At 64.7% G+C, this 50264-nt stretch carries 23 protein-coding genes; 5 read left to right on the plus strand and 18 right to left on the minus strand.

Translation table 11 applies throughout. From position 1 onward, the window contains the following. Positions 1-366: 366 nt before the first annotated feature. A complete protein-coding gene (gene pyrH / locus G4L39_RS12030; RefSeq protein WP_165108434.1) occupies positions 367-1095 on the plus strand; it encodes a UMP kinase in 729 nt (242 codons plus the stop codon). Positions 1096-1492: 397 nt separating this feature from the next. Here pyrH and G4L39_RS12035 read toward each other — a convergent pair whose 3' ends face one another. Together G4L39_RS12035 and G4L39_RS12040 are read right to left on the minus strand one after the other, a co-directional pair. Beyond that, on the minus strand, positions 1493-1945 hold the full coding sequence (locus tag G4L39_RS12035; protein WP_165108435.1) for a thioredoxin family protein: 453 nt from the start codon (positions 1943-1945) through the stop codon (positions 1493-1495). A 258-nt stretch (positions 1946-2203) separates the two neighbouring features. Continuing rightward, a complete protein-coding gene (locus G4L39_RS12040) occupies positions 2204-2593 on the minus strand; it encodes a hypothetical protein (protein ID WP_165108436.1) in 390 nt (129 codons plus the stop codon). Positions 2594-2869: 276 nt separating this feature from the next. Here G4L39_RS12040 and G4L39_RS12045 point away from each other — a divergent pair, with 276 nt between their 5' ends. The 3 genes from G4L39_RS12045 (at position 2870) to mutM (ending at position 5160) form a co-directional block, all read left to right on the plus strand. Then, positions 2870-3565: a nitroreductase family protein gene (locus tag G4L39_RS12045; RefSeq protein WP_165108437.1), complete on the plus strand. Its 696-nt coding sequence runs from the start codon at positions 2870-2872 to the stop codon at positions 3563-3565. Positions 3566-3666: 101 nt separating this feature from the next. Continuing rightward, positions 3667-4302, plus strand: a complete 636-nt coding sequence (locus tag G4L39_RS12050; RefSeq protein ID WP_165108438.1) for a phosphoribosyltransferase — start codon at positions 3667-3669, stop codon at positions 4300-4302. A 9-nt stretch (positions 4303-4311) separates the two neighbouring features. Next, entirely contained in the window at positions 4312-5160 is an 849-nt protein-coding gene (gene mutM, locus G4L39_RS12055; protein ID WP_165108439.1) for a bifunctional DNA-formamidopyrimidine glycosylase/DNA-(apurinic or apyrimidinic site) lyase, read from the plus strand. Here mutM and G4L39_RS12060 read toward each other — a convergent pair. From G4L39_RS12060 to G4L39_RS12100, 9 genes are all read right to left on the minus strand, one after another. Continuing rightward, positions 5151-6179 (minus strand): XdhC family protein, encoded by a 1029-nt coding sequence (locus G4L39_RS12060; RefSeq protein ID WP_165108440.1) that lies wholly within the window; start codon positions 6177-6179, stop codon positions 5151-5153. The genes mutM and G4L39_RS12060 overlap by 10 nt on opposite strands. Before the next feature lie 38 nt (positions 6180-6217). Then, positions 6218-7189, minus strand: a complete 972-nt coding sequence (locus tag G4L39_RS12065; protein ID WP_165108441.1) for an MlaD family protein — start codon at positions 7187-7189, stop codon at positions 6218-6220. Then, positions 7186-7962, minus strand: coding sequence for an ABC transporter ATP-binding protein (locus G4L39_RS12070; protein ID WP_165108442.1), 777 nt, complete (start codon positions 7960-7962; stop codon positions 7186-7188). Before G4L39_RS12070 ends, G4L39_RS12065 begins: the two co-directional genes overlap by 4 nt. Next, positions 7959-8696 carry an MlaE family ABC transporter permease gene (locus tag G4L39_RS12075; RefSeq protein ID WP_165108443.1) on the minus strand — a complete coding sequence of 246 codons (738 nt, stop codon included), beginning with the start codon at positions 8694-8696 and terminating at the stop codon, positions 7959-7961. The genes G4L39_RS12070 and G4L39_RS12075 overlap by 4 nt, the downstream gene beginning before the upstream one ends. 9 nt (positions 8697-8705) lie before the next feature. Next, a complete protein-coding gene (locus tag G4L39_RS12080; RefSeq protein WP_165108444.1) occupies positions 8706-10184 on the minus strand; it encodes a hypothetical protein in 1479 nt (492 codons plus the stop codon). A gap of 250 nt (positions 10185-10434) precedes the next feature. Beyond that, entirely contained in the window at positions 10435-13008 is a 2574-nt protein-coding gene (locus G4L39_RS12085) for a U32 family peptidase (protein WP_343203336.1), read from the minus strand. 82 nt (positions 13009-13090) lie between these two features. Next, complete coding sequence (locus tag G4L39_RS12090) at positions 13091-14188, minus strand: glycosyltransferase family 2 protein (RefSeq protein ID WP_165108445.1); 1098 nt, start codon at positions 14186-14188, stop codon at positions 13091-13093. A gap of 284 nt (positions 14189-14472) precedes the next feature. Then, a complete protein-coding gene (locus tag G4L39_RS12095; RefSeq protein ID WP_165108446.1) occupies positions 14473-15675 on the minus strand; it encodes an aminotransferase class I/II-fold pyridoxal phosphate-dependent enzyme in 1203 nt (400 codons plus the stop codon). Further along, positions 15650-16129 carry an Lrp/AsnC family transcriptional regulator gene (locus G4L39_RS12100; RefSeq protein ID WP_165108447.1) on the minus strand — a complete coding sequence of 160 codons (480 nt, stop codon included), beginning with the start codon at positions 16127-16129 and terminating at the stop codon, positions 15650-15652. Before G4L39_RS12100 ends, G4L39_RS12095 begins: the two co-directional genes overlap by 26 nt. A 655-nt stretch (positions 16130-16784) precedes the next feature. Between G4L39_RS12100 and G4L39_RS12105 the strand changes: the two genes are divergently transcribed. Next, entirely contained in the window at positions 16785-18140 is a 1356-nt protein-coding gene (locus tag G4L39_RS12105) for a sigma-54-dependent transcriptional regulator (protein WP_165108448.1), read from the plus strand. A 130-nt stretch (positions 18141-18270) separates the two neighbouring features. On the opposite strand, the gene G4L39_RS12110 is transcribed toward G4L39_RS12105, so the two are convergent. The 7 genes from G4L39_RS12110 to G4L39_RS12140 all read right to left on the minus strand — a co-directional run bounded on the left by G4L39_RS12110 (position 18271) and on the right by G4L39_RS12140 (position 49832). Continuing rightward, positions 18271-21024: a family 78 glycoside hydrolase catalytic domain gene (locus G4L39_RS12110; RefSeq protein ID WP_205880987.1), complete on the minus strand. Its 2754-nt coding sequence runs from the start codon at positions 21022-21024 to the stop codon at positions 18271-18273. Between the two features lie 378 nt (positions 21025-21402). After that, positions 21403-23385 (minus strand): DUF5060 domain-containing protein, encoded by a 1983-nt coding sequence (locus G4L39_RS12115; RefSeq protein WP_165108450.1) that lies wholly within the window; start codon positions 23383-23385, stop codon positions 21403-21405. An 83-nt stretch (positions 23386-23468) separates the two neighbouring features. Continuing rightward, entirely contained in the window at positions 23469-24533 is a 1065-nt protein-coding gene (gene rsgA, locus G4L39_RS12120; RefSeq protein ID WP_165108451.1) for a ribosome small subunit-dependent GTPase A, read from the minus strand. Between the two features lie 201 nt (positions 24534-24734). Next, positions 24735-28082: a GEVED domain-containing protein gene (locus tag G4L39_RS12125; protein ID WP_205880988.1), complete on the minus strand. Its 3348-nt coding sequence runs from the start codon at positions 28080-28082 to the stop codon at positions 24735-24737. Positions 28083-28396: 314 nt separating this feature from the next. Next, positions 28397-46966: a Calx-beta domain-containing protein gene (locus tag G4L39_RS12130; RefSeq protein WP_165108453.1), complete on the minus strand. Its 18570-nt coding sequence runs from the start codon at positions 46964-46966 to the stop codon at positions 28397-28399. A 1025-nt stretch (positions 46967-47991) separates the two neighbouring features. Next, a complete protein-coding gene (locus tag G4L39_RS12135) occupies positions 47992-48447 on the minus strand; it encodes a hypothetical protein (RefSeq protein ID WP_205880990.1) in 456 nt (151 codons plus the stop codon). 71 nt (positions 48448-48518) lie between these two features. After that, a complete protein-coding gene (locus tag G4L39_RS12140) occupies positions 48519-49832 on the minus strand; it encodes an RHS repeat domain-containing protein (RefSeq protein ID WP_165108455.1) in 1314 nt (437 codons plus the stop codon). Positions 49833-50264: the final 432 nt, after the last annotated feature.

A 50264-nucleotide genomic window follows, 5' to 3' on the forward strand; every position in this document is an offset into this window, starting at 1 on the left:
GCTGGTGGCGGGCCGTGGCGGCGGAAGCGGCGGTGCCCTCCGGCTAAACTGGAGCCACGGCACGAACCCCGCGCGCGCGCCGACCGCCCCTGGCGGCCAGGGCGGAGCATGCCCGCATCTTGGAAAAAACCACCCTGGCACGGCCCTGCGGCCCTTCCGGCGCCCGGACGACCCCTCCCCGATGGGCCCCAGAGCCCTCCCAGATCTCGTTTAGAGACTCCTCCGGTTCGAAAACATCGTTTTGCACCCCGCCCCAACGGCTGGCTAAGGATTCAGGGGGCAGAGGCCATGGGCGTCGTTTCGTTTGACGACGCCCAGCCCGCCCTGCTAAACCGCCCCGGCACTGGCACGGATCAGGAGGCAGGCATGGCGACAACAAGGCGCAAACCAAAGTATCATCGGATTCTGCTCAAGCTCAGCGGAGAGGCCCTCGGCGGCCCGCAAGGTCAGGGTATTGACCCGGAGGCGGTTCACGAAATGGCCGTGCAGATTCGGGAGGTCCGGGACCTGGGGGTGCAGGTCGTGGTGGTGCTGGGCGGTGGCAACATCTTCCGCGGAGTGGCGGGCAGTCAAAAGGGCATCGAGCGGGCCACGGCCGATTACATGGGGATGCTGGCCACGGTGATCAATGCGCTGGCCCTGCAGGACGCGCTCGAGCAACTGGGGGTGCCCACGCGCGTCCAGAGCGCCATCACGATGCATCAGATTGCCGAGCCGTTCATCCGGCGCCGCGCCGTGCGGCACCTGGAGAAGGGGCGGGTGGTGATCTTTGGTGGCGGCACGGGCAACCCGTATTTCTCCACCGACACCGCGGCGGCGCTCCGGGCGAACGAGATCGGGGCCGAGGTGATCCTGAAGGCCACAAAGGTGGACGGCATCTACGATCGCGATCCCAAACTGTACCCGGATGCGCGCCGGTTCGATCGCATCACCTACCAGGAGGCGTTGCAGCGGCAACTGAAGGTGATGGACTCAACGGCGTTTACCCTGTGCATGGACAACAAAATGCCGATCATCGTGTTTGACCTGTTCAAGCCGCACAATCTGAAGAAGGTGGTGTTGGGGGAGAAGGTGGGCACGTTGGTGACGGACTGAGCTTTGCCGGCCCGGACAGGGCCCCGCCCGGATTCCCGCATGGATTCAGCCCCCGGCTCTCCGGTCTCCCGGCCGGATCGCAAGTGGGATCATCGGCCCGGTGGACTTCGGGTTACCGCAGGTGGTGACGGGCACGGCTGCGCAGTCGGCGGCCCGGCAAAAGCAGGATGGGAAAGGTTCACGCCATTCGGTCCTTCATCTCCAAAACGGCCGCAGGCTGACCGGGCCCTAGCCCGCCCTGCGTGGCACTGAATCCGGCCGACGTTGGGGACGAAGAAGCCGGGCACACAGCAGGTGCGGGTCCGGGTCGCGTGAGACGCAAAAGGCCGCCGGCCGTCGGCGTCGACCGGAGAGACCGGGTTAAGGGAAGCTGCCGGCCGGAACCTGCCGGTTCGAATCAAGGTTTATCGGGTAACCGGAGTTGCTTCCGCACGGCGGCAAAACCGCCGCCTCCGTAACCCACCATGCGGGCCACTTCCTTGCCGTCAGCGTTCAACAGGACAAGGGTTGGGAACCCGTCGACCTTGTATTGCTCCTGCAATTTGCGGTTGGCGGCCTTGCGTTCCTCGGACTGTTGCTTTTTGCGGGGGAAGTCCAGCTCCACGAGCACGAGCCGTTTCTCGGCGTACTCGGCAAACTCCCGGGTGTCGAAAACATCCTTTTTCAGGCGGACACAGAACGGGCACCAGTCAGAGCCGGTGAAGTTGACGAGGACCTGTTTGTTTTCGGCTTTGGCCTTTTCCAGTGCCTTGGGCAGGTCTTCGAGCCAGACCGGTTCGGCGGCTGTGAGCGTGGAGATGCACAGGGCAGCCGCGCACGCGGACGCCCATCGCTGCAGGATCGTTTTCATGCACCCACCTTAGCGCGGGTTCCAATCCTTTTCCAGTGGCTGCCAGCAGACGGCCGGCGCTGGTCCAGGAAGTCCAACCGGGGTGCCAGGGGCGGTAGCGGTGAGCCGTGGGGGCGACGGGCGCGCTTTTGAAGGCCATCGGAGGGCAAATGGTGGGCCGCTTGAAGCGTGGTTGCCGCACGGTAGACAAAAGCCCTGCCGGGCGGCAGAGCTCGCGCCCGCGACACAGCGCGGGACTACTGACGCACGCCTGCGCTCTCACCGCAAGAGACGCCGCCCCCGCAACCGGTCCAGCCCCGGCCGGGGCTGTCGTTGCAGCCGACCCGAGCCGAACGGACAAGTTTTCCACACCGGCTGGAGGCGCTGACAGTCGGCCGGCAACAACGCCGGGCTGATCCGGCACAACACCCCCCGCACGGCCACGCCACTCCCCAAGCCGACCCGCGAGTGGTGCTCATGCAGGCCAACCATCAGACCCTGCCAGTCGCCCGCCCTCTCGGCGGTGCTGCGGAACTGCTGGTGATCGGCGAAACTCTCCACTGCCACGATGCAATGGCCCCACCAGTTCAGCCAACCGGCTGAAAGCCGGATGGTCCGGAGGGCCAGGGCGCAGCTGGCCAGATCGAGCAGTGACAGCGTTGGCGGCATGTTGGAAAATCAGCACGAGCAGGGGAATGCGCCCGGTCTCCTTCTGCCCCGCCCTCCGCACCCGCTGAAAAAAGCATGCCCTCTCGAATTAGCGCTGAGCAGGCGCCCGTGGGGCGGTCACCGGCCCGGGGGGTGCCGGGTCGAGCCGCAGGGGTGTGCAGGGATCGGCGTCCGATGCGGCTCACAGGTTGAGTGGCGTCAGAGAGTTGCACAAGGATTCCTGATGGATAGACTCGGTCGGATCTCGGACTCTAAACCACAAAGTGGCGGATAACCATGAAAGCGAAAGCCCGATCCTCCACGGTTTGTGCAGTTTTGCTCCTGGTTCAGTCGCCTGCGTACCTGGCGGTTCGTGCCCAGGAACCGGCCGTGGTGCCGTTGCCCAAGCCGCAGATGCAGGGTGGCAAGCCCGTTCTGGACGCGTTGCGTGAGCGGCGGTCGTCCCGGAGTTTTCGGCCGGACAAGCTTCCGCCGGAGTTGCTGGGGACACTGCTGTGGGCGGCGTTCGGGGTCAACCGACCGGCGGACGGGCACCGGACGGCGCCGTCGGCCATGAACCGCCAAGAGATTGACGTTTACGTCTGTACGGCTGATGGGGTCTACCTCTACGACGCGCCGGGGCACGCGTTGCGGGTGATCCGACGGGAAGACATGCGCGCGGCCACGGGTCGGCAGGATTTCGTGCGGGTGGCGCCGCTCAATCTCGTGCTGGTGGCTGATTACGGTCGGATGACGCGGGTGCCGGACGACAAAAAGCCGGTCTGGTCGGCCGTGAGCGCGGGGGCCATTGTGCAGAACGTGTATTTGTTATGTGCCTCGGAAGGGCTCGCCACGGTGGTGCGCGGAACGTTTGACGAGGCGGAACTGGCGCGGGCCCTACAATTGCGTCCGGAGCAGAAGGTGGTGGTGGCCCAGACGGTGGGTTGGCCGGCCGCGACTTCGGAGACGGCGCCGGCAATGCCCCGGCAGTGAGTCTGGCGGACCCTTGGCGAAGCCGGTCCGCACACCGGATTTGCAGGCCAGCCGTGCGTTGCGCAGTTTGCACACGGGCAAAACCCGGCTAGGCTCGGATCATGAGATTTGCGTCGCGGGCGGAGGCGGGTCGGCTGTTGGCGAGGCATCTGGCCGGGGCCGGGGTGAGCGCGGATGTGGTTGCAAGCCTGCCGCGGGGCGGCGTGGTGGTGGCAGCGCCCGTGGCACGGCTTCTGGATGCGCCTTTAACTGCGTGGGCGGTGCGCAAGATCGGACACCCCTTGAACCCCGAGTTTGCGGTGGGCGCCCTGGCCGAGCCGGATGTGCTGTGGTTGGACGAACGTTGGGTCCGGCACGATCCCGACCTGCATCGGGAGCTGCGGCGCATTGTGGCGAAGGAGCAGGAGACGATGGTGGCGCTGGCCGGGTTTCTGCATCCCCAGGGATTGCCGCCGCTCCGGCACCGCCGGGTTCTGCTGGTGGACGACGGACTGGCCACCGGTGCCACGGCTTGTGCGGCGGCCCTGGCGGTGCGCAAACAGGATGCCGAAGCGGTGGTGGTGGCCGCACCCGTGGCCTCGCCGGAAGCGGTGGAGCGGCTTCGTCAGGTGGCGGACGATGTGCATGTGCTGTGGTGTGATCCGGACTTTGCGGCCGTGGGGCATTACTATGAGTCGTTTGAGCCCCCGGACGCGGAGGAGCTGAGACGGCTGTTACAGCCGGACGACAAGGGCTGAACCGGTAGCATGCCCGAGTTGCCCGAGGTGGAGGTTTTGGTGCGCCACCTGCGCGCGCGGGTGGAGGGCCGTCGGATTTGCGAGGCCCGGGTTCTGCGGCCGGCCCTGCTGGAATCGGCAACGGTGGAGGAAGCCCTCGCGCGTTGGGTGGGGCGCCGCATCGAAGCGGTGCGCCGCCGGGGCAAGTACATTTGGCTGGGTTTGGCCGTGGCGGGATGCGATTGGGTGGAAGGTTTCTGGCTGCACCTGGGGATGACGGGCCGGCTCTGGTTGCAACCGCAGGAGGCGCCATTGCCCCTGCACACGCGCGCCTTTTGGGACCTGGAGGATGGGCGGTTGGTTTTCAGCGACCCACGGGCGCTGGGCCGGTGCGGTTTTGGGAGCGAGGCGTTGCAGCGGCTGGGGCCGGAACCATTGGATCGGTCTTTCACGGCGGTCCGGTTGCATCGTCAACTGGGACGCTCCCGCCAAAGCCTCAAGGTGCGGCTGATGGACCAGACCGTGGTGGCGGGTTTGGGCAACATTTACGTCTGCGAGAGTCTGTGGGAGGCCGGGTTGTCGCCGTTCCGGTCCGCCGAAACGCTGGGCCGGGCCGAGTGCGTGCGATTGGCGGCGGCCATTCGGCGTGTACTGCGGCGGGCCATCCGGTTCGGATCCGGCCTTGAGCTGGATTGGGCCGGGACGGGGCGGGACCGGCTTTTTTACTTTGGCCGTGCGTCCGGGGGCGAAGGGCGAAGGCCGGAGCGGTTTGCGGTGTATGAAAGGGAGGGCCGGCCCTGTCGCAGATGCGGCGCATCCGTCCGGCGTGTGCGGCAGGCGGGTCGCAGCACGTACTATTGTCCGGTTTGTCAGGTCTGAGCGGGGGTGGAAGCCGGTGAAGCCGCTGCGCTCCCACCGCCCGCACCGGCAGGCGAGGTGTCAGGTTCGGTGGCGGTTTCGGCCGAATCCGACTTTCTGGCCAGCCCGAGCAACTCGGCCCGACGCTGGATGAACTGGGCCAGCACGCTCACGGCGATTTCGTTCACGCCGATGGCGTGGATGGGCAGGCCGACCGGGCAGACCAGCCGATCCAACTGCTCCGGCGTGGCGAGTTTCTGGCGAAGAAACTGTTCGCGGATCAACCGGGCTTTGCGACGGCTACCGATCATGCCGAGGAACGCGAAGGGTCGGTGGATCCATTCGGACAGGACCAGTGCGTCGTGTTGATGTCCGCGCGTCACGATGAGTCCGAACGTGGGCACCCGCGGGAACGACTCCTGCAACAGTTCGTGCCACGGGCCCACCCGCAGGCAGGTCGCCTCCGGAAAGAGCCGGTGATTGGCCAGGCCCGGCCGATCGTCGAACACGGTCACGTGAAAGTCCAGTTGAAGGGCCAGGGGTGCCACGGCCTGGGCCACATGTCCGGAGCCGGCGATCCAGAGGGCCAATGGCGGGTGGACCGTTTCCTGGTAGAGCCATGCGCCGCCGGTGTCCTCAACGCGCGCGATGGTGAAGTCGTCGCGCACCCCCCAGCGGACCGGTTCGGTTACGCGGGCCAGCAGGGTCCAGAGGTCACCGTGTTGATGGGCTCCGGGCAGAATCAATCCATAGACCCGGCCGCCGCAGATCAGGCCGTCATCCCAGCCGAAGTCGTGGTCGAGGAGCAGGTCGAACGTATCGGGCTTTCCCGAGCGCAACGCACGGAGGGCGCGGGCCTGAACCTCGGCTTCCAAGCAGCCTCCGCCCAGGGTGCCCACGATCCCGCCGTCCGGAAGGAACAGGGCCTTGGCGCCGGTACGTTGGGGGCTGGAACCTTTGACCCTGGCGATCAGGCCCAGGGCAAACGGTTGGCCCGCTGCCGAGAGCCGGGCCATTTCCTCATAAATGCGTCGGGTCATGGTGCCGGGAGCGGGTGGACGTCGGACTTCGTTCGAACTCAGAACAAGGTGTTGACCAGGAGGCTCATGACACTGAGCGGACCCTGGTCTTCCAGGGCTTCGGTGGCCTTGTCGAGTTTCTGCAGGGTGAGCCGGGCGTTCTTGTACAGGGCATCGTCATTGACCAGTTTGCCGACCGACCCCTCGCCGCGGTTGATTTTTTGGAGGATTTCCCGGAGCTGGGTTACGGCGTTGGTGGATTCCTGGTAAAGGGCGGGGTCGGTGAGCAACCGGCCCAGGGTGCCCTGTCCGGCGCGTGCGTCGGCCAGCAGGCCCCGGGCATCCGCCACGGCCTGTTGCACGCTGTCGAGCGTGTGGTCGAGGTTCGACACCGTGTTCAGGGCCGCTGCGTGGAGGGCATCGCTGTAGATCAACCGGCCGATGGTGCCCTCGCCCGAGCGGATCTGGGTGGTCACGTCGCGGAGGTTGGTGAGGGTCTGGCTCAACGCACCGCTGTTTTGCCGCACGAAATCGGTCAGGGGCCCCAGCAGATTGTCGATTTTATCGCCGGTGAAGCTGCGGGTGAGGTTTTCCACGCCCGAGGCCACGGAATCCAGGCGCGCCATCAACGCGGCGAAATCGGGTTGTTCAGCCGACTTCAGCACGGTGTCGTTCACCGCCCGCGGGGCCTCGGGTCGCCCGAAATCGAGGGACACGTAGTTCTGGCCCATCAGGCCGGTGAACTTGATGGTGGCGACACATTCGGTGTTCACGGGGTGATCGGGTCGGAGTTTCATGGTGACGCGGACGCGGTCGCCTTCGAGCCGGATGTCCTCGACCCGTCCGATGTCCACGCCGGCCATCTTGACGCGGTCCCCCACCTTCAGCTCCAGCACGTTGCGAAACAGCGCGTGGACGCGCGGTCCCTGGCGGAACCGTTCCCATCCGCCGGCCATTTCCATCACCAGCACACCGGCCACCAGGGCCACGGCCACAAACATGCCCAACCGGGTCTCCAACGAATCTTTCATGTGCGCACCTCCTGGGAAGCTTGCAGCGTTGCCGCCTGAAGAAACCGTTGCAGGACCGGATCCGGATGGTGGGCCAGCCGATCCGGCCGGTCCACCGCCACCAACCGGCCCTCATTCAAAAAACCAATCCGGTCGCCCACCGCAAAGGCCAGGTCACGATCATGGGTCACCACGATCGAGGTGACCCCGATGCGATCCCGCAGGCTCAGGATTTCCTCGGCGATCACGCGGGCGGACAGCGGGTCCAGTTCGCTTGTGGGTTCATCGTAGAGAATCAGCTGCGGTTCCATGACCAGCGCGCGGGCGATGGCCACCCGTTTGCGCATGCCGCCGGAGAGCTGGCCGGGCAGTTTGTCCTCCGTGCCGCTCAATCCCACCAGCGCCAGCTTTTCCGCCACGATCCGCCGGATCTCCTCCGGCGGTCGCAGCCGATGTTCGCTCAGATACAGACCCACGTTCTCCGCCACGGTCAGGGAATTCAGCAGGGCACCCGATTGAAACACCATGGCCACCCGGTAACGGTCCAGCACGCCGGGCCCGCGCACCGGTTCGCCCTGGATCCGGATCTCGCCCGCGTCGGGTTCCTCCAGCCCGATGATGTGCCGCAACAGCACGCTTTTGCCGCTACCGCTGGGGCCCATCAGCACAAACACCTCGCCCGGAGCCACCGAAAAGCCGATCCCGCGCAGGACCTCTTCGGTGCCGAAACGTTTCCGCAGGTCGCGCACCTCCACCGCCACGCCGTCCGACTGCGCATGCGAGGTCGTGTTCATGAGAGCAAGAGCCGGGTCAGGATGTAATCGCACACCACGATCAACACAATGGAGTTCACCACCGCCTTGGTCACCGAGCGGCCGATGCCGCGCGGGCCGCCCCGGGTTGTGAGCCCCTGGTGACAGCAGATGACGCCCACGATCAGGGCAAACACGAAGCTTTTGAACAAACCGTTGAGCACATCCTCCAACGCCACCACGTCCCGCAGATTCTCGAAAAACGCCTGAAAACCGATGGCAATCCGGTCGTTGTAGGCCGCCACCAGGGCGCCACCGAACCAGCCGACCATGATCGCCACCATCACCAACAACGGCAGGGCCACCGCCAGCGCCACCAACCGCGGCAGAACCAGAAAATGCACCGGATCGATCCGCATCGTCCGCAGCGCGTCGATCTCCTGGTAGACCTGCATGGAGCCGATTTCCGCGGCCATGGCCGACCCGTTCCGTCCGGCAATCAGAATCGCCATCATCACGGGCGCCAGTTCCTTGCAAATGGACACCCCCACGATCCCGCCCACGGCTGCAGCCAGTCCGCGGTCCACCAACACCGGGCCGGTTTGCAACGCCACCACCGCCCCGATGAAAAACGACAGCATGCAAACCATCAGCAGGCTGGCGTTGCCGATCTCGTAAAACTGCTCGAACACCTTGCGGCGATGCCGCCACACCAGCGGCAACGCCCGCAGGGTCCGCCCGAACAACAACACCATTTCGCCCAGGTTCCGAAACATGGCAAATCCTCAGCCTCCGGCTCCCCCACCCGGCCGGGCGCCCGGGCCGGGCTGCGATTTTCCCGGCGCGGAAACGCTCTGGGTGCCGGACTGGCCGGTCCCGGACCGCCCGCCCACCGGCAACCCAAACACCCGCCAGCGCAACCCGGCCGCATCCGATTCATACCGGACCGCTCCGAACAACAGCGAGCCTTTTCGCCCCGCGGGCGTCCGATCCCATCGCCAGAGATTCCACAGCAATGATCCGGCGGCGCGGCCGGTTACCGGATCTTGTTCCATGCGCCAAACCGACCACAGCGGGCTGTAGTTCCGCTCCACACCCGGATTGCCCGGCAGCACCGGCTCCAACAGTGCCACCACCTGCAGTCGGCTCCGGCCCTGTTCATCCTCGCGATACACGGCCAGTGGCCACAACGCGCGCCGCAGCCGCCGCCCCTCCACCAGCCGTTCCTCCACGTCCCGATACACAAACAGACCCACGCGACGCTCGGTACGGTCCACGGATTCCGTGGTGCTGTGCCGTTCCTGCCACAGCGGCCACAAAATGAATTGGCGCGTCTGACGGGGGGCGGTGGAGACGCCGTACAGGGGCCAGAACCGGTGCGTGGATCGTCCGGGACCTTCGCCCCAAACCACAAACGGCCAGGGTGCACCCACCTCGTGATAACCGCTGACGGCGTTGGTGCTGAAGGTCACGCCCAGAGGCCAGCCCCAAGACCGGCTCTGCTGCCGGGCCGATACCGTTTCGGCATAGAACGGTAGCACGGCCCTCTGGTGAACCGGCTCTTCGGTGCCGAGCCCCGTGTGGGCGTCGAGATAAACCGGCCACAGCACGAAGCGTTTCCGGTGCCCCGGCACGGATTCGGTTTCGTCCCATGCGTTGGTGCGCGTGGTGGGCACTTTTTCCTCCCGGCCGTAAAACGGCCAGAATTGCCATCCCTCAAGACCCGGACCGCGTCGGGTGTGGAACAGGGGGTACAACCAGTTCTCCGTGATCACCTCCCGCTTGCGTGTGCGGCTCCACAGCGGGAACAGCACCACATCGATCTCGTCCCGGAACAGCCGGTTCTCCAAATGTCCGTACAAGGGCAGGATGGCGAAGGAACGGCGCGCGGGGTCTTCGGATCGCTGCCAGAACAGCAGGGGAAACAGCGTGAACCGCTCCGTGGTGCGGTCGGACTGGTCCTGCCCGCGGCTCCATGACAACACCTGGAGCAGTTGCCAGCGGGCTTCCGGCCCTGTCCGGTCGTATGTGCACAGCGGATAAAGCACGTCCACCGAGGAGCGCTCCAGCCCGTTCCATTGCTGCACGGAAACCAACGGATGCAGGGCCCGGGTCACGGTCTCATCGTCCTGTTGCCAGCTCAAGAACGGCCCCAGGGCTTCGGTGCGCCTGCCCTCGCGCAAGGTCAGTTGAAAGTCGTGGAACAACGGGCCGGCCTCGAATGCCGTCACCTGCATGGCCGAGGCAAGCAGTCCCGTGATCATGCATCGTCGCAACCGTTGAGGCCAACCCGTACGCACGTTGCGCGCTCCATTAGCCCACCCACCCTGCACCGTCAAGCCGACCGCCGGGATCGATACAGGTTCCCGGTGGCCGGTGCGTGCCCGGCCCGGCCAACCCGCGGCCAACCGGGGGCCGGCCGCAGCCGGGGGCGGTCCGCAAATCCCACACGGCTCCGGCACCGGGCGGTTCCGCGGAACCCGTGCATGGGCCGTCCCGGGTCCTGCCGGGGGCTCAACCCCTCCGCAGGGTGCCGCGGGTGACACCCAGTTGGTGCACCAGACGCAACTCGCGCCACAACGTTTCACCGTCGATCTCGCCTCGCAACAGTGCGGCGTAGCGCGAGAGGGTCCGGACCACCTCGTCACCCGGTTCCTCCACAAACTCGATGCGAAAATGTCGCACGCCGGCCCGTATCAGTCGCCCGGCGTATTCGGCTCCGGTCTGGGCCCGGGCGTTGAAGACCGTGTTGCGGCATCCGGCGTCGGCTTTCACCGGATGCAGCGCACCCACCCGATCCCGCAACTGCACGCGGTGTTTCTCGCAGGGGCGGCCGCAGTCCCGGTAGTCATGTCCCTGCGACAAAAACGCGCAGAACACGCAGTGCTCCATGTGAAACATGGGCATGTGCTGGTGGAGGGTGACCTCCACGCGACCCGGCGGGAGGGCCCGCACCAGGGCCTCCAACTGGTCGGCGTCCAGGTCGTAACTGGCGGTGACCCGTTCCACGCCGAACCGCTCCAGGAAAAAGGCCGCTGCCAGATGATTCGCCACGTTCAGAGTGGCGTCGCCCACACAGCGCTGCCCGTGGAAGTGGTACAACTGGTCCGCGTTCCGGACCAGGAAACCGTCCGCACGGCTCGCCGCCAACTGCCTCAGGATCCATTCCTCGCCCGGCTTGCAAATGCGCGGGCCGGCCACCCAAATCGTCGCCGGCCGGCTGCGCCCCGCATTGATTCGGCGCACCCGTTCCACCGCGGCGGGGTACTGCTTCGGGTTCTCAAAGTCGCAATAGATCGTTTCCGCGCCCCAGTTCAGGGCCGCGTCCAACTGCTCCATGGACCGGACCAGCACAGTCAACGCGGGCCCGGCCGGCACACCGGGGGCTGGAGCGGGCCCGTCGGCGGAGACCTCATCGCGGGTGCGCGGACCCGTCACCGGTTCGGCCCGCACGGTCCAACGCGGAGGTTCCTTCCGGAGCCTTTCCAATTGGGCCACGGCTTCGCGCCGCAACCGGTTCAGCTCTCGAAAGGGCAGCAGCACCGACCCCTCCAAAGCGCATTCCAACCCCGCCAGATAAAACGGTGTACCGCCCAAGCGCCCGAGTTGTTCCTGCAGGACCTCCGGCGTCAGGGGCCGGTCCCGCGCCGGCTCCAACCGCAGGGCCGACCGCACCGTCACCGACCGTCCCTGCTCATCCGTCACGCAAAGTTCCATGGGTGCGCCCGCCTGACCGCGCACACGCATGATCACGGGACGGCAGTAGCGCGGTTGATCTCCTTCGAAGGAACGTCGCCACGATCGCTCCAGGGCCGGGTCGCTGGTCTTCCACACCTTTTGGCCCGGGCGCACACGCGCCCAGCGGATGGTCCCGTGTCCAAACCGCAGACGCAACCGGGCCACATCGCTACCGTCCCGCCCCACCGGTTCAACCGCATGGACCCGACCGCCCTCCTCTTCCACCTCCGGGTGCCCGGCGTCGAATACCACACCGTCCCCGGGCCGAACCGGTCCCACCGCGGCCAGGATCACCGAACCGTTTTCCACCCGCACCACTTCGCCCAGGTACACACCTCGTTTCTTGCCAAAGCGACCGTGGACCAGTGCCTGATTATCGATGCCGCGCAGCCAACCCGTGTACAACCCGCGCGAGAAAGCCATTTCGAGACCGTACCGGGTCTCCGGGTCCACATTCCAAACCGGCGGCAGTTCCTCCGGTGTCCGCGCCATGGCGGCCAGGCGGTCCAGGGCCTGCCGATACGCCCGCGTCACGTTCGCCACGTACTCGGGGGATTTGAGCCGACCTTCAATCTTCAGCGAAGCCACCCCGGCACGGATCAGCTCCGGCAGGAGCTCCAGACCCATCAAATCCTGCGGGCTCAGCAGGTACTGGCGGTCACCCAGGGGTACCGGCCGGTCGTCGGCCACCAGTCCGTAGGGTAACCGACACGCCTGCGCGCACTCGCCCCGGTTGGCCGAGCGCTGGCCCAGGGATTCGCTGGTCAGGCACTGACCCGAATAGGCCACGCAGAGCGCACCATGCACAAACACCTCCAGCGGCAGCGGCCGCCCGGCCGGATGCCGCGCCTGCGTCTCCTGAATCCGCCGGATTTCAGGGATCGAACATTCCCGCGCCAGCACCACCAACTGGCAGCCCAGTTCCCGGGCCAGATCCACGCCGGCCGCGCTGGTGATCGTCATCTGCGTGGAGGCATGCATGGGGAAGTCCGGCGAGAGCATGCGGACCAGCCGCGCCACCCCCACGTCCTGCACCACGACCGCGTCCACGCCGGCAACCATCATGGCGCGCAACAGTGCCTCTGCTTGCGGAAGTTCCGGCTCAAACACCAGCGTGTTGAAGGTCACATAGCCGCGGACGCCCCGCAGGTGCAGCCACTCCATCAGCGCCGGCAGCTCCTCCACCGTGAAGTTGCGGGCGCGCATCCGCGCATTGAAAAGCTCGAGACCGAAATAGATCGCGTCGGCCCCGTTCTCGACCGCGGCCCGTACACAATCCCAGTCGCCCGCCGGCGCCAACAACTCCGGCAGCCACGCAGGTCGGGCCGGAGGGACCCGGCACTCCGGCACGATCGCGGGCTCGCGTGCTTGTACTGACACAGCCGTTTCCACCGCCGCTCAAGGTGCTCCGGCTTGGTCCCACTGGCAAGGTTCACCCCACGGCGGTGGGCGCTCCGGGCTCACCGGCCGTTTGCCGCAGCGGCGGTTTTTCCTCAGGTCGACCCAATCCCCGCGGTGGCCGACCGCGCACCGGACCCCGGACCAGGCCGCTCCACACACCCGATCCCCAGCAGGCGTGAATCATGAACAAGACCAAGGGCAGCACCAACCCACTGCGGCGGTCCCAACCCCCGGGCCGGGGCGGACGGGTCAGCTTGATCGTGGCCAGACCCAACCAGGCCGCGTAAAGCAGCCCCCACGCAGCCGCCACCGGAACCCAGGTTCCATCCATCAGAGCCGCGCCCCCCAAGCCCACGTTCGCAGCCATCCACAACGGCGGCACGGCATGACGGGGTTGCAAGGAACCCGGTGCCATTGTCAGGAACCGGCCCTTCCAATGCCCGTACCGGAGGTATTGTCGGGCCAACCGGCCCAGCGTAGATCGGACCCGGTACTGTGCGCGCACCCCGGGCAGGAGGATCACCCTGCCGCCGGCCTGCCGCAGCCGGTAGTTGAATTCGTAATCCTCGTGACAGGGAAAGCCTTCATGAAACAGGCCCACCTGCTCGAACGTCTCCCGGCGCGTCACCCAGAACGGGACACTGTCCACGGTCTGCACCGGGTCGGACGTTGAAACGGTTCTGTACCGTGCGTTGCCCACGCCCCATGGGGAGGCGACCGCCCGCGCCACCGCCGCCCCCAGCCAACCTTCCCCCACGCAATCCCATGCCCCTCCCACCATCACCAGACCCGGCTCGCGATCCAATCGGGCCACGCACTCACGCAAATACCCGGGCGGCCATATGCCATGTCCATCCAACCGGGCCAGCAACTCCCCGCGAGCGGCCCTGAGCCCGAGGTTCAAACCCACGGGGATGATTCGCCGCGGGTTCTCCAGCAGTCGCAGTCGTGGATCCTGCCGGGCCAGTCGCGCCAGAATATCCCGCGTCCCGTCCGTGGAGCCGCCGTCCACGACGCACACTTCCAGATCATCTCGCGGCCAATCCTGGCCCAACACCGAGCAGACCGCGGCCTCGATGGAATCGGCCTCGTTCCACACCGGCATGATGACGGAAACCAACCGCCGCATTGCCCGCCTTCTAAACGTGCGCTTCCCTTTTTGCGTCAAGTCCGCCCGGTCCCGTCCCTGGCGCCCCCACCGCAAATCAATGCTTCGGATTGCAACAAGCCCCTGGTACGGCCCTGCCCGGCGCCCGGCCTCCCGTGCTCACCGTCCCGCCTGGCAACCGCAGGGCAGCAGCGGCGCAAGGCTTGTGGCGATCCCCACCAAGGACCGGTTCAGCCCCGCCACCCGGCCGACCCCATCCTGCCCTGACCCGCCACGGCTCTCCCCCGCCGGAGCCGGTGCAGCTGTCAGCCTGCCCGGGCGGGTCCCGCCTTCTCCAGCCGCGCAATGAACCGCCCCAGCCGCTTCATCGCCTCTTTCAACTGTTCCATCCCGGTGGCATACGCACACCGGAGGAAGCCCTCCCCGCAATCGCCAAAGGCCGTACCCGGCACGGCCGCCACTTTCTCCTCCTGCAACAACCGGAGGGCAAACTCCTTCGAGGTCAGTCCGAAACGCCGGATCTCCGGAAACGCGTAAAACGCGCCCCGCGGTTGGGAACAGGGCAAACCCAGATCCCTCAACGCCGACGCCACAAAATTGCGCCGGCGCCGGTACTCGTCCACCATTTCGCGCACGTCCTGTTCCGGTCGTGTCAGTGCCTCCAGGGCCGCCTTTTGACTCAGCGACGACGCACAAAGCATGGTGTACTGGTGAATCTTCATCATCGCCTCGGTGAGTTCCGGCGGCGCACAGGCATAACCGAGCCGGAACCCCGTCATGGCCCAGGCCTTGGAGAAGCCGTGCAGGAAGATGGTGCGCTCGCGCATCCCCGGCAAACTGACCAGGCTGACATGCGGCGCGTCATAGGTCAGCTCGGCGTAGATCTCGTCCGTGATTACCAACAGGTCGTGTTTTCGGACGAAATCGGCGATGTCTTCCAGGTCCCGCCGGTCCATCACCGCACCGGTGGGGTTGTTGGGAAAATTCAGCAAAAGCACCTTGGTCCGGGGCGTGACCCTTGCCTCGAGCATGGCCCGGGTCAACCGGAAACCGTCTTCGGGCCGGGTTTCCACCGCCACCGGCACGCCGTGCGCAAACAGGACCAGCGCACGATACGACACGTAACAGGGCTCGTGATACAGGACCTCGTCCCCCGGGTTGATCAGGGCCCGCAAGGCCAGGTCCAACGCCTCACTCACACCCACGGTCACCAGGATTTCCGTCTCCGGGTTGTACTCCGCACCGAACTGCTGCGCCACGTACCGCGACAACGCCCGTCGCAGCTCCAGATACCCGAGATTGCTCGTGTAATGGGTGGCGCCCCGTTCCAGCGCAAACACCGTGTACTCGCGCACGTGCCACGGCGTGTCAAAATCCGGTTCCCCGATGCTGAGACTGATCACGTCCCGCATCGTGCTGACAATGTCGAAGAAATCACGGATGCCCGACCGCGGAATGTCCCGCACCTGCCGGGCCAGCCGGTCACGGAGAGACAGCGAGCCGTTCATCGGGAGACTCCGGATGCATCAGAACACCCAGCCGCTTGTACGTCTTGAGCATGAAGTGAGTGGCCGTGGACAACACCCCTTCCAGCGGTGCCAGTTTCTCGCTCACGAACGCCGCCACCTCGCGCAGGTTGCGACCCTCCACGAACAACAGCAGATCGTACGCGCCGCTCATCAGGTACGCCGACCGCACTTCCGGAAACCGGCTGATCCGCTCGGCGATACGATCGAACCCACCCTCGCGCTGCGGCGTGACCTTCACCTCGATCACCGCCGTCACCTTGTCCAGATCCAGCCGGTCCTCATTCAGAATCGCCTGATACCCGCGAATGATCCCCGCCTTTTCGTATTCCCGGATGCGCGCCTCCACCTCCTCCACCGAGAGGTTCAGCATGCGGGCGATCGTCTCGCGCGATTCCAGCGCGTTGCTGGCCAGGATTTTCAACAGCTCGTCCATAGGCGTCCCATCGTAAACATTGGGCCGCAACCTACCGGCTCCGTTCCCGCCCGTCGAGTGTGAAACCGGCCTGCCCTCCCTTCGCCCAGGGACCGGCTCACGGCCCGAGAATTGCCGCGGCCCGGCCCCCGCAGGGCCGCCCCGGACCCTCTGCGCAACCTCCCGCTGGTGGGTCGAATGGCCTCAGGTCTCCGTACCCGCCGCCCGGCCCCGGCGAGGAGGGACCGGCCTCTGCGCCGGGTGAACCCGCCCATGTCCGAATCGGGCGACCCCAGGTCGGTGCCGCATGACCGCTCTCGAGTCGCCATCCCCATGGCAAAGCCTGCACGATCGCCTCTTCGAACCACGAAACCGGGCACGGCCCAAATTGCAGGAGGGCCGTTCCCAGGGAACGGTCAATCCCTGCGGCGCGCTCGTGTGGGTGGGATCTCCGCCGACCAAACACGGCCCGTTCTAAGAGGGTGCGATTCTCGGTCGGGCACCGCGGGAACTGATGCAGGTCCCTCGTGAAGGCCGCCGACCTTTTCACCGCGCGAGCCGGCCCGACCGGAGCCGCAGCCGGTGGTGCATCCAATGGGGTGAGGTTGCGGGGCCTACGGTTCCGGAAATCCCCTTGTGAGGCGGATGCCGCCGATTAGGATGTACCCGGGCACTCATGAACCGGGCGCCGCGTATTCTGATCGTGGACGATGACCCGGGCCAGCGGAGTTTGTTGGAATCGTTCCTCCGCGGCCGCGGCTACGCCACACTCACCGCTGCCAGCGGCGAGGAGGCCCTGGAAATTTTGGAGCGCGAGCCGGTGGACCTGCTGATTTCGGACGTGCGGATGCCCGGGATCTCCGGGTTGGAAACCCTGCGTCGGGCGCGTCGCCAGAATGCCCTTCTGCCGGTGTTGCTGGTCACGGCGTATGCCGACATCCGGGAAGCCGTGGGGGCCATGCGGGACGGCGCGCTCAATTACCTGCCCAAGCCGATTGACCTGGAGGAACTGCTGCAACTGGTCCGCCAGGCCACCGGCCAGACGTCGGGCCGGCCGGATCTGGGGCCGCGTCCGGAGCTGCCGCCGGACGTGATCGCCGTCAGTCCGCAGATGCAGGCGGTGTTCCGGGACGCCGCCCTGGTGGCCGCGTCGGAAAGCCGGGTCCTGATCACGGGCGAGAGTGGCGTGGGCAAGGAAGTGGTGGCGGATTTGATCCACGCCTGGAGCCCCCGGGCGCGCGGACCATTGATCAAGATCAACTGCGCGGCGATTCCCGAAACGTTGCTGGAAAGCGAGCTGTTCGGTCACGAAAAAGGCGCCTTCACCGGGGCCACGCGACAACGGATCGGCCGGTTTGAGGAGGCGCGGGGCGGGACGTTGTTCCTGGACGAAATCGGCGACATGGCGTTGCCGCTGCAGGCCAAGCTGTTGCGGGTAATCCAGGATGGCCGGTTCCAGCGCATCGGATCCAACCTGGACATCCACTCGGACGCGCGAATCATTGCCTCCACCAACCGGGACCTGGAAACGGCCGTGCGCGAGGGCCGGTTTCGCGAGGACTTGTACTACCGGCTGAACGTGGTGGAGTTGCATGTGCCGCCCTTGCGGGAACGGCCGGAAGACATCCTGCCACTGGCCACGCATTTCCTCCGGCAATTCACAGGCGGGCGCGCGCGGTTTGCGCCCTCGGTGGCCGAGATCCTGCATCGGTACCCCTGGCCCGGGAACGTCCGCGAACTGCGCAATGTGATGGAGCGGGCGGCGTTGCTGTGCCGGGGCGAGCTGGTGCTCCCCGAACATCTGCCGGCCCGCATCCTGCGCACGCTCCAAGAGACCGAGGCAACCGCCGGCTCGCCCGAATCGTTGCGCCTGGAGGAGGTGGAGCGGGAGAAGATCCTGGAGACACTGCAACGGTGCGGGTTCAACCGGACCGAAACGGCGCGCGTGCTGGGAATCAGCCGGCGCGCGCTGGTGTACAAGCTGCAACGCTACCGCGCAGCCGGGTACTTGGTGGATCCGCCGGGCAGTTGAAGACAGGTGCGGCACGTGCGCCGGAGATGACCGGCGCCACGGGCAAACGCCACGGCGGGGCACCCCGCCGAAAAAGGTGCACACTCGAAGCCGACCCCGCATGAGCCACTCCGGGCCTCCGGTGGTCCGATCAAAACCGGCTCTGGAATTCGTAGGTGCCCGATTGCACGGCAAACACCGCGCGGTCACCTTCCATCCGGAGAAACTCCACGCCGGGGCTTTCCCCGGCGGGGCGGCCGCTTTCGGTCACTCCCCCGACCTCCAGCGCCGGCAGCCACACGGTGCCGCGGGTGTTGGGAGGCAGCGTGACCCTGAGTCGGAACGCCCCGTCTTCGCGGCGCCATTCCGTCTCAATGAGACCCCGCACGGAATCGTATCGGGCCCGCGCCCGGGTGAGATCGCCCACCGGATCGGGCCGGATGATGATCTTCTTGAATCCGGGGCCGTCAGGATCGCATTCAATGCCGCAGAGGTCCTTGTAGAACCACTCGGTAATGTGCCCGAGCATGAAGTGATTGTGTGAGCCGGTGGGACGCGCATCCCAAAATTCCGTCAATGCGGTGGCGCCCTGCTCGATTTGGTAGCCGTACCCGGGAGGCTCGCGACGGTTGACCATCCGGTACACGACATCGGAGTGACCGGACTCGGCCAGTGCCTGGACCAGGAACCGGAACCCGACATCGCCCGCCGTCATGGCCCAACCCTGCACTGCGAGGTCGCGGATCAAGGAGCCCAGCACCTCCTCGCGCCGGGCCGGGTCGGCCAGGTCCATGGCCAACGCGATCGCGTTGGCGGCCTGGGAACCGGTGGCGTACCCGCGCCGGGCCGGATCCCAGAAGGCCTCCCGGAACGCGGCGCGGATCAGATCGGCCTTTTGAGCGTAGGCCGTCGCATCGGCTTCACGTCCGAGCACCCGGGCCACACGGGCCAGGGTGGCGGCGTTGAGGTAATAGAAGGCGGTGGCCGTGACGGCCGGGGGCGTCAATTCGGCCCGGTTGAGCCGTTGTGGTCCCCAATCGCACCAGTCACCCAGACCCTGGTCCAGCAAACCGTGGGAGGCGCGCCCCTCCAACCAGGCGAAGTATCGTTGCATTCGGTCGTAGTACGCCCGCAGCAGGTCCGCGTCGGCGTAAAACACGTACTGTTGCCAAGGCACCTGGATGAAGGCGCTGCCCCATTCGGCAGCGGCACGGAAGGGGCCGTCAAACACGGTGTATTCGGGCGCAATGTTCGGCACGAGCCCGTCCGGTTGTTGCGCATCGGCCATGTCGTGCATCGCCTTGGTGAAGAGCCGGCCCAGGTCGAACTCATACCGGATGGAGGGGCCGTTGAGGTGATATTGTTCGAGCCAGCCGAGTTTCTCCCGATGCGGGCAGTCGGTCAGAATGGAGACCATGTTGGCGCGCTGGGCCCAGCGGACCAGATCGCGGATGCGGTTCAGTAACGGGTTGGAACACTCGAACTCGCCCACCGGCTCGGAGATGGAGTGAACCAACACGCCCTCCAGGGAGACGATTTCGGGCAGGGCACCTCCGGGTTGGGCGGGGAACAGCCGGGCTTCCAAATAGCGGCAACCCACGTAGTAAAACTGCGGGAACCACGTCTCCACGCCTGCCGTCTCGCTGTCCGCGCCGTGTTCCGCGTCCCCCCGCAAAGTGTACTGCCACCAGGAAAGGCCACGGTCGGGACTGCCCATGGTGCGCCGGTCGATTGTCCCGTCGGGAAACAGGATTTCGGCCGGTGTCAGACGCACGGCGCTGCCGGCCGGGCCGCGGACCCGGAGCCGCGGCATCCAGGAGGCGTTCTGGCCGAGGTCGAAGATCCACAGGTCGGGCGCAAGCTGCCTGACCGAGACGGGTTTGCGGGTTTCAATGGCCCGGATGGGCAGGGCCGCGGCCTGATGGCCGCGCAACGTGGCGGCCGGCCGCACCACGGCCACCGCAAAATCCCACTCGCGATCGTCGAACCCCGGGAGCTTCCATCCCGGCGGGTCCCGGCGCGCGTCGTAATCCTCCCCGCCGTAAATGCTGCTGTAGGTGATGGGCCCGGGATGCACCTTCCACGTGGGATCAGTTCCGACAAATTCCGTCGAGCCGTCCGCATATTCCAGACGCAGATGCAGGATGGCGCGCAACGGTCCAAACGAACCGGTGAACTTGGCGAAACGGTGGCGTCGGACCACGTGGTACATGCCGTTGCCGAGCATGAGGCCGACGGCGTTTTGGCCGGGCCGCAACAGGCGGGTCACATCGTAGGTGTCGTAAAGCGTGGTCTTGCGGTAGTCGGTCCAACCCGGCGTGAAGAGGTCATCACCCACGCGGTTGCCGTTGAGAAACATCTCATAATGACCGAGCCCGCAAACGTGCACGACGGCGCGGGTGAGGTTGGGACGCACGTCGAATTCCTTGCGCAGGATGAGCGCTTCGGTTTCGGCCGGGGCGCAGATCCACCGGCCGCGCCATTCCGCCGGATCCAGGATGCCCATCAACCAGGTGCCGTTGGTGCTCCACGGGGAGGGACGCCCGTTTTCATCCCACACCCGCACCTTCCAGAACACCTGCTCGGACGACCGCAACGGTCGCCCGCCGTATCGGATGTGGAGGGTTTCGTCCGAAAAGACCCGGCCCGAATCCCACAGGTCGCCTTCGTCCCGGGCAAGTCGCTCGGGTGACGAAGCCGCCAGGATTTGCCAGGCCGTCTGACGGCGGCCGCGGCCGCTCCCGGTCAGCTTCCACGAAAGGCGCGGATTCGTGACCTCCACGCTGCGTGCAAAGGCATCGTATTCGCAGCGCAACGCAATCGGTTGCAGCTCACCGGCCGCATCCACCGGCCGGATCCCCACCAGGAACAGTCCCGGCACAACCCAACCGGTCGTCCGCGCCACAGAGGCCATCGTCCGGCACAGGGATCGAATCCCACCAATCATGGCGCCGAGTCTACCCCGCCCGGACCCGCCGGGCCAACGCCGGGCGCAAGAACCGGGCAACAGGACCGCGCCCGACCCCAGCCGCCGGGCCAGAGACGGGAGGGCCCGGCTCCCGAACAAGGGAGCGGCGGAATCGAACGATAAGCCTTCTGACGGCCCATGGAAAGGTCTGCAGCATGGACCGGCCACGTGATCGGCCTCGCAACCGGGCCCTGACGTGTCCCGAAGACCTGATGCCGGAAATGCTCGGCAATCCACAAGGTCAAGGGTGCGGGCCGTAAGGGTCCACCCCCACGCCCATGAATCGCTGCGCAGGCCCCGTCCCGGCGAACCGAGCTACGGACCTGGTCCCGGGGCGGAGCGACGAACAAGGACAACCCAATCCTGATCCGGATCCGAGGGCGGTGCTCCCAGGCACACACGGCCGGGCCCGCGGACGTTGCGGACCGTGCCCGGCTGAAGTTCACCGCCCTCGCGGGGGTTATACCAGGCCACTGAAAAACTCTGCTCGAACCGCTGCAGGTCCAGGGTGACGGAACCACCCTCGGTCAGATAGATCACGTAGAGTTCGCCGGGTTGCGCCAGGCAAAACCGGGTGTTCTCGTGGGTCGGATTGTCCACAAGCACGTCCGCGTTGTGCAGGGCCCAGAAAGGGATGTGCTGTTCGCGGAAGAACGAGAGGGCCAGACGGGCGTACCGCCAGCTTCCCTCCCGGCTACGCCAGTCCTCGCATTGCAGGTCGTTCTGGGGAAGGTCGTAACCAAAGTAGTACTCCACGCCGGCGCCGCCCGCCATCAGGGTGCCCCAGAGACAGTACTTCCGAATTTCATGCAGCGTATACGTGGCTTTGCCGTCTCGTGCGACGCCATCGTGCCCGGCATAGCCGGGGTCGGGCGGTACACCGCCCGAGGCGGGATTCTGTTCATCGTGAGAAACGACCCAGGGATGGCCGGCCACGGTGGAGCGTTCGATCCAGTGCAAGGTTCGCCGGTGCGCCTGGGCCCAGTGGTTTTGCAGGGAGACCCCTGTGAGCACGGTGGGGTCGCCGAGCAAGGGGTTGTAGACCCGGTCCTGCTGGGAGGGAAAAGTGTGGATGACAACGGGATGATCGTATGGATCGAGGGCACGCAGCCATTGCGCCATGGCTCGGATCTGGTCCGTGGTTTGGGAGTTTTCCTCGCCCAGGTTCCATTGCAGGGCGGGCAAATGGGCGAACCGTGCCACCAGTTCGCGCAGGTACAATTTCCGTTCCGGCCCCAGGTCTCCGCCATCCAGGGCCTCCGGTACGGGGCGGACCGTCCCGTCGGCACCGGGCCGGTTGTCGTCCATCTCGGTTTCCTGGAGTTTGAAATGTACCATCAGACCGCGCGCGTTGGCGTGCTCGAACACCAGGGCCCACTGGTCAAGCTTCGAACAGTCGTAGTGAAACTTCGCCGTGCGCGCCACAAACGGCCAGACATCATCGCCGTCGCCTCCCGCGTTGTAGGTGAGCATGCTCACGGAGTTCATCCCGCGGCCTGCCAGGTAGTTCAGCGCACCGATCAACCCTTTGCCCCGGCCGTTTTGCCAGGACGGGTCGCCGGGCCGCCAATCCCGCACATGCGGCTGCCAGGATTTGAGTCGGCCGGCCGGAGTGTTTTCACCGGGTCGAGCCGCGCGGCGTGCCGGTGCCACCGTGCCATCGAAGTCGGCATAACCGAGCAGGTTTTCAGGCGAGTCGGCGCCCGCCTTGAGAAAGAACTCCCGAGTACCCGCGGTGCGCAGGTACCGCTGACCGACGTATTCCAGCCGGCCACGCCCGCGGAAGTCGGGGAACGATTTGTCCGTGGGACCGATCTGAAACGAACCGGACCGATGAAAGAGCTGGCGGGCACTGGTAAGAGCGTTGTCGTCGATGGCCACACCCCGTCCCTGCCAGAGCCGCAGCTCATAGTGCCACAGGCCGGAGGCGTTCGGCGTAAAATGCACGCGCCAGCAGGTGCCGGCTTCCGCCGACGTCTCAGCGGCCCGTCCATCGGCGGCAAAGTAGCCCGGCACTTCCCAAACCCGCCCCGAAGCGCCATGCCGGAACGTGGCGGTCAACCGGTAGTCGGTGAACGGGTTGGGATCGGTATCCGTCTCACGGGCGAACGGTCCGTCCAAATCCAGTGTGATCTTGTGCCATTGCTTGAGCTCACCGTGGATTCTGACGGTACCCGTGCCATCCCCGGCTCGAGTCGCGCCCGCCACCGGGACCGGGGACTGCGAAAAGGCCGGCAGCGGAACCGCAGCAGATGCAAGAAACCCGGCGCCCAACCAGCAAAGCCACCCGCGTTTCATGTCCTCCAGTGTCGGGTGCACACAAAGCCGGGGCAAGTCGTTGCGGTCCGGCCACAAAAACCCGGCCGGAAGGCGGTTTGAGGTCAGTCTGCACCCGGCCGGGACCGCAAGGGCCGGGGCTTTTGTCGCGGCGGCCGTTGCCAGTGACGAATCCGATGCAGGTAATCCAGTTCCTGACGCAATTTCAGGTAACTGGCCAGTCGCTCCGGATCCAGTTCCCCGGCCGCCGCCGCCGCCCGGACGGCACACCCCGGCTCGGTCTGATGCTGGCAATCGCGGAACTTGCAGCGGAGCGCCAGCAGTTCAATGTCCGGAAACGCCTCGTGCAATCCCTCCCCGGCCATCCAGAGGTGAAACTCCCGTATGCCGGGCGTGTCAATCACCAGCCCCCCGTCAGGCAACACGATCAATTCCCGCCACGTGGTGGTGTGCCGCCCTTTGTGATCCCGTTCGCGCACCTCGGCCGTGGGTTGGATCTCTTCGCCATAAAGTCGGTTGATCAGGCTGGATTTCCCCACGCCGGACGGACCAATGAATACCCCGGTACGCCCCGCCGGCAGGAGCCTGCGCAATTCCTCAACCCCCAGACCGGTGCGTGCGCAGGTGAGGATGACCGGTGCATCACCGGCCCTTCGACGGGCTTCATGAACCAGCGCGGCGGGGTCGGGGCACAGATCGGCCTTGTTCAACACCACGGCCGGTTGGACACCACCCTCCAGGCACATAAGCAGCATCCGCTCAAGCAGACGGGGTTGAAACGTCTGATCCAGTGCCTGGACCAGGAACGCCACATCCACGTTCGTCACCAGCACCTGCTCCTCGGTCTCCCGGCCGGCCACCTTGCGGGCCAGTCGGGTCCGGCGCGGCAGGACCACCTCAATGCGCGCCGGCTGACCCCGCGCGCCGGGGACGCGGTACCCCACCCAATCGCCCACCTTGGGCAACTCGGCGTCACTCTGGGCAAGCCGGACCATCCGGCCCGGAACCTGCCCCTCGCATTCGCCCTCCTCGCCCCAAAGCAGGTAACGATACTTCTCCTGCGTGACCACCCGCGCCGGGCGCAAACCGGCTGCGCGGTGGGGTCGAAAAGCGTCCTCCCAGGCCGTATCCCAACCCAGTACCTCCAACGACGGTGTGTGGCCGTTCATGCAGGCTACACAGCTAATCACAGGTTGAAGACTCTGGCAATGACCCGGTGAGGGCGAAGTCGGACCGGACCAGTCAGGGATCGGGGTTTTCGACCGCACCCACGACCCGGGGCACGGAGACAGCAGTCACCGCGACCTCCATCGTCGGAGTGCCCACCCCCGGCAACGTGGGGACACCAAACCCGCCGCGCACCAAACGGGTCAGTACCGAACCCGATAAAACATCCTCAGATGGGTCGGGCGCACGACGTACGGACTGGTGGCATCGGGAACCGGCTGCCACGGACCCGTGATGGACGGCGCCTGCTCCAAAACCCCGGGCGCAGGCCAGGAAAGGACCAGCCCCTCCCTCGTCCGCTGAACCGTGACCTTGCGGTCGCATACCACCGTGACGCGGAAGGTGCAGGTGGCGGTCTTCCCCGCCACGGAGGTGGCGATGTTGGTTACGATGGTGGTCCCGATCGGGAACCAACTGCCGGAAGGCGGCATGGACACCACGGCCACGTTGGTCTCATAACGCGTGAAAGCCCGCACGCTGAACTGGACATACGCGCCGTCGACGCTGTCGCAGGGCACCACCATGTCGGGCGGACATTGAATCGTCACCGGCGACGGATCCACCGCCGCCAGGGTCACGTTCGTCTGACCGACATTGCCGTTGTCGTCCACCACGTACAGCCCGATCGAGTAGATCCCGGGCGGCAGGGCGGTGCCCGGCACGGGTTCCTGTTGGGGACGCGGCTGTTTGGTCGAACAGTTGTCCTCCACCGCCGCCATGGCGCGCAAATCCGGCACGTACGCAAACCCGGGCTGCTGCTGATTCTGTGTCACGTCCACGGTTAAATGGGTCACGGGAGTCACCACCCGGGGCGGTTCTACATCCCCGAAATAAAAGCATCCGGGATGACCGTAGGAATCGTACAGAGCCCAACCGTAACTGAGCATGCCGAAGGACTCGGGCGCGGTAATGACATGCACGCCGGCGCCCACCGGCACGTTGGCCACCGCGTAAGAACCGCCGGGAATCGGCTGGAACAGCGTCGGGCTGATGGGCACACCATCCACCAACACATTGTTCGTCACCGAGGTCGGCACCACCAGTTGCACGTAATGGGTACTGAAATCGTTGGTCCGGGCACAAACCACGTAAACGCGCGTGAAATGTCGCGGGGATTGCACCAGCGCCATGAAGGGGTCCGCGTTGGGGTTGCCGTCCCAATCGGAGCTGGCGGCATAATGCGCAACCAGAACCGGCCGCGTGGCCTCCACGCGGGCCGGGCCCGCTGCCACCCGGAGGACGGACTCCCCGGCGTTCAGCGTGGCCACGGGCGTGCCGTTCACGGAAACAACCGTGCCGTCATGGGCGGCCAGGACACGGTACGGGCTGCCCCCGCTCCGCGAGGCCAGCGGCGCCAGATGGTACTCGCCACCCCACGCGTTCACAGGCAACAACTGCTCGACCAGGGTGTCGCAATACCACTGGTTCGCGGTGGGCACATTGGCACAGGCATGACCCGCAAATACCGCCACCGGGCGGGTGGCCTTGATCAAGGTGCCGGTCAGATCAGCCGGGGCATCGTTGGTGTCCCGCAACTGGTACACGTCACCCGGTTGGAGGACCACGGTGTACGCCACCCCGGGCGTTTTGATCACCGTGGTGGGCGAGGGAACAATGGTCACCACGGTGTTGCTTTCGGTGCCGACAATCGCGAACTGGCTCCCGTTCAGCGGCGGCACTCCCGCGTGGAGATTCGGCCAGGCCAGCACCCTGTACTCGGTGCCCAATGTGCTGACGTGCAGGGCGTGGTAACTGTCGCTGGTGTGCTTGACGTGATTGAATGCAACGACGCGTACATCCCGCGTGGCTTTCACGTACACGGCGCGCCCGGGCAGGACAACGTCGTTGAAGTCGCCAAGGTCGGCCGGGGCCGGCAACGCCACCCAGGCCACAAAGTTGGTCGGGATGCTGACATTGGTGACGAAACCGAGGGCCGGGATGGTCACCGTGGCCAACGTACCCGCAGAACCCTGAATGCACAGAGCCGGTTGCGGCGGGTTGGTGGGATCGGGCGCATAATTCCCGGGGAACGTCAACCAAAACTCCCTGCCTTCACACCCCAGGTCACACCGCTCCCGATCGCGAATGATGCGCACGGGATGATCCTCCACCTCGCCATCGGGTGCCAACCCGACAAAACTGAGCCCCTTACCCTGCACCGTGTAACGCCAGCGGGAGAAGGTCAGACCGGGGACCGCGTCCTCGGGCACGTTGAAGGAGAGGATGTTCAGGCCCGGACTGACCGGCGTATCGGCAAAAACCTGCTCGCCCGGATCCGCCCACGAACCGTTCCGATTGAAATCCACCCACGCGTACAGCCGACCACTGTCAGACACGGTCACCTCAACGGTCGCCGCCCGTCCCGGTACCAGAGCGGAAGTAAACACCACGCCGTCCTCGTCGTCCGGGCCCGAGCTCGGGTTCATGTCATCGCCATCGGCGTCCGCCGTTGGCTGCCCGTCCAATTCAATGTCAACGGTGCTGCCCATGTAGAACTCGCTCCAAACGTGTCGGGCCCCGTCGTCCCTGAGTAGCGTGGGATACGGCGCCGGAGCGTCCCCAAAGTCCAGCCGCTGCTCAATGTTCACCCGGTAGTCCTCCACTTCGCCATCGCCGGCCAACCCGTCGAACCCCACGTTACCCTCCCGGTTGAGTCGAAACCGGGCGAAGGTGGTACCCGGCCTCGCGTTGGCGGGAACCCAAAAGCTCAGAATGTTGCTGCCACTGAAAATCAGCTGGTTGGTGAAGATTTGTTCCCCCGGATCGGCCCATGTCTCGTTGCGGTTGAAGTCCACCCAGGCGTTGAGCCGGCCCGAGCCAGGGCCTCCGTTGGGGTTTTTCGGAGCCGTGAGAGTCACCAGCACTTGGGCGGACTGGCCCGGGACCACGGGAGTCAGAAAGAAAACCCCGTCCTCGTCATCCACGGCGCCGGGCGGGTTGAGGTCATCACCCATGGCGTTGGCATCGGGTTGCCCGTCCGGTTCCGTGTCCACCCACGTGCCCAGGCAAAACCCCGGCAACACAATGTGCCGGGCCCCGTTGACCGACACCAACGTGGGGTACTTGCCGGGCGCGTCGCCAAAATCCAGATTCGACTCCTCCACGAAAACCAGATAATCCTCCACCTCCCCATCCGGCGCTTCTCCGGTCACTTTCAGGCCCGAACGGACCGTGCTGACGCGGAACCGCGCAAAGCTGGGACCCGGCCGGGCATCGGTCGGTACCCCAAACGACAATGTATGGGTCCCTCGACTCACCGGTACCGCCACAAACACACGGTCCCCAGGTTGATCCCATGAGCCGTCCCTGCCAAAGTCCACCCACGCATCCAAATAAGCGATCTCGAAGTTGCCCGTGACGCGGACCTCCACCTGGGCAGTGCCGCCGGGAACAAGCGGCGTCAAAAAGCTCACCCCATCCTCATCGTCCGCTGCCGGTGGATTCACGTCATCGCCCAGTGCATTGGCGTCCGGCTGCCCGTCGTCCTCCATGTCCACGATGTTGCCCAAAACCGGCCCTTGGACCACGTGAAAGGCCCCGTTTTCAGCCCGTTTCGTCGGATAAGGAGGCGGGGCGTCACCAAAGTCCCTTCCCTGCGACCACGCCGGCTCGGCCCACCCAACCATTGCCAGCACCAATGGAATTAACCACGCCCGTACCGGGAAATACCGATGCGGCGCAACCCGCCAACCAGCCCCATGCGGCTGCCCGGCCGGGGCCGGTTCCCGACCCCGCCCCGGCGCCCCGGGACCGGTTCCAAACGTTCGAGTGGCAATCAAGTCTCTCATGGGTACTCCTAAAAGGCCTAGAACGAGTATTCCACCGTGGAAGCCGGGTTCAGGATCAGGACGAGGTGGATGAACGCCTGAGGTGCACTGGTGTGCAGGTTCACCACAAGACCGCTCAGGCCGATGCCCAACAACATGTCCGCATAACCTTCACCCGGCCATTCCACCACCGTGTCGGTCCCCTGCTCAAAGCTCAGGTCGAAGATGTAGACGTCGTTACCCCGGCCACCGACCAGAAGATCGTCACCCCCGTTGCCGCGGAGTGTGTCGTTGCCGTCACCGCCATACAGTTCGTCATTCCCGCTGCCGCCATACAGCGTGTCATCGCCTTCCATGCCGTACAGGATCGCCACCCCCGTAAAGAGACTGGCATCCAGGACATTCGCACCGGCGCCACCCACGAGCACGGCCCGCTCCATGCTGTTCAACTGATTCAGCTCCGAACCGATCCTCAGCGTCGTGTCCGTCAGGGTCATGTGCGCATCACGGGATTCGAAGACGGTGTCCGTGCCCGCCCCACCGAGGATCTGGTCGTTACCCCGCCCGCCGCTGATGTAGTTGTCCAGTGCATTGCCTTCCAGCACATCGTCTCCGTCACCGCCCCGGAGGTATTCGATGCTGTTGTCATGAATGAGCGTGAGAACCAGACGGCCGGCCGCCACCGTCTGCGGCGACGTGACACCCAGGCGGACCGTCACACCCACCGAGCTCGTCTCGGAAAAGTCCAGCATATCAAACCCGGCACCGGGAACCTCATCCACGATGTCCTGTCCCAGCACGTCATCCACGTCGAACCGGTAGACATCGTTGCCCGGGCCGCCGCGGAGGATGTCGTCGCCCGGCCCGCCCACCAGGATGTCCGACCCGGCCCCGCCAATGAGCACGTCATTGCCCTCCCCGCCGATCAGTGTCACCGAGCCGCCAAAGGCCGAGGCGTCGAGGAGGTTGTTGCCGGGCCCACCGGTCAACCGGGCGCGTTCAATGCTCGTCAGCGTGTCGGTGACGCCGCCAATCGTAAGTGTGCTGTTGGTAAGGATGAAGTCTGCGTCTGCGGTTTCGACCACAGTATCCACCCCGCCGGCGCCGTCGAGGTTGTCCTGTCCGGGTCCGCCGGTCAGGACGTTGTCCAGGCTGTTGCCGCGCAAATTGTCGTTACCCGAGCCGCCGATCAGATTCTCAAGGTCCTCCGCGAGCAAAAGGAAGTATAGCTCGCCGGCAACAACGGTCTGGGTAACGCCCAGCAGGCCCAGGTCAACCGTTACAGCCGTGCTGAATGCCGAGAGATCAATCGTGTCACTGCCGGGGCCGCCCAGGATCACATTCAGGTCCGGACCCGCGGAGCCGTCCGGGAAGAACTTGAACCGGTCATCGCCGGGGCCGCCCTCGTACCAGTTGGCGCCCGGTCCGTCGAGGATGAGATCGTTTCCATCGCCGGCGTACACCCAGGCCGTCCCGGTGAACTGCCTGAGATCAAACACGTCATCCCGTTCGGTGCCGGTTAGCACGGCCCTTTCCACGGAGACAAACGTGATCGAACCGCCGGCACCGGTGAAGGTGACGCTTGTGGAAGTGAGCGTCACGGTACTGCCAGCCGGCGCGGGAGCCCCGGGCACCGGCAGGAGCAGACGCAGCGTGTCCTGGGTACCACCGCCGCCCCACAACGTCAAAGCCCCTGCGGTCCAGCCGCTGATGTCGAACGAGTCGTCCTGACCACTGCCGATCAACAGCATTTGCTGGATCCCATCCAGCTGGTCCACCTCGTAGATGGAATCATCCGTGGGTGTGGGCGCGGGATCGCGCTGGGTGATGAACAGCCGACGGTTTTGCACCACAAACTCCACCGGCCAGACCGCACCGGACAAATCCTCGATCAGCAGGTTGACGCCCGTGCCACCGTCAATCACGTCGTTGCCCCGGCCGCCCGTAAGGGTGTCGTCGCCGGGACCGCCCATGAGAATGTCCGGGCCGCTGCCGCCGATGATCGTGTCGTTACCCAGACCGCCGACGAGGATGGCCCGACCCGAGAAGCCCGAGGCGTCGAGCAGGTTGTTGCCCTCGCCGCCGATGAGACGGGCCTGTTCAATCGAATTCAGGATCATGGGCCCACTGGCCACGCTCACGGCCAGGCCCGTGTCCGTCAGGAAGAAGTCGCCGTCGGCCGCCCATACCACAGTGTCCAGACCGCCGCCGCCGTCGAGGCTGCCCTGTCCGGTCCAGCCGGTGAGGATGAAGGTATTGTTGCCCGGGCCGCCCGTAAGGTGGGCGATCTCAATTCTCTCCAGGATGTCCACCTCACCGGTGCCGCGGCGCAATTCGTGGTCGGTCAGCACGAAATCGGTGTTGGCGGACTCGACGATGCGGTCCGTGCCCTCGCCGCCCAGCAGGATGTCGTTGCCCGGGCCGCCATCGAGCCAGTCGTCTCCGCCCTTGCCATCCAGGAGATCATTCCCGGGGCCGCCCTCGAGGCGGTTGTGGTTGCTGTTGCCCCGGATGACGTCGTCCAACGCACCGCCCCGGACCACCTCAATCCCTTCACCCACCAACTGCAGCCGGAGATGGTCGTTGACGGTCTGGAACACACCCACCAATCCCAGGTTCAGTTGGATGGACCGGGTGGTGGTTCCGGAGAAGTCGAGGGTGTCCACACCGGGATCGCCCAAATGCTCGACCACGGTCTCGTCGCCCCATGGCAGGTCGGTGTCAAACACATAGGTCTCGCTACCCGCACGACCCTCGAGCCAGTCGTTGCCCGGGCCGCCCTGCAGCACGTTGTCGAGACTGTTCCCGAGCAGGACGTCATCACCGTCACCGCCGACGGCGTTCTCAATCTCATCCAGCAGGATCAGGTCGAGGTCCGGGTGGACGGTCTGCACGGTGTTCAGGATCGCCATGTCCAGCACCACACCGTCGGGAGTGCCGGAGAAGTCCAGGGTGTCGGCTCCCCCGTTGCCGCGCAGGGTGATGACCCCCAGCGGCTGATTCACGACGAACCGGAACACGTCACCGGCCGAGCCACCCCAATACGTGTCGTTCCCCGCCGTGGCGACGAACGTGACCGACCGCGAGTATCCGGAGGCGTCCAGCACATTCGCCGAGGGCCCACCTTGGAGAGTCACGTTCTCCAGCGAGGCCAGGTGATACGTGGCTCCGGTGGGCAGCGCCAGGGCCGCATCCTTCGGGAATCCCATCCACAAGATCCAGAACAGCCTTTCCCATGCCGTGGCATCCTTCAGCACCATGTCGGTGTCGTTGGTGACCAGGAGCGTGTCCGTCCCACCCGACCCATGAATGATGGCGGTGCGGGTCCAGCCGTTCAGGTCGAAGCGATTGTCCTGGGCGTCGCCATACAGTTCAGCCACCTCCAGGTCGTCCCGCAGCGTATGAACGTTCAACGGCACCAACGAACCGCCCAACCAATGTTGGTGTGTCAGCGTAGCAGGCGTCAGCACAATGCCCGGCACCGGCCGGCGTGAGATCACGGTGTCCCGACCGGGATCGCCCCGGATGTCATCGTCGCCCTGGCCGACCTCAATCCGGTCATCGCCCAGCCCGCCCAGCACAATGTCCACGCCGTCGCCGCCGGCCAGTCGATCGTCTCCGAGCTGCCCATCCACGAAGTCGGCGCCCGGTCCGGCATCAATCACGTCATGACCCGGGCCACCAAACCTCTCGATCCGTCCCAGCCGCGTGGGCTGATCCATCTCGGCCCATGGGCCGGTCACAGCATAAGCCGGAATGCTGCCTGAATCGCCCAGGAGGATGTCCCAATCCGCACCGCCCAGGATGAAATCGTCGTCGGTAACCGTGGGATTGGCCGCCCCCACAATGTACACGGTCGCCGTGTCACAAGGCCGGCCGGTGGCGTCATGCAGCGTCAGCGTGAAGTAACGGAACTCGGTAAAGCCAAGGTTGCGATTGTGGATGGGGATGCGGAAGGTCTTGACCGTTTCACCCACGTCAAACACCAGCACGACCGTCGTGGCGGTGAAGTTGCGGGCAGCCGGCGGGGCCGAGACCGCGCCGTTGGGGCCGGTCCCGTCCAGGGTACGGGCCACCACCACACCCGCCGTGGTGGCCCCACCCCGGAGGACCGTGATCTCCACGTAGCCGGGCTGAACCTCCGAAACGCTGTAGGTGCCGCGGCTGAACTGGTAGTTCCCCACCTCTGCATATTGCCCGGCGGGAACAACACCCGCGTCGATCGTGAGCTTCTGGGGATTGCTCGGGGTCAGCTCGATGACACGCGTGCGGTTCACAAATTCTGCGTCGCTGTCCACCGCGGAGGCATCGGTGACCGGATTGGCATCGCCGACGTTGGCACTCACGAACGTGTAGCCATTCGGCAGCTCGAACTCCACCACATACCGGCTCGGATTGGCGGGGTTCGGGTCAATGTAAAGGTTGGTGAACTCATAGATCCCCGTGGTGGTGAAGACGGCATTCACCGGGTTACCGGCCGCATCCAGGAGGGTCACCAACACGCCCTCGGTCAACAGGGAGTCACCCGGATCCTGTACGTTGTTCAGGTTCAGATCCCGCCAGATCTCGCCCCTGATCCTGCCGGGGAACAGTTGCGGTCTGACCGCAAAGATCGGGCCGTCATCGTAAATCGGATGCAGGGTTGAACCGGGTGGCAGACCATACTCGCTTGCCAGGTTCGTTGAGGAGGTCACGACAACGACCTCGGCATCGTAAGCGGTACGGTTGACTGGCATGTTGGTGTCGGTGGCCGTCTGCCAATGCCCGCCCACGACGTGATCATCCCCACCCCCGGCGTCAATCCGGTCATTACCCGGCCCGCCAAAGATGGTGTCATCGGTCCCACCCCGGCCGACCTCCCGGGTGGACCCCTCCTGCACGCCAAGGCTCAAGCTGTTGCGGTATCCCACCGGACTGAAGGGCGACAGGCCGGTGATCCCTTCAAAGGTCACGCTCTGGTTTTCGTTGTTGGTGGTATTGGTCCAGGTGCCGGACCAGCCCATCAGCAGGTAGGGCCCAAAGCCCTTTTGCCAGGGCGACTTGACCGTGGCGCCGTCCACGCGGACGGAAACCGGTCCCAACGCCACCGGATGCCTGTAAACGCCGTTGTTGTCGGTCTTGACGGTGGCCACCTGGTTCACGCCGTTCTGCATCCAGGTGATTTCCACCGTGACGTTGGCGATGCCGGCTTCGCCGATGTCGCGGAACCCGTTGCCGTTGGCGTCGTGGAACACCACACCCTGCACGGTGTACAGGTCATCATCGTAAATGGGCGATGAAGCCACAAACTGGTGCGGATGCAGCACGGCACGGACGGGATTGGACAGGCGCAGACCGAACCGTTCAGTAACCTCCGGTTGGGCATCGCGCGTCACGGCCACGCTCACCACGGTGGAGGTGCCGCCCGCAGGAATGAAGGCGGTGCCGGAGGCGGCCGTGAAGTCCTGACCGGCCCGGGCCGTGCTGCTCACCGTGGTCCAATCCACATACACGCCGCCGGGCGGTGCCGGGCCGCTCAACCGGATGGTGAAGTTGGCCGTGGTGGTGCCGGCTCCGGTGCCCTCCACCACTCCGTAAACAGGCACCCAAATCCCCTTCACCGAATCATAGCTCAAACCCAGGAAGGGCGCCTCGACCGACACCACCGGCAGGTCGGCATCACGGATGACCAGCGTGGCCGTGTCCGGACCCGCCCGCACGGGGCCACCCGTCGGATTTCGCAGGAACAACAGAACCGTCTCGTCGCCCTCGGTCACGCCGTCGGCATGGATGGCGATGGGCACCAACTTGGTGGTCTCATTGCCCCGGAAATAAACCACGTGGCGCTGCACGGCAGTGTAATCACTGCCGGCCGTGGCGGTGCCGTTCTGCGTGTAGAACACGGCCACGGGCTGCGAGCTGCCCGGCGTTCGATGCAGGGTAATCCACGCATACGCAGTGCCGGAGACCGGCTCCTGCACCACAAAGGTCGCCTGGCCAAAGTAAACGCTCCACGGCCCGGCATCCACCGCGACCGGCCCATCATCGTCCACGATGTTGATGACAAAATGGTTGCTCTCGGACGCGGGGTCGGCCGCCACCACGGCATTCTCCGCATTCAGGAGATTGACGAAGAAGAATTCGTCAGGCTCAGCCCGGGTATCCCCGAAGACCTTGATGGTGAGGATCTTCGACGTCTCGCCCGGAGCAAAGACCAGGACGCGGTCCTGCACGGGCATCCCTTCATTCGGATTGGCCAGGTAATCCGGTGCATCGGCCAGGTCGCCCGAATACACCGTCTCCACGGCCGTCCCCGGAGCGGTGGCATAACTAACCGTCACGGTCTTCCCACTGGGGGCTGAGAGCGTCACCTCCACCGGGACCAGCACATAACCGCCGTTGCCCTCAAACACACTGATGGCAAAGATGCCCGGATCACCCGGCTTGTGGATGGAGACGCTCACGGGCGCGTCATCGTCAGGGATGATGCCGTACCCGCGGGCCTTACCAATCCGGGCATAGGTGGGGTTGAACAATTCCACATAGAAGCTCTCGTCGTATTCATCCAGGGAGTCTTGTCGCAGGCTGACGGTGATGCGTTTGGCGGTTTCCCCGGGCTGGAACGCGAGCGTGCCCGGCGCCGGCTGGACATAATCTCCGTCCGGATACAACGGGTAGGGCTTGGCCGGATTCGGATCGCAACCGCAGTCGTAAGCCGAGTCCACCAGGTACTGTACCGTGATGGGATACTCGCTCGGGTTGGAGAGTGTAATCACGAACTCGGCGACGGTGTCCTCCGGCACCAGCCACACGCGGGTACCATCGGGCAGCAGGGTCGAAGGCGGCACATAATCCCCGGCGTTGATCACCGGAACGGGATCATCGTTGATGATGGTGACGAGCGCCACGGCGGCCGAGGCCGGAATCTGGATTCCGGGCGACGGATCGGAGAACAACACGCGGAATTGCTGGTGTTCCTCGTAGATCAGGTCCCCCAATACCACGAAGGACAGCGTCTTGACCGTTTCCCCGGGGGCAAAGGTCAGCACGCCGCTGGCGCCGATGTAATCGCCGGAATCGGCCGTGGCATTTCGATAGGGATCGGGGTCGTTGCCGTCAGCGGTGGCATACCGGACGCTCACCGGCACGCGTTGCGGACCGGAGAGGGTCACCCGGAGGGTTACGGTCGTCTGACCGCTGTTGCCCTCAATGACCGAGACGTTCTCCACAGATAATACGGACGGACCCTGATACCCGGCGGCGATGTTGCGTTCCGTTTCCTCGAAGGTGAGTTGGAAGTCGGGTGTGCGGCCGGCCAGCGCTCCGTCCGGATACACGTCGCTGTCATTGGCCGCTTCCTCGGGATTTGTCGCGCCGCCGCCGAACTGGCTGACCCAGGTCATGCCCGGCACCGGGCTGAAGGTCAGATAGTAACGGTCGGGATCCAGGCCGGTGAACCTGAAGGAACCGTCCACCTCGGTCCGGGTGGAGCCAATCAACAGTCCGTCGTTCCGATACAAGGTCACCGTGACACCGCCAAAGCCCGTCTCGTCCGGGTCGCGAATGCCGTTCTGGTTCAGATCGTAGAAAATGGCCGACTGGATGGATATGCCCGTGTCACGGTCACCCGTCCGACCCATTGAATCGTCACCAAAGATCACATCGTCGCCGGGCCCGCCATCGATGAAGTCGTTGTGATCCTCTTCGATCACGGTGGTTTCGCCCTTGTTCATAAAGTTGCCGCCATAGATGATGTCATTACCGGGCCCGCCGAAGATCATGTCCACGTTACCGCCGCCGATGAGGGTGTCATTGCCCCGTGCAGTGCTCTGAGCACCGGGCAAGTTGCGAACAGTTAGACCCGCCGTGGGAATCGCGGCCACCGCCGCCCGCAACGCGGACAGGTTGGCCGCCGTGATGGAAAGTCCGTTAATGGTGATCGGGACGTCCGGATCATCGTCCCCGATCAAGAGGTCCACGCCGCCGTGGCCGTTGATCCAGTCGGATCCCGGCCCGCCCAGGAGGATGTCATTGCCGGCACCACCGAACAGCCGGTCGTCACCCGCGCCACCCTCGAGAACATCGTCTCCCACGCCGCCGTACAACACATCGTTGCCGTCGTCGCCCCGCAACCAGTCGTTGCCGTCCTCGCCATGGAGTTCGTCATTGCCGCGGCCGCCGCGGAGGATGTCATCACCCGCACCACCCCGGATGATGTCGTTCCCGTCGTCGCCGTACAATTCGTCGGCCTCGGGAGAACCCGTGATGATGTCATGACCGGGCCCGCCGTAGATGACGATGGCGGAAGCACCGGCGATGAGGGTGTCGTTACCGGGACCGCCGTAAAGGATCACACCAGTGACGCCGCTGACGGGACTGGCCACGATGAAATCGTCGCCCTCATCACCCCAGGCCCTCGAGTTGGGTCCGTCACCCAGGAAGATGGTATCGTTCCCCGGACCTCCACGGACCTCAACCGTGGCAAGCACCCCGCGGAAGTCGAGGTAGTCGTTGCCCTGACCAGCATCCTCCACAATGATCCGGGCCACGCCCTCGAACGTTTGTTTCCAGTTGCGCCATTGCACCTCGACGGTTTCGGCCCCCGCCGATCCGCTGACGTGCCGCACGATGAACGTTTCGCTGCCGTCGGAGGTGTCAATCTCCAGCCGCCGCGCTGCGCGGGACCCGATGTTGAGCAGCAGGTCCGTGCCCTGCTTCTCCGCCAGGACCGGTTCGGGACACGTGATCTCGATGCTGAACAAGGTGATCTCCGCGAAACGCCACGTCTTGTCGATGCTGAAGAAGAACAGGTCAATCTTCAAAAACGCCTCGAGGAAGACGTAGATCCGGCCCTCGATGTTAAAGATGCACCGGGGATCCTGCTGGGCGTTGGCGATGATTTCACTGACCCGCACCCGTCCGTCGTCGTTGATGTCGTTCAGGTCGAAGGTGACTTCGAAGCCGAGACCGCCCTGGACCCCGGCCTTGACAACCACCAGGTTGATCTCCGCCCCGGCAAACAATTCACCATAGAGTCGGACCTCCGGCTGATCGCGCCCGCTGGCATCGAAGTCCAGCACATAAAAGCCGTCCAGAATGTCCAGGAAGTTCTTGTCCGCCGAACTGATGAACTTCTGGATGCCGAACGTGTCGTAGCCAAATCCAATGTTGATGTCTGCGCCGATGGTACCGCCAAACTTCGCATACAGCGGCGGGTAAATGGGAATGGACTGGGTGTAGGTGAACTTGAACCTGAACGTGGGCATCCGCCATTCGATCAGGCGGACCGGCTCGCCGATGAACAGGTTGAACAGTTCGGTCGGATTCTGGAACACAGGCACGGAGAAGTTGTCCAGGCTGCCCACGTCCCCGACGAACCCGGCCACTTTGCTTGTGTAGGTGCTGCTGGCGCCCGGCCCCGTGGCCGCCTGCGCGGCCGCCGCAATATCCCTGAAGGTTTGCGACGCCAACGCTTCCAGGGACTGGATCTCCGTCCGGCGGCCGTCCGGTCCTTCCGCCAGCCGGAACGAACCGAACGGAATCAGAATGGTCCCCTCCCCCAGCCCGTCCAGCTGGTTGATCAGGTCCACGACCTGCAGGACGTTCTGAATAAACCGCACCGTGGAGGGTTCCAGGTAACCAAAGGAGGCCGCCAGATCCAGGATCGTCACGGTCCGGCCCATCAGATCCGACAGGACCGGCAGTCGCATGGTCACGATGTCAATCAGCGGCTGGATCGGTTCGGTGACCTTGCGGATTTCCCGGAGGATCGGGCCGAGAAAGTCACTCACAAAGGTGCCCAGATCCAGCCGAATGTTGGTGAAATCGATGACCGGCGGGCGGATCCCCTGGTCGGTGCTGGCCACCCAGGTGAGCGTGAAATCGGCCAGCACCCGCGGGAAGGCCGTATTCCCGCCGAAGCTGGCAATCAGGTCGAGGTTGATCCGGGCCTCGGCACCCAGCACCGCGTGGAGAATATCGCCAAACTGCGTGCCGCTGGAGAACAGCTCGGCCATGGTGAGCTTGCCGTCCCGGTTGGGATCCTTCAGATCCACGCGGAAAAAGCCCTCGAAGAAGCTGGGCGCCTCCGCATCGTCCATCACGTCCAACTGGAGGAAGAACAACTGGCCGCTGGCGTGCAGGCCCGGAATCTCAGCCCGGAAGAAGATTTGCAGCTCGGGCGCTGTGGCAGGGGCGGACGTGTTGAAATAAAACCCGTGGGTAAGATCCACGCCGAACCCGAATTTCCAATCGAACCCGAGCGACAGCACCACGTTGCCGTCCACTGAAAGCCCGAACCCCGGCACCCCGATATCGAAGTCTATGGGGTTTTGCGTGGTGTCCAGCAACGCCAGGGTGCGGGCCAGCCGGATGTTCACCACCAGCCCGGTCTCGCAATCCAGCACCACGTCCAGCTGGCTGAATCCGGCCGCGGGATCGAGCGGCCCGCCGGTCTCATAATTCACCAACAGGTTCAGCCCGCCCGGGCCGAGCGAGTTCCAGAGCGCCTTCTTGATTGCATTTTCGAGCGCCGTCAGTCCATTGCCGCCCGCCGCCCTCACTTCGGCCCGCAACTCGCGCAGCAGTCCGTTGCGGAACTCCCCGATGAAATTCGCCGCCCCCTGCAACCCGTTCCCGATCAGCGGCAACCGGGTGTTGTACACCACGCTCTTCAGGCCGTCCTCGATCAACCCCAGGAAGCGGTCCAGACCGGCCAGAATCTCGTCGATGCTGTTGGCAATGACATCGCACAGCTCCAGCCCGTCGAACAGCCGGCTGAAATCCGGCGCAATCAGCAGAACGTTTTGGAGCCGACCGTTTCCGTTGTTGGAGGCCGTGTTGGGATCGCCGTCGTCATCCGCCGTCAGCGCACTGGCGGCAAATGCGCCGCCGGCACCCACGGCGTTCTGAATCGCCGCCAGGGCCACCACCGCGCGCGTCGTGCCGAGGTCAATCCGAACCGTGAGTGTGTTGGTGGCCGTATCGTACGAAGCCAGGGCGGTGTCGCCGCTCTGATCGTCTAGGAACAGGATCCGATAGTTGGTGATCGAGCCGTTGCTTTGGATCCGGAGATCATTGTGCAGTCCGGCAAACGGGACGACCTTGACCGGGCCGTCAGCCCTCGTGTTGACAGCTTCCTCGATGAACAGCCGCACCAGGTCCGGGATTTCCACCACCAGGTAGTGGTCGGGATACCCGTCTCCGTTTTGGTCCGCATTGCCTCCGAGAGGCGTGCTTTCCAGCGGGGCAAACACCGGCAGACGGGCGCTGACACCGCCTTCCAATCGAAGGTCCACCACCTCGCCGTTCAGCCAGTCTTCGTCGAGGTACAGGCGACCGTCCCCGTTCGGATCCCTCAATCCCAACCGGAACTCCGCACCACGGTCCCCCTGCGCGGGGCCGGTGTCCGGACTGCCGTCCCGGTCCACCGTGACCGTGCCGTCCCGGATGAAGATGCCGAACACGGCACCCATCGAGGCCTCCAGGTTGATCTGCGTACCGGCCACGCGCGCCAGCAGGGTAACCGCCGTGGCATCACCCAGATACGGCCTCGGGCGCAGCGGATCCGTGATGTCCAGACCGAACTTGAGTTGGAGATCCGCACTGGCACTGACCGTCAGTTGCCCCTCGCCCTTGATCTGAACCAGCGTCGTGGCGAACTGGAGGAAGGCCCGGAGCGTCGGGTTGTCACCGGCCACATGGCGGAGCAGCTCTTGCAGGTCGAGGTTCAGGGGGAGGGAATTCGAATAGGCCGTGGTGAAGTGAAGGGTGAATTCGAGGGCGGCCGTGGTGATGGTGCCGGAGCCGTCATTGCCGGAAGCGGGATTGTCCGGCGGAGCCAGTGCGGCGTTCCAGGGCGAACCCAGTGCGTTGATCGCCGACACAACGGCCGCCGCGGTGGTCCGACCCGGCTGAATTCGGATGGTCAGGAGTTTCTGGTTGCCGTCCCAGGCTGCACGCGCGGTGGCATCGGTGATGGTGGCATCGCCCACAATCCGAACCACCGTGCCGTTCAGGGCGGTCCCGTTGCTGGTGGCGGTGATCCGGAAGGCGTTGTTGTCGCCATCATAATTGATCAACAGCGAGCTGGGCGTGCTGGAGCTGCCGCCGGAGGTCACCAGACTGCTGGCCGGCACGCCATTCTCGTTGAGCGTCACGCTCAGGATGCCCGGATCCAGATGGAACAACACGTCAATCTGCCGCTTCAGTTCGGCCAGCGTGTTTTGCAACGTGCTTTGCGATCCGGCAGCCGACACCCCGTCCAGCCACTCCGCAATCCGGCCGGCGTAATCCAGCATGTCATGCACGCTCAAATTCACAAACGGCAACGGCTCGTCCAGGAACGAAAAGGCGCTCAGCCTCGAGAGATTGTCCGCCACAGCCTGCAGCGCGCGAATGATCGTCACGAAATTCAACCGGCTGAGATTGTCCAGCCCCCCCAACGACGGGTACGTCACGAACATCCCGCGCGGATTCGACACGGGATCATACGGATCCGGGTTGTACTCCAGGTGCGTGATGTCCGGAATCCAGACCGAAATGCGCGGATTGTTCAACGGCACCGGGAAACCCAGGCCGGTCACCGTGATGTTGTCCAGCCGGGCCAGGAAACTGCCGCCGAACTGGACGGACGGTACCAGGTTGGCAATGTGGTCCGAAGAGGTGTTCCGGAACAGCTCGGTGATATATAACCGGGTCTCGCCCGTGCTCTGGTTCCGCAAGGAAAGCGACACGGTCACCGGTGCCGGAGTCACCCCGTCGTACGCAAGGGTGCCGAAGGCCCCGCCGGAAGTCTGCACTTCCACGAACCCCAACCGAATGCTGCCCTGTATGCCGGGCGCTACCGTCGTAATGCTCGCCGAGGCCTGCAGGGAGGCATTCTCAACGAACAGCCCGCGCACGGGGCTGACCACCCGGCTCATGGCGACCTGGTCCGTGGTGGTGGCCGGATTGTTGTCCAGATCCAGCAGCTGGTCCCCAAAGCCCAACTCGGTCACCACCGGATCCTGCCGCGGCGCAATCATGACGATCCGGTTGATGATCCCCAGCTGATCGGCTTTGGCCGACAACACCACCGTGCCCCCCGCGGCCCGGGCCTCCAACACGTCGCCCAACGTCCCCGACCCGTAGGACACCGTGGCCAACACGCTGTTCAGGTCCGCCGCGAGGTCGGCGACGCTGGAATTGTCGTTGGTCAGTGCAGCGGTCAGCGTAATGGGGAACAACTGACTGAATGTCCCCAGCGGGTTCGGTTCCTGATCGTTCAAGTAGATCCCGAAATGCGCGTCGGCGCTCAGCCGCCCATGCACCGGCACCGGCACGCTCTGGCCAAAGAACACCCGCGGCACATCCGCGGCGCTCAGGTCAAAGCCCAGGGTAAATTGGAATCCCACCGTGGCACTGAACTGCAGGGCGCCCGTCACAGTCGCACCGCCAATGGGCCCCAGCGAAGTGCTGAACCGGAACGGAACCGTGGGCGAACCGAGCAAATCCTGCGTGGTGTAGGTGGCGGTTCTGTTGACCGCGTAGGTGTACATGCGGCGGGCCGGGTCGTACACAACGCCGCCGTCACCATCCAACAGCCCGTCGTTCAACACGTCCGCAATGGCGGGGAACAAATCCTCCGTGCTGAACCGCTCCACCAGGACCGCCGACTGGTCCACCGTGTCAGGGTTGCCGTCACCCGGCCCAAAGCCCAAACCCGCGACCACCGCGTCCGCATCCACGAGCGCCAGCGTGGTGTTCTTCGCAATCTCCGATTCCCGCAGCGCGATCACCACCTGCTGGTTCTTGTTGATGCGCGCCACCAGCCGACCGGCCAAACCGGCCGCATTGATCGCATGGTTCAACAACTGAACCAGCTCGGTCCCGGTCCGGCTGTTCGGGTCTCCAACGGTATCAGTGACCGTCAAGGTCTGCACCGGTTCGTCATTGAGCCGGATCTTCAGTTGGGCCCCGCTCAACGGACCCGTGTGAACCGTGGAGGCGAAGACCGACCGCGACTGCAGTTCCACACTCACCAGGTACTTGTAAAGCGTGTCCATGAACAGTTGCGGCCAGTCCAATACATCAGCCAGTTTCACCCCGTCCGTAAAGGGAATCGTGACCTGGAACAGACTGGAGTTCTGGAAACTGTCCAGCCACTGCCACAGCTGCCGCAACATCGTCACCCACTCCAACGGCGTGGCCCGCGCGAAATCAAAGTTGCTGAGCGATGCCAAAGGTCCGCCCAGCGTGATGTTCCCCGCGCTGTCCACCGAGACCAACAGTTGGTTCGTGGTCCCGTCGCGGAACTCCACCGTCCCGCCGCTGACCCGCACCACGAGGTCGAACGGCAGGGCAAATGAGCCCACGTGCAGGTGCCCGTTCACCCGCACAACCAGGCCCAGCGAAGCCGGCAAATTCAGTGCCCGCGGCCCACCGGGCAGCGTGACGGTCACGTTGACCGGGCTGCCCGTGGTGTTGAGCTGCAACCGAATCGCCCCGGACAAACCCACCACTCCGGTCTCAAACTGCAGATCGGCTTCCCCGGCAATGCCGCCGCCGGAAATCAGAAACGCACCCGACCCTTGATCAAACGACACCACCGTGAAGCTGCCGGCCTTCAGGGCGAAGTGCAGATCCGTGGCACCCACCTTGATAACCGGACTCCCGCCCACCACCGCCCGTTCGATCAGGAAATTCCCACCCAACACCACGCCCCCCGCCAACCCGCCCAGCTCCGCCGTGCCCGAAACCGCCAGGAAGTTGTGATAATACGCCCCCTCGAAACGGAGGGTGACATTCTCGGCCGGATCATCATTCACCCGTACCACCACGGGATCGGCCACGCCCACATCACCGCCGGTGTTGTTGACGCGCAGCCGCAGGTTCTGCGCCGTAAGGGTCAAGGGACCCGCCCCGGACAGGCTCGCATGCGCCACCCGCACCTCCCCCGCCAGGCCGCTCGCATAAATCACAAACCCACCCGTGCCTCCCGAAACGTGCAGGTTCACCGGTCCGGCGTTCAAAGTGGCGCTCACCTGCGAGGCCGCCACCGTAACATACGGAGTGCTCCCGGGGACCAATCCGAGAATGAACCGGCCCTGCAAACTCTGGGTGTACGACCCAACGGTCACCTGGACGCTCACCGGAATGGGGCCGGAATCCAGCCTCTGGAACGGTCCGGCCGGCAAATTCAATGTGAGAGACGCACCCACGGTCTGTCGGAAGGCCGAGGCCGCGGTGTTGAAGGACCAGTCGAACGTGTGCGAGAACGTGCTCCCGAAAGCCGTCACCGCCACGGTAATCTGCCCCTGCCCCGCCACGCCGGCATCGGTGATCATGAACGTCCCCGACCCGTTGCTGGCCGTCAGCAGGCCCCCGCCAAAACTGAAGCCCACCTGCGAGGCCGTCACCAGGATCAATCTCCCGCCCCCTTGCGCAGTCCTCTGCTCAAAGCCGAAGTCGCCCGTCAACGACGCGCCAAACACCCCCAACGTCACACCCGTCCCCCGCACCCGCAAATACGGCCCCGCCGGCAGGTTCACCGTCACCGGCGACCCACCCACGGTGACCGTCTCAATCACCGCCACCGCCGCATCGTTGACTTCGACAGTAAACGAGCCCGTCAACGTCACCCCGGGGACGTTCAACGTCACCGCGGCCGAGGCCGTCCCGGCCAGACCCTGCGCCGTCAGAAGGAACACCCCTTGGCCGCCCTGCACCACCAACAGATCCGGCGCCAGCCCACCAAACCGGAGCGAAAGATCGGACACCGTCACCGTCACCACCCATTCACCCCCTGTCAGCGTCTGACGCCGCTCGAACCCGAAATCGCCGCTCAGGGCAATCCCCTGCACCGTCAGCGTCACGCCCGTACCACTGACCCGCAACAACGGACCGGGCCCCACGTCCACCGTCACCACACCGCCGCCCACTTCAAAGCTCCGGTTGAACGCAGTGCCGGTCGTATTCAACACCACCCGGAAACCGCCCGCCATAGTCACCGACGGCACCGTCAGACTCGCCTGCGCCGAAAGGTCGCCCACCAACCCGCTGCCCAGGAAAACCAACGCACCCGTGCCGTCCGTCACCTGCAACAGCGAATTTGTCCCGTCCGTGAACGTAAGACTCAGGCCCGAAACCGCCACCGCCACCTCCTGTCCGGGCACACCATCCGCGTCCCGCGGCTCAAACAGGAAACCGCCCTGCAAACTCGCCTGCGGATTCGACAACGTCAGGGTGCCGTTCCCGGACACCCGGAAGTAAGGCCCGGCCGGCAGATTCACCGCCTCACCGCCCACCGTCGGAACCGACCCGGCCGACGTGTTCAACGCCAGCGTCATGCCACCAGCACTCACCCCCAGACCCGGTATAACCGGCCCCAGGTGGAAATCCAAACTCACTACCCCGGCCAACCCGCTGTCCAGCAACACAAACGTCCCCGACCCGTTCTGTACACTCAGCACACGATTGCCATTCGAAGCGATGGAGAAACTCACGCCACTGGCCCGCAACAGCGTCTCCGTGCCCGTGTTCTCAAAGGTGAACGAACCCGTAAGTGTCTGCCCCAGCACCGTCAACGTACTGTTGACCTCCAGGCTCAACCTCGGCGCCCCGGCAAACACGTTCGCCGACTCCACCCGAACCCGGTAACTGCCGGTGAGACTGAACCCGACAAACGTCAGGCTGCCGGAAAGCGGAAATTGAGCGTCCAGTGTACCACCCTTGCTCAGGTTAAACGCATCGCCCACCGCCAGGGTCCCGCTCGCCAGTCGACCCAGCGTCGCCGACGTGATCCGGCCCGAACTCAAAATGCTCGGGTCCGGCTCCGCCCGGACAAAAGCCTCCAACGTCACCGACCCGCCACTGCCGCTCAACGAGGCCGACCCGGTCGGCAGGTTGAACCGGAACCCGTACCCGCCCAGCCCCGTCGCATGAACCACCGCCCGCGCACCAATTTGGTCAATCCCGAGAATCAACCCGCCCGAATCCCGGCCCACGGAAAAATCCAACAACACCGCACTCCGAACCGTCACCGCGGGAGCCGGCCCGTTGAAAGCCGCCCCAAACACACCCCCAACCACATCCTGCAGAAACCGGTTCACCGGCCCGGGCTCCAGCTCCAAATCCACATCCCACCACATCGGGTCGGTACTGCTCACCCCAAAGTATGCCAAAACGCCACGCACCCGGAATGTCCACCCACCAAAACTCGTACCGTCCCAGCTCTCAATCGTCCGGGTCACCGTGGCCGCCGACGGCAGGGAGATCAGAACCGATTGCAACCGGTTCCTCAGCCCATTCACCAGCCCGGTGCCCATGTCCGCCAGGTTCCCCAAATCGGACCCCACCAGCGGCAGGCTTTGGGCAAAAGTTCCAAAGGTATCCAGAGCGTCCGCCACCCTCCCAAGGTCGTCCAACGCATTCAAAATCACCGTGTCCCCACCGGGCGCAAGGGTGGGCGTGGCCACGATCCGAAGCTCCAGCCCGGTTGCAGTATAGGAGGGCTGCAACGCCCAATCCGGTCGACCGGGAATCGATGCAGTCCCCAACCAGCGCGCAAACTCACCCGTCCGCCCGCCGTTCGGCCAGGTAATCACCCTGAACGTATCTCCCAGCGCCGGGGTGTAACCGCCCTGAGGATTAAAGAGAACCTTCAGAGTGCCGTCGAGGATGGCCGATCCGGTCACCTCGATCCAATCGTAGCTCGTCCCCTGCCCAGGCCCTTGGATCTCAATCTCGGTGACGGCATCCGGACCGGGTTGGAAAGTCCCCACCACCAAGTGACCCGGCGAATTGCCAGGTCGCACGACACCGTTGCCCGCCACCCCGCCGAGCACGATGCCGCTACCACTCAACACCTGCCCATCCTGCAGATAAAGAACCCCACCACCCAGATCCAAAACTTCGCCCGAACCCAGGTGAATCTCGTTCCCACCATCCGGTGGGCCGTTGGCAGCCCGCAGCGTCTCCACCAACCGCGCTGCAAAAGGCGAAAGCACAACGCCCGGAGTCGCGCCGCCGTCCTCCGAGGAAGCGGGCGCATACCCCGCTTCCTCAACCCCCGCTTCCTCCGTCACCACCACGCAAGCACCCACCAAAGTCTCGGATACCACCGCTCCAGCCCCCTGCCCGGACTCTTCGCCGCACACCGGACCCGCAACCCAACTCGAGGCCCCTTGGTCAGAAACCATCCCTACCTGAACCGCGCCGCCACCACTTGCCCCCACATCCACCACATCCACCGAAACCACCGCCACCGCACTCAGACCACCCAGACCAAAACCGTCGTCCGAATCATCAATCGCCCCGGTCTCTTGAGCACCAGGTCGCGATGCATCGAGGTCATCTCCACTGTCCTGACCTTCTGTGCCATGTTGTCCCACACAGGAACTACCCGACGGAGCCTTCGGAACAGTCGCCACGTCATCCAGCAACACGGCGTTCTGGTCAGCCGCGACCGTGCAGGAGAACACGTCGCCGGTCAGATTCTCGGGGGGCGCACGAAGAAGGTCATCGTGGAGCGGGTCGGACACCGCGCCCGGCCAGCGCAAGCCGCTCGCGCCCAGCGCATCCGCTGACAACAAAATCCGCGGCTCCAGCGCTTCCAGGTCAAACTCTCGTCTGGGATCGGCCCAGCTCACAACCTTGCCTGCTTAATTCCGGTCGTGGCGCCCAGGGCAGGCATCACGACCCGACCGCATAAGAGCCGATGAAATTCGGCATCAACTGGCTCTTTGCTCCGCCTTGTACCAGCTCCACGGAATCTGTCAATACCGCACCCGCATTTTTTTCGAACAGGGTCTCTGCCAGAAGCTTGCGCCCGCCCGATGGTCCACAAAGGCATGATGATCCCGGAGAACAAACGCTGAACCGTGCGGCGGAGCTGCAATTACCAGGAGGGGCACACTCTCCTGTGTCCGCTCCCCGCCAACCTCATAAGCCCCGCTTCCTCCCACCCTGTCGAATTTGGGAGGGGCCCCGCAGGGTTGGAACACCCCGGGAGGGGCACAGTCCTCTGTCCCGATATTCTTGCGGACGGCGGGGACGCCGTCCCTCCCGGCCTGCAGGAGCTCGCAAGGGCAGTGGCCGATCGAGTGGCGCTGCAGGTTCGGCGCGGGCCCCGGTGTCTGCCTTTCCTTGCGGACCGCAGGGACACGGTCCCTCCCAATGGACCCTGTGGGAGGGGCACAGTCCTCTGTGCCCGTCGGACATTGCCCCCAAATACACGGCACCTCACGGATCAGCAGGTGTCCCAGAATGCCCTCAGTTCCCCGATAGGTCGGGAGGGGCACGGTCCCCCGTGCCCGCCCATGCGGCGGCTGACGCCGCCCTACAGGGTCGCCGTCCCCGGCGACTAAAAATATTGGGCCCGGGATCGCCCACCGGGAGGGGCATGGTCCTACGTGCCCGATGTTCTTGCGGACGGCGGGGACGCGGTCCCTTCCAACCTGTCGGCGATCGTAAGCGCACCCCCCGATCGGGGCGCGCTGCAGGTTCGGCACGAACCCTGTGGTCTGGCTTTTCTAGGAGACCGCGGCGGCACGGTCCCACCCAACGGACCCTGTGGGAGGGGCGGAGTCCTCTTCGCCCGCCATGCTTGCCCGCATGTGTTTATCCCTGCCTATTCATCTCTTACGTGCACACGCCAGCCTTTCTCGGACGGCGCTCAATCACCTTTTCCTACCTCGAACTCTTTCTTAATCTTTGAAAGCCTTTCTTCACTCATGGGTGTCACTGTGCCATCTTTACTTCTTTCAAATCCCTCCACCGGTATTCCGTTGTCACCAATCAGGATCAAGGTTTCAAAGAATCCGTCGCCGTCCTCGTCTCCCTCCATGGCCAGGCATTTACCTTGATGATGATAACCGCGAACGGTGACATTACTAATCTTATCCACCGTGGATCCAAATACCATTTTTCCGTTCCGAAAGCACTTCACGAGCACCAGATTGATCTCTCCATCATCACGCGTACTCACCTCTACGCGTCGCGATACCAGTTCTCCGCTCACAAAGGTCTCCGTGATGCGCCTGTAATATCCGCGTTCTCGGTCCTCCGTCACCTTGGTCTCGGTCGTTTCCTCCCCAAGAGCAGACCTTTGCTGGGGCACCGTCGCTAGCATACAACTGACGAATACGAATACTGCAGCCACTGCGGCCTTACGCGCTCCACTCATGTTGTATACCTCCTATCTCAGAATGCTGCGCATATGGAATAACACGAGAAGTGTCCAATACCCCCAACAATGTGTGGAAAACTACATTTGATCTGCCGGCAACACAGCTCACAACTGTCTTGCTCGGGTTTACGAGCGAATGCTGAGCATAACTCAGCCGCCTCTTTCATCTTATCGCAACCCTCTTTCGCCTGGGATAGCAGGATAAAGATCCGAATCATTTGAGCAGCGGACTTAGCTGCTTCAGGGGGCCAGTCATCCGCGTTTGCGATTGCCGCCGCTAAAGTATCAGCTGCCGTTCTGAACAAATCCTTCACCGGGTTCGGTCGGTTGGCGCAGCATGACTTGCATGCCTGATCGTCCTTCTTGGGTTTATCATCTTTATTGCGTTTAGCAGCCTCGAGTCCCAAAAAGTCCACGTGATTAATCGGGTCTTGGTTCACGAAATCGTAGTGGGCAAGGCCCGCCCGGGTTGGCCGCGGATGGAAGCTTCCGGCTTCTTGGCGCTTGTCAAGCATGGCGCTTTTGTTCCGCTGGATTGTGCGGAGTGAGCCGTTAAGGATTGGAGCACCCAGCATCCCTACTTCTCCACCCGTCTTCGAACTCTCAAAGATGAGGGCAAACCCCGGTTCCCCGAGCGGATCCCTGCTCAACCACCGCCCTATGCTGGGTGAATAGGCCCGGTATTCGTACAGCACCAGGCCCGTGCCGTCCTCCGTCCGCTTCGTGCTGAACCGGAACGGATTTGAAGCGGCCACAGTACCCGTCAACCGTAACGGCTCCCCAAACGGTCCATACTCGTACCGCGCAGTCTCGGTACCGGTGCTCGCGGACACCAGGGTCCACACGTTCCCGTTGCCGTCGTACGTCACAAAGTGCACGCCCGCAGTAGCCCCACCACTCAACCGCACCCACAACAACCCGCCCACTCCACCGGCTTCGTCCAGGCTTTCCGAAACATCCGATCCCCACACGTACGACCGCACCAAGGCGTGGTTCGTCGCGTTCAACTCCACAACGTGCCGCCCAAACAGCTCCGGATCACTCATCAGCTTCAGATCCTCCACCACCTGCCACGTGCTGTTGGTCCAGACGTAGCGCACCTGCCGTACCCGACGCCCCAACGCATCGTACGTCCAGTCCACCCGACGCAGATCCACACTGCCCCAGCTCATCACGCGCACCAGCCGGTTCTCAGCATCCCAACTGTACACCCACCGACCATCCCGGACAAGATTCCCGTCCAGGTCGTGGACGAGCAGCTCCGGCGTCTGCACCACCACCGCCGACCGCACCTCCCCCTGCAGCCGGTCCGATCGGTCCAGAGGCATGGAGCGATGGAACCACAGAGACACAGAGCACACGGAGAACGGCCAGAAGAGAGCGCGCAAAGCATGTCGCCCTCTATGGGCGGCGGTTGGTGTCCGGCGATGTTTTCCGCAGCCCCTTGCCCCGGCAAAAGCCGGGTGGCCGGTATCGCTTCCGATCAGCAGTTTGTTATAGGCGCATTCGAGCTGACGGCGGGGATGAGGTCCCTCCCATGCGACTTTCCGGTAGGGGCACAGTCCCCTGTGCCCGCTATTTTGGGGACAGCGGAGACGCCGTACCTCCCAAGCTGCTAAAGGCCGCAGGGTGCCTTCGATCTGGCGATTCCCCCTGAGGGGCACGGTCCCCCGTGCCCGCCCATGCGGCGGCTGACGCCGCCCAACAGGGTCTCCGTCCTCGACGATTGAAAAATTGGCGGGCGAACGCCCGCAGGGAGG

Source organism: Limisphaera ngatamarikiensis (assembly GCF_011044775.1).
GTDB classification, from domain to species: domain Bacteria; phylum Verrucomicrobiota; class Verrucomicrobiia; order Limisphaerales; family Limisphaeraceae; genus Limisphaera; species Limisphaera ngatamarikiensis.

Coding starts and splice junctions, on each gene's coding strand:
- pyrH (WP_165108434.1), top strand. CDS start 367: ATGGCGACAACAAGGCGCAAACCAAAGTATCATCGGATTCTGCTCAAG.
- G4L39_RS12035 (WP_165108435.1), bottom strand. CDS start 1,945: ATGAAAACGATCCTGCAGCGATGGGCGTCCGCGTGCGCGGCTGCCCTG.
- G4L39_RS12040 (WP_165108436.1), bottom strand. CDS start 2,593: ATGCCGCCAACGCTGTCACTGCTCGATCTGGCCAGCTGCGCCCTGGCC.
- G4L39_RS12045 (WP_165108437.1), top strand. CDS start 2,870: ATGAAAGCGAAAGCCCGATCCTCCACGGTTTGTGCAGTTTTGCTCCTG.
- G4L39_RS12050 (WP_165108438.1), top strand. CDS start 3,667: ATGAGATTTGCGTCGCGGGCGGAGGCGGGTCGGCTGTTGGCGAGGCAT.
- mutM (WP_165108439.1), top strand. CDS start 4,312: ATGCCCGAGTTGCCCGAGGTGGAGGTTTTGGTGCGCCACCTGCGCGCG.
- G4L39_RS12060 (WP_165108440.1), bottom strand. CDS start 6,179: ATGACCCGACGCATTTATGAGGAAATGGCCCGGCTCTCGGCAGCGGGC.
- G4L39_RS12065 (WP_165108441.1), bottom strand. CDS start 7,189: ATGAAAGATTCGTTGGAGACCCGGTTGGGCATGTTTGTGGCCGTGGCC.
- G4L39_RS12070 (WP_165108442.1), bottom strand. CDS start 7,962: ATGAACACGACCTCGCATGCGCAGTCGGACGGCGTGGCGGTGGAGGTG.
- G4L39_RS12075 (WP_165108443.1), bottom strand. CDS start 8,696: ATGTTTCGGAACCTGGGCGAAATGGTGTTGTTGTTCGGGCGGACCCTG.
- G4L39_RS12080 (WP_165108444.1), bottom strand. CDS start 10,184: ATGATCACGGGACTGCTTGCCTCGGCCATGCAGGTGACGGCATTCGAG.
- G4L39_RS12090 (WP_165108445.1), bottom strand. CDS start 14,188: ATGCGGCGGTTGGTTTCCGTCATCATGCCGGTGTGGAACGAGGCCGAT.
- G4L39_RS12095 (WP_165108446.1), bottom strand. CDS start 15,675: ATGAACGGCTCGCTGTCTCTCCGTGACCGGCTGGCCCGGCAGGTGCGG.
- G4L39_RS12100 (WP_165108447.1), bottom strand. CDS start 16,129: ATGGACGAGCTGTTGAAAATCCTGGCCAGCAACGCGCTGGAATCGCGC.
- G4L39_RS12105 (WP_165108448.1), top strand. CDS start 16,785: ATGAACCGGGCGCCGCGTATTCTGATCGTGGACGATGACCCGGGCCAG.
- G4L39_RS12115 (WP_165108450.1), bottom strand. CDS start 23,385: ATGAAACGCGGGTGGCTTTGCTGGTTGGGCGCCGGGTTTCTTGCATCT.
- rsgA (WP_165108451.1), bottom strand. CDS start 24,533: ATGAACGGCCACACACCGTCGTTGGAGGTACTGGGTTGGGATACGGCC.
- G4L39_RS12125 (WP_205880988.1), bottom strand. CDS start 28,082: ATGGAGGACGACGGGCAGCCGGACGCCAATGCACTGGGCGATGACGTG.
- G4L39_RS12135 (WP_205880990.1), bottom strand. CDS start 48,447: ATGCTAGCGACGGTGCCCCAGCAAAGGTCTGCTCTTGGGGAGGAAACG.
- G4L39_RS12140 (WP_165108455.1), bottom strand. CDS start 49,832: ATGCCTCTGGACCGATCGGACCGGCTGCAGGGGGAGGTGCGGTCGGCG.